Below are 57,168 nucleotides of genomic sequence, written 5' to 3'. Positions count from 1 at the left end.
ATCATCGCCTCGCCACTGGCCGACACCCAGGGCCTGGTCGACGCGATCGACGCGGCGCTGTGTGCGCGGCCGGAGCTGGCCGAGCTGCCGGGCCGGTTCCTGGTCACGGTGGACGAGGGTGGCGACGTGAGCGGGCTGGGCGCGGACGTCGGGCTGCACCGGGTGGGCGCGGAATGGGCGTTGTTGCTGGCCGGGGCCGATTCGGGGCTGCGGCCGGGCGATCCGGTGGCGGCGGTGACCAGGGCCGCGGCGGAGTTCCTGGCGCTGCGGGCCGAGCGGGGCGGGGCGGCCTGGCGGCTGGCGGAGATCGAGGACGGTGTCGCGGAGATCACGCGCCGATTGGCGACGGAAACCGCGAGCCACATCGCGCTCCCGGATCGCGGCGCGCCCCCAGACCACGGCACGCCCCCGGCTCACGGCGTGCCCCTGGGTCACCTCGCCCCCGCCGGTCGCGTCCAGCCCGCGCGCCCCCAGCCCCTCCCCCCTGGCCCGCTGCCCGACGGCCGCCTGGTGGTCGGCGTGCCCCTCGGCCGCCTGAACCCGGCCCAGTCCGAGGCCCTGCTCGCCGCCGAGCACCTCCGCCTCACCCCCTGGCGCAGCGTGCTGCTCCCCCGCCCGATCACCCTGGGGCACGGCCTGATCACCGACCCGCACTCGCCCTGGCACGCGGTCACCGCCTGCACCGGCCGCCCCGGCTGCGCCAAGGCCCTGGCCGACGTGCGCGCCGACGCCCCCCGGCTGCTCGGCGGCGCGGGCCGGTCGGTGCACTTCTCCGGCTGCGAGCGCCGGTGCGGCCGCCCGCGCGGCGCGATCGACGTGCTGGCCACGGCGGACGGCTACCTGGTCGACGGACAACGGCACGAGGACACGGCCGCGGCGATCGACGCGGCCCGGAGGAAGCAGTAGTGACCGACTACATCAAGGACGGCGCGGAGATCTACCGCCGGTCCTTCGCCACCATCCGCGCCGAGGCCGGCCTGACCGGTCTGCCCCCGGACGTGGCGCGGGTGGCGGTGCGGATGATCCACGCCTGCGGGATGGTCGACCTGGTCGAGGACCTCGGCTACTCCCCCGGCGTGGTCGCCTCGGCACGGGCCGCACTCGATGCCGGGGCGCCGATCCTGTGTGATGCCAACATGGTCGCGGCCGGGGTGACCCGGCGGCGGCTGCCCGCGGACAACGAGGTGGTGTGCCTGCTCGGCGATCCCCGGGTGCCCGCGCTGGCCGCGGAGCTGGGCAACACGCGCAGTGTGGCGGCGCTGGAGTTGTTGCGGGACAAGCTCGGCGGGGCGGTGGTGGCCATCGGCAACGCGCCGACCGCGCTGTTCCACCTGCTGGAGATGATCGCCGGTGGCGCGCCAAAACCCGCGGCGGTGCTGGGGATTCCGGTGGGGTTCATCGGCGCGGCCGAGTCGAAGGAGGCCCTGGCCGCCAACGAGCTGGGGCTGGAGTACCTGGTGGTGCGGGGCAGGCGGGGCGGCAGCGCGATGACCGCCGCCGCGATCAACGCGATTGCGAGTGACGAAGAGTGAGTGAGCTGGGACGGCTGTACGGCGTCGGGCTGGGCCCTGGCGACCCGGAGCTGGTGACGGTCAAGGCGGCGCGGCTGATCGGCGCGGCGGACGTGGTGGTGTTCCACAGCGCGCGGCACGGCCGCAGCATCGCCCGCTCGATCGCCGAGCCCTACCTGCGCCCTGGTCAGATCGAGGAGCAGCTGGTCTACCCGGTGACCACCGAGGACACCGAGGACTACCAGGGTGAGATCGACGCCTTCTACGAGCAGAGCGCGGAACGCCTTGCCGCGCACCTGTCCGAGGGCAGGGACGTGGTGGTGCTCGCGGCCGGGGACCCGTTCTTCTACGGCTCCTACATGCACATGCACAAGCGGCTGGCGCACCGGTTCCCGACCGAGGTGGTGCCGGGGGTGACCTCGGTGAGCGGGGCCGCCGCGGTGCTCGGGCGGCCGCTGGTGGAGCGGGACGAGGTGCTCACCGTGCTGCCCGGCACGCTGCCGCAGGAGGAGCTGGCCGAGTGGCTGGCCACCACCGACTCGGCCGCGATCATGAAGCTGGGCCGCACTTTCGGCGTGGTGCGCGAGGCGTTGCACGCGGCCGGACGACTGGAGGACGCCTGGTACGTGGAGCGGGCGACCACCGGCCGGCAGCGGGTGGCCCCACTGTCCGAAGTGGACCCCGAAGGCGTGCCGTACTTCTCGCTGGCGCTGCTGCCCAGCCAGGCGCACCAGACCATCGAGGCCGCCCCGGCCGCGGCGACCAGCGGCCCTGGCGAGGTGGTCGTGGTCGGCCTCGGCCCCGCCGGGCGCGAGTGGCTCACCCCGCAGGCGCAGGACGCGCTGGCCACCGCCGACGAGCTGATCGGCTACGGCCCCTACCTGGACCGAGTCCCGCCCAACCCGCGCCAGCAGCGGCACCCCTCGGACAACCGGGTGGAGGCCGAGCGGGCCGCGTTCGCGCTGGACCTGGCCAAGAACGGGTCTCGGGTCGCGGTGGTCTCCTCCGGCGATCCCGGCGTGTTCGCGATGGCCAGCGCGGTGCTGGAGGTGGCCGGCGAGGAGCAGTTCACCGGAGTGCCGGTGCGGGTGCTGCCGGGCCTGACCGCGGCGCACGCGGTGGCCAGCCGGGTGGGCGCGCCGCTGGGCCACGACTACTGCGTGCTGTCGCTGTCGGACCGGCTCAAGCCGTGGGAGGTCATCGAGCGGCGGCTGGCCGCGGCGGCGGCGGCCGACCTGGTGATCGCGATCTACAACCCGGCCTCGCGCAGCCGCACCTGGCAGGTCGAGTCGGCCCGGGAAACCCTGCTGGCGCACCGGTCCCCGGACACGCCGGTGGTGATCGGCCGGGACGTCGGCGGCCCCGAGGAGTCGGTGCGGGTGGTCCGCCTGGCCGACCTCGATCCGTCCACTGTGGACATGCGCTGCCTGCTGCTGGTCGGCTCCTCCACCACCCGGTTCCGCACCGGCCCCGACGGCGAGCCGGTGGTGTTCACCCCTCGCCGCTACCCCTCCTGACCCACTCGACGGCCGCGGCCACGGTGCCTGCCGTGGTCGCGGCCGGCAGCGGCGGACGGCGCACGAGGACCACCGGCAGGCCGAGCCGCCGGGCCGCGGTGAGCTTGGCCGCGGTCTGCTCGCCACCGCTGTCCTTGCTGACCACCACGTCGATCCGGTTGGCCCGCAGCAGTTTCAGCTCACCGTCCACTGTGTACGGCCCCCGGTCCAGCAGGATGGTCACGTTCGGTGGGTGCTCCTCCGGCGGGTCGACCGAGCGGCTGAGGAACCACAGGTCCGCCTTGGCGAAGGCGGGCAGGTCGCGGCGGCCGGTGGTGAGCAGCACCCGGCGGCCCAGCGCGGGCAGCGCTTCGGCGGCCTCGGCGATCGAGGACACCCAGTGCCAGCGGTCCCCCGGCTGCTCGGTCCAGCCCGGCCTGCGCAGCACCAGCAGCGGCAGCCCGAGCTCGGCGGTCGCGGCGGCGGCGTTGCCGGTCATGGTCGCGGCGAACGGATGCGTGGCATCCACCACCAGGTCGACCCCGTTGTCCCGCAACCACTCCCGCAGTCCGGCCACCCCGCCAAACCCGCCAATACGCACCTCACCGACGGGCAGCAGCGGCTCCCGCACCCGCCCGGCCAGCGAGGACACCACCCGCAGCCCAGGGATCCCGGCCAGGGCCGCGGCCAGCTTCCGGGCTTCGCCGGTGCCACCCAGCACCAGCACCGTCGTCGTCACGACTGGCATCCTGCCACCCGAGGGCCGGGCGCCGCAGGCCGCGGCGCCCGCCCCGGGTCAGCTCGGCCGGATCGTGACGGACTCGCCGGGCCGCACGCTGATCACGCGCTTCCAGGAGCCGGCACGTACCTCGGTGCTGGTGCCGCCGACACTGCGCAGCACCGCGGTGGTGACCTTGCCGTCGCGCCAGCTCAGGTCGACCTCGAACCCGCCCTTGACGCCGACCCCGGTGACCCGGCCCCGTTTCGCCCACGCGCCGGGCAGCGCGGGCAGCAGTTCGACCACGCCCGGCCGGGAGTACAGGATCATCTCCAGCATCGCGGTGGGCGCGCCGAAGTTGGCGTCGATCTGGAAGATGGCCCGGTCGTTGTTGCGGTACATGTCGAAGAAGTTGGCCGAGGTGCCGTTCTCGTTGGCGATGGACGGGCGCATCACGGTGAGCAGCAGCTGGTAGGCGCGGTCGGCGTCGCGGAGCCTGGCCCAGCAGGCGGACCGCCAGGCGCAGGCCCAGCCGAAGCTCTCCATGCCGCGCACTTCCAGCAGCTTGCGGATGCCCTCGATGGTGGCCTTGGGCGTGTCGTCGTGGTTCAGGTGGTCGCCGGGGAAGAACCCGATCAGCGGGGACAGGTGACGGTGGGTGCGCTCGCCGATGTCGTCCGGGTGCATCCACTCCTGCAGCATGCCGGTCTTCGGACTGACCTCCGGCAGGTACAGCCGCGACTGGAGATCCTTGACCCGCGCCGCGAACTCCTTGTCCCGCCCCAGTTTCGCCGCCGCGATCTGGAGCTCGCGGAACAGCTCCCAGACGATCTCCTGGGCGTAGCTGATGCCGAGCGCGTCCTGCGGCCCGTGCTCCGGCGACCAGTCCTTGTCGTCGACCAGCACCTCCCGGGTGCTGCCGTCGGGGTAGGTGTGCGTCACGGTGATCAGCCGCGCGGCCCAGAACTCGGCCGCGCCCTTGAGCAGCGGGTAGATCCGCTCCAGGTACTTGGCGTCCAGGGTGAACTCGTAGTGCTCCCACAGCGACTGGCACAGCCAGGCGTTGCCGCCGGGGTGCCACCACCAGCCGAGGCCGCCGTTGGTGTTGGTGGAGAAGGCCACCGTCCACCCGGCGATCTTGCCGGAGGAGTTGCGAAACCGGTTGCGCGGATCGTTGAACAGCCGCTGGGTCTGCCGCGACCACTCGGGCAGCTGGGCCAGGCAGTAGTCGGCGAGTGCGGTGAAGCAGCGGCCGAGACCGGCGCGGTCGGTCAGCCAGTAGTTCATCTGGATGTTGATGTCGGTGTGGTAGTCGGCGTACCAGTCCGGCGAGTTGTTGTGCAGCCACAAGCCTTGGAGGTTGATCGGCAGGCTGTCCCGGGACCCGGTGATCATCAGGTAGCGCCCGAACTGGAGGTAGCTGGCCTCCAGCTCCGGGTCCGGCTGCCCGGGATTGGTGTGCCGCACGGCGAGCCGGGACCAGGAGTCCAGGTTCCGCTGGGCCCGGCTGGACTCACCGAGGTCCACGGTCATCTGCCGGTACAGCGACTGGTAGTCGGCCACGTGCGTGTTCAGCAACGCGCCCCCGGCCACCTTCGCCTTGGCCAGCGCCCGCTCCCGCGCCACCACCAGCGGGTCGATGGCGGTGTTCCGGAACCCTTTGGCCGCGTCCGCGAGGTAGTCGGTGCCGCCGGAGACGATGACCAGCACCTCCCGGCAGTCCCGGAAAACCAGCTCGTTGCCGGTCACCGCGACCGTCCCGGTCTCGCTGAACGCGGTGACCACCGCGGCATAGCGCAACCCGTTGTCGAACCGCGAGCTCAACGAGATCGTGCGGCTGCCGGGCTCGCCCACCACCGTCTCGGTGCGGGTCGCCTCCAGCCGGATCCGTCCACTGTGGACACCGCCGCCGCGCTGGGTCAGCCGCGCCACCACCACGTCGTCCGGGTGGCTGGAGTAGGTCTCCCGCCGGTACTGCGCGCCCCGGTAGCGGTAGGCGCTGGTGACCAGCCCGTTGCTCAGGTCCAGCCGCCGCCGGTAGTCGGTCACGGCTGCTGTGGTGTGCCCGGTTGCCTCCACCCGTACCTTGGCCAGCAACCCGAAGGACCCGAAGTCGTTGGGCCCGTACGGGAACTGCCCGTCGTCCTGGAGGACGTCGTTGCGGTGCCCGGTCCACAGCGTGGCATCGGTCAGGTAGAGCACGTCATCGGCCGGATCGGAGCCGACCAGCGCCCCCAGCCGCCCGTTGCCGATCGGCAGGCCCTGCTGGATGATCCGGCTCTCGTCGGCGGGGGCCGGGTACCACAGACTGGTCGCCTCACCTTCCGGCAACAGACTGACGTTCTCGGGTCGCGCCACCTCCTCGGCCTGAGCGATGAACGGCCGGACCCCGCTCAGCATCATCCCGGCGCCCACGGCGCCCGTGATGCGCAGGAAGTCCCGGCGCGACGGCGAGTCGGACATGGTCGAGTCCCTTCGATGGCTGTGGCGGAAGGTCCACTCGAGGCTCGATGTGGTGCGGCGCAGGAAAGATACGATCTCTGACCAGAATGCGTCAACGGTCCGTGGTCGTCGACTGATCAGAGCAGTGGGCGAATTGGCTTGCGGATCAGGGGGTTTGCCCTGACAGGATCGGACGGCATTATTCGGAATAGATCAGCGCGATGCCGTGATACCTCCGATGACTGAGCCGTCAGCCGTTGACCTCTTCAAGACGACCGGTCATATTCAGCGGATGCCGCCGACTCGGCCACCAGACGGCTCGCCCTTTGTCCGGCAAGGTCGCTCTCCCCTCAAGACGACCGGTCATATTCGTCGCCAGTCGCTAACCCATTGAATATGACCGGTCGTCTTGAGAGTGTCGCGAATATGACCAGTTGTCTTGAAGGGGGGACGGCACGAGAATGAGGTAGGCAAGCGGAATGCCGACGGGCACACAGACGGCCGCCGTCATAACCAGGCGTTATGACGGCGGCCATGCGGGAGATGCGATGCGGTCAGCGAGCCAGCCGACAGGCGTCCGGCCCGGCCGTCAGGCTGAACTCGGCTCGTAGCGGTACCAGAGCAGCTCATGGCCCTCACCAGTGGTGGCTGGCCCGTACAGGGTGTCCGCCCCACCGGAGAACAGGGTGCGGAACATCTGCCAGCCCACGCCGCTCGGCTTGGCCTGCTGCGTCCAGGCGTCGCGGTCGCTGTCGTAGGTGAAGCGGAACAGGTCGCCGTTGGTGTTGCGGGCGTAGCGCACGCCCTCGCCGCCGCCGACGATCAGGTTGTAGTCGGCGAAGTCGCCGGTGAGCCGGCTCGATGACGTAGAGGTGGCCGCGGGTGTCCACGGTGATCCGGTTGCGGTACTCCGGGGTGGAGTAGCGCTCCCAGCCGTTGTCGATGTGCGGGTACCGCCCGCCGTTGAAGGTGTCCCAGGCGGTGCCGTTCCAGCGGTAGCGGCGCCGATTCCTACCAATTCGCGTCACCGGACTCCGGCGGTGAGGATGGCTGTTCGTGCCCCATCGTCTCCCACTGGCCCCGCTGCTGGCGCTGATCGTCGCCGTGCTCGCGGTGTCCACCTCCGGCCCGCTGATCGCCTTCGCCGCCGCGCCCGCGCTGGCCATCGCGTTCTGGCGCAACACGATCGCGGTCGGCCTGCTCACCCCGTTCGCCGCGCTCCGCCGCGGCCCCGAACTGCGTGCGGCGGTCAGCGGCGAGAAACGCGGGCAGGGCGGCTACAGCGTGCTGGCCGGGGCGATGCTGGCGCTGCACTTCGGCACCTGGATGTCCAGCGCGCAGCTGACCACGGTGGCCACCTCGATCGCGCTGGGCTGCACCCAGCCGGTGTGGGCCGGGCTGATCGCGGTGGGACAGGGCAAACGGCTGCCGCTGACCACCTGGCTGGGCATCGGGCTCGCGGTGGCCGGGGCGGCCTGGACCACCGGCGCGGACTTCCAGGTTTCCGGCGCCGCGCTGTGGGGCGATGTGCTCGCGGTGCTCGGCGGGATGGCCGCGGCCGGGTACGTGGCCCTCGGCGAGCACGCGCGGACCAGCCTGAGCACCACGACCTACACCACGATCTGCTACGCCACCTGCGCGCTGGTGCTGCTGGTGGTGTGCCTGAGCGCGGGCATCCCGCTGGCCGGTTTCCCGGACACCACCTGGCTGGCCATCCTGGCCATCGCGCTGGGCGCCCAGCTGCTCGGGCACTCGATGTTCAACTACGCGCTGCACGCGGTCTCGGCCACCACGATCAGCCTGGTCACCCTGCTGGAGGTGCCCGGCGCGGCGCTGCTGGCCTGGCTGTGGCTCGGGCAGGTGCCCAGGGTGGCCGCCCTGCCGGGGATGGCGTTGCTGCTGGCCGGGGTGGCGGTGGTGGTGCTGGCCGGGACCCGGCGACCCGCGGCGGCGCGGGTCGCCGGGTAGCGGCGGTCAGGGCTTGAGCGGCGGCGCGACCACCCAGCTGCTGTCCGGCTCGAAGAAGGCCGGGTTCTCATACCACTGGGCGCCGCCCTTGTAGGCGCTCCACACCTCGCCGCGGATGTGCCGCAGGTAGTTGTCCGGGAAGGTCAGCGCGGCGAAGGACACCCCGGTGCCGCTGAGGCCGTCCCTGGCGCACCAGGTGGCGTCGGCGTCGAACTGGCCGCCACCGACACGGTCGTCCAGCCGGACCCGGCCGTACTGGTGGCGCAGGTACGCGCCGGGGATGTTGGACGCCTCGAAGGAGTAGCAGTCGGCGTTGGCCAGGCCGGGCACCAGCCGGAAGGTGGCGTCGGCCTTGTCCAGGTCCGGGTTGCTCGCGGTGATCAGGTTCAGCCAGCCCTCGCCGCGGCCGTGCCGCAGGTAGTGGTCGGGCAGGCCCTCGTTGGTGGCCTTGAGCGAACCGCGCTGCGGCAGGTCGTGCCTGGCCTTGCCCTTGGCGGTCAGTCGCCACAGCTGGTAGGCGTAGGGCTGGTTGGTGCGCAGCACCGGCTTGGTCAGCTCGACCAGCTCGGGCACGGTCAGCGGCTTCTTGTGCTGCTGGTTGACCAGCTGCACGGTGCCGCCCTTGCCGGGCAGCAGGGCCCAGCCCTGGGCCGGGTTGTTCGCCTCGCAGGCCTGCGGGGCCAGCGAGTTGCCGTCGATGCCCAGGCACTGGCGGCTGTGCAGGTTGCGCAGCCGCTTGTGCTCACCGGCGCCGAGCAGCTCGAACTCCTGGGCGGAGCGGCCGCTGCCGCAGGTGGCGATGGTGTTGTCGAACAGGCAGCCGCCGGTGATGTTGTTGGTCAGCTCGACGATGCCGCTGTCCACCACGGCCGGGTTGGCCCGGCTCGCCGTGACGCTCTCCTTGATCCAGGAGACCAGGTCGTCCACCCGTTCGGCGGCGGAGCTCGCGGGCTGCTCGGTCTCGCCGAGGCAGTCGCGCTGCTTGGCCGAGGTGACGATGCCGCCCAGTTCCAGCGCGCCGTCGCGCTGGCGCAGCACCGGGCCGCCCAGGTCGGCGGAGCACAGGTCGGCCCCGGCCGGGGTGGCCACGCCGAAGGCAAGCTCCTTGCCGGTCACCGCGCCGAGTGCGAAGGCCGCGGTGTGCAGGCGGTCCTCGTCCTCACTGGCCGTGGCGAGCGCGCCGTAGCCGGTGACGGTGAGCTGCTCGCCGGTGGTGAAGCCGGCCGCAGCGGGCAGCGGGACCGGTGCGACGTCGGCGACGGGATCGGCGAGCTTGGCCAGGACCACGTCCCGGCCGGTCTGGGTGGCGATGCTCTGCACCTCCACCACCTCGCCGGAGCCGTGCGCGAGCTTGGTGCGGCCGACCGTGACCACGGTGCGCTCGGCCGGTGCGCCGGGCCTGACCTGGCCGGGCGCGCCGAAGCAGCGGGCGGCGGTGAGCACCCACTGCTGGTCGACCAGCACCCCGGAGCAGGTCTTGGTGCCCACCCGGACGTAGGCGGTGTAGCCGTGCGCGCCATCGGTTGCGGCGGTGCCGCCGCTGATCGCGTGTGCGGGCAGTGCGGTCAGCACTCCGGTGATCACCGACGCGGCCAGTACCCCGGCCAGCGCTTTGCTCAACTCAGGACGCGCCACAGCGCAGTTCCCCCTCATGGACGAAGCCGTTGCATGCCAAGGGGAAGCGCTCCCCCAGCAGGCGAGCGTAGGCAGGCCGCCGGGGGCCGTCAATCCGCTGTTTGCCGTCCGGTCGCGCCGACCGGGGGCGCGCCGGCGTCGGGGGCCAGCGGCACGAACCCGCCGGTCTCCGGGTCCACAATGGACAGTTGAGCTCGGCCGATGTCGAAGAACAGCCCGATGACCTGCAACCGGCCCTCGGTGATCGCGGTCCGCACCATGGGCAGCCGGGCCAGCGCCTCGGCCTGCACCGCGACGTTGACCCTGGCCAGCCGGTCCACCTCCGCGCCGTCGCCCTGGCCTGCCGGGTGCCCGGCGCGGAAGGCGTGCAGGCTGGGCAGTCCGGCGCGCAGCCAGCGGCCGAGCGAGTCGTCCTGTTCGGCGCGGCCGGAGAGCAGGCTGGTCATGCCGGCGCAGGCGGAGTGGCCGCAGACCATCAGCGTGGGCACCCGCAGCACCTCCACCGCGACGTGCACCGAGGCCTCGATGCCGTCGTCCCCGGCGGGCACCAGGTTGCCCACGTTGCGCACGGTGAACAGGTCGCCGGGCCCGCTGGAGGTGATCATGTTGGGCACGATCCGGGAGTCCGCGCAGGTCAGGAACAGCCCGTGCGGGCGCTGCAACAGCGCGAGCTGCTCGAACACGGGGCGGAGTAGCGGGGCGGAGTGCCGGTGGTACTCGGCCACGCCGGTGACCAGCGGGGAGGCCGCGCGCTGGCTGGGCACCTCGGTCTGCCAGTCCGACCAGGGCGCGAACCAGCGCGGCAGCACCGGTCTCCGGCCGCCGCCGACCTCCTCGACGGTGACCCTGCCGCCGCGGTCCTCGTGCTGGCGCTGCCAGGAGGACAGGTGCTCGTAGGCGGCGTGGTCCAGGTAGTCCGCGTGCAGCTCGATGTCCACAGTGGACCCATCGGGCACCTGGGCGAACACCCGGGACAACCGGGGCAGGGACAAGAAACTGAGCGTCCCGGCCACCGTCACCCGCCAGTGCCCCGGCGCGGTCTCGGTGGCCCGCACCCTGGCCCAGACCACCCGGCGCAGCACCAGCACCACTGAGATGGCCAGCCCGATCAGCACGCCCCGCAACAGGTCCAGGAACACCACGCCGGCCACGGTGGCCAGGTAGGGGGAGGCCTCACCGTGCCGCCAGGCCGCCCGCACGTCCTGCGGGCGCACCAGTTGCAGCCCGATGAACACCAGCAGCCCGGCCAGCGCGGCCATCGGAATCCGCTCGATCGTGCCGGCCAGCAGCAGCACGAACAACAGCACCCAGACGCCGTGCAGGATCGCGGAGGCCTTGGTGCGGGCCCCGGCGGCGACGTTGGTGGAGGCGCGCACGATCACCCCGGTGACCGGCAGGCCGCCGAGCAGGCCGGAGGCGGTGTTGGCCACGCCCTGCCCGACCAGCTCGCGGTCCAGGTTGCTGCGGGTGCCGCCGAGCTTGTCCACCGCCACCGCGGAGAGCAGGCTTTCCACGCTGGCGATGACCGCCAGGGTGAGCACGGCCAGGACCACCGCGCCCCACTCCCCGCCGGGCAGTTTCGGCAGGTGCAGCGAGGCCAGCACGGAGTCGGGCAGGTCCACCCGGACCAGCTGTAACCCGGCGGTCTCGGCCAGCACGGTCGCGCCGAGGACCGCGACCAGCGGCCCCGGCACCTTGCGCACCGCCGTGGGCAGGAATCCCCACAGCAGCAGCACACCCAGCACCAGCAGGCCGATCAGCGCGGCCGGTCCGTGGATGTCGATCAGCTGGCCGGGCAGTTCGAGCAGGTTGGTCAGCGCGCTGGTGCCCGGCTGCCCGCCGAGCAGCACGTGCAGCTGGCCGAGCACGATGACCACGCCGATCCCGGCCAGCATCCCGTGCACCACCGCCGGTGAGATGGCCAGCGCCGCCCTGGCCACCCGGCACAGCCCGAGCACCAGCTGCACCAGCCCGGCCGCCACGGTGATCGCGCAGGTGACCGCCCAGCCGAACTGGTCGACGAACCCGGCCACCACCACGGTCAGCCCGGCGGCGGGCCCGCTGACCAGCAGCGGCGAGCCGCCGAAGGCCGCGGCCAGGATGCCGCCCACCACCGCGGCCACCAGCCCGGCCACGATCGGCGCGCCGGAGGCCACCGCGATGCCCAGCGACAACGGCACCGCGACCAGGAAGACCACCAGCGAGGCGGCCAGGTCGTGCCGAAGGTCCTGTCGCAACCAGCGCATGTGGTAACCCCTTTCCTGCCAACACTATGGACCAATTGTCCGATTAGTCGGAACAGGGCGTGCAGGCACCACTACGCAGGGCAACGAACATCAGCCCAGCTTCACTCGATCGACGAGTGGCCGCCGGGAACTCCGGCAAGATCAGCCAGTTCGTGGGCGTCCTCACCCGGCCGCGCCGGGCGACCGGGTGCGATGACGGGCGCACAGTTCACCCGCATCGGTGACAACGTTCGGGGGGTCAGTCGGTGCTGCGGCAGCGGTCCGCGGAGTACAGGTGGCTGTCCGGGAAGGAGGACGCGGTCAGCACCTCGCCGACCACGATCACCGCGGTCCGCTTGACCCCGGCGGCGCGCACCGCCGCGGCGATGTCCCGCAGCGTGCCGCGCAGCACCAGCTCATCGGCCCTGCTGGCCCGCGCCACCACCGCGACCGGGCAGTCCGGCCCGTAGTTCGGCAGCAGCTCGGCCACCACCTCGTCGATCCGCTGCACGGCCAGGTGCAGCACCATCGTCGCCCGGCTCTGGCCCAGCGTGGCCAGGTCCTCCCCCGGCGGCATCGGGGTGGCGCGCGCGGAGGTGCGGGTGAGCACCACGGTCTGGCCGACGCCCGGCACGGTCAGCTCCCGGCCCAGCGCGGCCGCGGCGGCGGCGAAGGCGGGCACGCCGGGGACCACGTCGTAAGGCACCCCGGCGGCGTCCAGTCGGCGCATCTGCTCGGCCATCGCGCTGTACACCGAGGGGTCGCCGGAGTGCAGGCGGGCCACGTCGAAACCGTTGGCGTGCGCGGAGACCAGCTCCCCGGTGATCTGGTCCAGGTCCAGGTTCGCGGTGTCCACCAGCCGCGCGCCGGCCGGGCACCAGGCCAGGAGTTCTTGCGGCACAAGGGACCCGGCGTACAGGCAGACCGGCGACTCGGCGATCACCCGCTGTCCGCGCACGGTGATCAGGTCGGCCGCGCCCGGCCCGGCCCCGATGAAGTGGACGGTCACCGTTCCTCCTTCGTCGCCACCCAGGTGGTCACCGGCAGCATCGGTCGCATCGCGGTGAACCCGCCGACCGGCGCGGCCCGGCTGATCGACATCCGCAGCAGGTCCCCGCCCAGCCGGGCATACCATTGCGCCACCAGGGACTCCGACTCCACGGTCACCGCGTTGACCACCAGCCGCCCGCCGGGCAGCAGGCTCTGCCAGCACTTCTCGATCACGCCGGGCCCGGTCGCGCCACCGCCGACGAACACCGCCGACGGCGCTTCCAGACCGTCCAAAGCGGACGGCGCCTCGCCTGAGACGACCTCGATCCCCGGCACGCCAAGGGCATAGGCGTTGCGGGTGATCCGCTCCGCGCGCTCCGGCTCGCGTTCCACCGCGACCGCCCGGCAGCTGGGATGGGTGCGCGACCACTCGATGGCCACGCTGCCCGCCCCGGCGCCGACGTCCCAGAGCAGCTGGCCGGGCACCGGGGCCAGCCGGGACAGGGTGAGCGCGCGCACCTCGCGTTTGGTCAGCTGGCCGTCGTGGTCGAAGGCGGAGTCGGGCAGGCCGGGCACGGTGGGCAGCAGCGGGGTGCCGGGATCGGCCACGCAGTCCACCGCGATCACGTTCAGCGCGGCGGTGCGCGGCAGCGACCACTCGCCCGCGGTGCCGCTGACCAGGCGTTCGTCCTTGCCGCCCAGGCGTTCCAGCACGGTCAGCCTGCTCGGCCCGTAGCCGCGCACGGTGAGCAGCGCGGCCACCTCGGCCGGGGTGCCGCCGCCCGCGCTGAGCACCAGCACCCGCCGTCCCGGCTGCACGAACGGGTGCAGCAGCTCCACCGGCCTGCCGACCGCGCTGACCACGTCCACCGCTTCCATCGGCCAGCCCAGCCGGGCGCAGGCCAGCGAGACCGAGGAGGCGTGCGGCAGCACCCGCAGCCGCTGCGGGCCGAGCAGCCTGGCCAGGGTGGAGCCGACGCCGAAGAACATCGGGTCCCCGCTGGCCAGCACGCAGATCCGCCGGCCGCGGTGGCGTTCCAGCAGGCCGGGCAGGGCGGGCAGCATGGGCGAGGGCCAGGCCACGCGTTCGGCGGTGACCTTGTCGGGCACCAGGTCGAGCTGGCGGGAGCTGCCCAGCAGCACCTGCGCGGCGCGCACTTCCAGCTGGGCGGGCTGGGCGAGGCCGGGCCAGCCGTCCGCGCCGATGCCCACCACGGTGACGGGCTCGGTCATCAGCGCAGTCCGGCCTCGGTCAGGATCTCCTTGCGCTGCTTGGCCGGCAGCCGGTCCACGTAGAGCAGGCCGTCCAGGTGGTCGACCTCGTGCTGGAGGCAGCGGGCGGCGATCCCGTTGGTGCGCACGGTGACCGCGTTGCCCTCGGCGTCGAAGCCGCTGACCTCGGCGTGCTCGGACCGGGCGAGCTCGGCGTGCTGGCCGGGCACGGACAGGCAGCCCTCGTCGAACAGGGTCAGCTCGCGCGGCGCGGGCGGCAGCGTGAGCACCGGGTTGACCAGGGTCGCGACCACCGGGTTGCCGTCGGCGTCGGGGCAGTCCATGACGAAGACGCGGGCGTCCACGCCGATCTGGTTGGCGGCCAGGCCGACCCCCTCGGCGGCGTACATGGAGGCGAACATGTCCGCGACCAGGGCGCGCAGGTCCTCGTCGAAGCTGGTCACCGGGGCGCAGGACCGGTGCAGCACCGGGTCTCCGTAGTACACGATCGGCCGCGCGGTTCCGGTGGAGCTCATGGTCGTCATCGTAAGGTGGTCGCTTCGCCGGGTTTCTTCCGGCCCGGGGCCGGGCTAGGTTGACCGCTATGAGAAAACGCTGGTCAGTTGGTGTTGTTGTGGCCGCGATGCTGGCCGCGCTGCCGGTCGGCGCGGCTGCGGCGGCGCCGGAGACCGTCTCCGGGGGCTCGGTTCGCTGCACCTTCACTCCCACCCCGGAGGATCCGGCGGCCAAGCCGGTCCGCCCGCCCCGGTCGAAGGCGAAGGCCAGGGGCACGGTCACGGTGACCATCTCCACCAACCACGGCAAGATCGTGATGGAGCTGGACCGGGCGAACGCGCCCTGCGCGGTGCACAACTTCCTCTCCCTCACCCGGCAGCGGTTCTACCACAAGACCCAGTGCTGGCGGCTGACCAACTCCACCCGCCTCGGCGTGCTGCAGTGCGGCGACATCTGGGCGGCGGAGAAGGGCGGTCCCGGCTACAAGTTCGACGACGAGGTCACCGGCAAGGAGACCTATCCGCGCGGCACGGTGGCGATGGGCAACTTCGGGCCGAACACCAACGGCAGCCAGTTCTTCATCGTGCACAGCTTCGCCAACATCAAGCCCGCCTACACCGTGCTCGGCAAGGTGACCAGGGGCATGGCGGTGCTGGACAAGATCGTGGCCGGCGGCATCATCCCCGGCCCGGCCAACCCGTTGGACGGACTGCCCAAGCTCCCGGTGCACATCCAGCGCGTGCGCTACGGGCACTGAGGTTGCGGCCGCGGAACCCGTTTCCCCACAACGGGTTCCGCGGCCATCCCGGTGGTCAGTCCACCTGGCGGATGCTGCCGCCGTCGATCCGGAACTCCGCGCCGACCACCCACTCGGCCTGGTCGGAGGCCAGGTAGGCGACCGCGTTGGCGATGTCCTCCGGGGTGCCGACCCGGCCTGCCGGGATGCCGCCGACCAGTTCGACGATCTGCGCCTTCCCGTCCACGCCCTGGGTGTCCTGGATGTGCTGGGCGAAGGTCTGCACCGCCTCGGTCCAGATCATGCCGGGGGCGATCCGGTTGACCCGCACCCCGCGCGGGGCGACCTCGGTGGCCAGCGCCTTGCTGTAGGCGTTGAGGGCGGCCTTGGCCGCGCCGTAGTGCGTCAGCGGGGGCTGGACCAGCTGCGCGGCGATCGAGCTGATGTGGATGATCGAGCCGCTGCCGCGCTCCAGCATGCCGGGCAGCAGCGCGCGGTCCAGCCGCACCGCGGACATCAGGTTGAGCTGGTAGGCGTCGTCCCAGAGCTGGTCGGACAGCTCGGCAATGGCGCCGGTGCCCAGCTCGGCCCCGCCGGCGTTGTCCACGACCACGTCCACCCCGCCGAGGTGGGCCAGCGCGGCCTCGGCCAGCGCGGTCACGCCGGGCTCGGTGGCCAGGTCGGCCTTGACGAAGTGCACGTTCGCCGGCAGCGACTCGGGCGCGGAGCGCGCCGCCACCACCACCGAGGCGCCTGCCCCGGCCAGTCGCGCGGTGATCGCCGCGCCGATTCCCTTGGTGCCACCGGTGACGACGACCCGCTTGCCTGCCAGGCCGTCCGAGCTCGCAACGTTATTGACCATACGGTCCACAATGCCCATTCTGGACCGCCTAGTCAAATACAACTTCTTGACCGCCCGCGGCGCACAATGGGCCGATGCGCGAACTGATCGCCCCACTGCTCGCCTGGTACCGCGAGGGACAGCCGTTCGCGCTGGCCACGGTGGTGCGGACCTGGCACTCGGCGCCGCGGCAGCCGGGTGCGGCGATGGCGGTGTCCGCGGCGGGCGAGGCGCTGGGCAGCGTGTCCGGCGGCTGCGTGGAGGGCGCGGTGTACGAGCTGGCCCAGCAGGTGCTGCGGACCGGCGTGCCGGAGCTGGCCACCTACGGGGTCAGCGATGACGACGCGTTCGCGGTCGGCCTGACCTGCGGCGGCACCCTCCAGGTCTTCGTGCAGCCGGTAACGCCCGAGCACTTCCCGGAGTTCCCGGCCATCGGCGAGTCCATCCGGTCGAGCGAACCGGTCGCGGTGGCCACCCTGCTCGACGGCGCCGCCAACCCGGGCGCGCACCTGCGGGTGACCCCGGCGGAGACCGGCGGCGCGCTGGGTTCGGCCCGGCTGAACGAGGCGGTCCGGGACCACGCCCTGGGCATGCTCGCCTTGGGCAGCACCGGTTTCCTGCACATCGGCGCGGACGGCGAGCAGCGCGGCGACGAGCTGTCGGTCTTCGTGGAGTCCTTCGCGCCGCCGCCCCGGATGCTGGTCTTCGGCGCCATCGACTTCGCCGGCGCGGTGGCCCGCATCGGCAAGTTCCTCGGCTACCACGTGACCGTCTGCGACGCCCGCCCGGTCTTCGCCACCAAGCGGCGCTTCCCCGAGGCCGACGAGCTGGTGGTGATGTGGCCGCACCAGTACCTGGCCCGGACCGAGGTGGACGAGCGCACCGTGATCTGCGTGCTCACCCACGACCCCAAGTTCGACGTGCCGCTGCTGGAGCTGGCGCTGCGCACCAAGGCCGCCTACATCGGCGCGATGGGCAGCCGCCGCACCCACCAGGACCGGCTGGAACGGTTGCGGGAACTGGGTTTGACCGAACCGGAGCTGGCCAGGCTGTCCTCCCCGATCGGGCTGGACCTGGGCGCGCGCACGCCGGAGGAGACGGCGGTGTCCATCGCGGCGGAGATCGTGTCGCTGAACTGGGGCGGATCGGGCCGCCGCCTGGCTGAGACGGACAACCCGATCCACCACCCGCGCGGCTGAGGGCTCAGTCCCGGATCGCGTCCAGCGCCGCGAACTGCTTGTCGCTGAGCTCGACCGTGGCCGCGCCCAGGTTGTCCTCCAGGTGCGAGACCGTCTTCGTGCCGGGGATCGGCAGCATCACCGGCGACCGCTTGAGCAGCCAGGCCAGCGCCACCTGCGCCGGGGTCGCGCCGAGCTCCGCGGCCACCGCGGCGACCGGGCTGTCCGGCTTGGTCAGGTCGCCGGTGGCGATCGGGAACCACGGGATGAAGGCGATGTTCTCCCGCTCCGCGTGGTCGAGCAGCTCCTCGCTGCCCCGGTCGATGAGGTTGTACCGGTTCTGCACGCTGACGATCGGCGTGATCTGCCGCGCCTGCGCCAGCTCGGCCACGCTCACCTCGGACAGCCCGATGTGCTTGACCTTGCCCGCCTCCCGCAGCTCCACGAACGCGCCCAGCTGGTCGGCCAGCGGCACGGCCGGGTCGATGCGGTGCAGCTGGATCAGGTCGATGTGGTCCAGGCGCAGGTGCCGCAGGCTCAGCTCGACCTGCTGGGTCAGGTACTCGGGACGGCCGCACACGGTCCACTGACCAGGCCCCTGCCGGGTGAACCCGGCCTTGGTGGCGATGGTCAACTCGTCCCGGTAGGGGTGCAGGGCCTCGGCGATCAGCAGCTCGCTGACCAGCGGGCCGTAGGAGTCGGCGGTGTCGATGAAGGTGACGCCCAGTTCGACCGCCCGGCGCAGCACGGCCAGCGCACCGGCCCGGTCCGCCGGCCAGTCCCACACGCCGGGGCCGGTGATCTGCATGGCGCCGTAGCCGAGCCTGCCGATCGGCAGGTCGCCGCCGAGGTCGAACCGGCCGCCGAGGAAGTTCTCTGTCACTGCTGCGATCTCCCGCTGTTGGTTGGACTCGTATCCGGTGGTCACCGCCAACCAACGCCGGCGAGCGGGTGTCTGTTCCACCTCCGCCCGCTTTTCCCCTATCCGGGCACGGTCTCGCCGCGCCGCACGTGCAGGCTCCTGGGCAGTCCGCTGATCTTCCAGTCCCGGTACGCGCGACCGTCCACGGCCACCGCCAGGGTGTACGGCCCAGCGCCGCTGGTGTCGATCAAGGTCGGCGTCCGCCCATCGGGTGAGATGAGCGCGCGCGGGAACAACGGGGTGGCCAGCAGGAGTTCCGCGCTGCCCGGGGTGCGCGGGAACAGGCCGAGCGCGCCGAAGACGTACCAGGCGGACATGGTGCCGAGGTCGTCGTTGCCGGGCAGCCCGGCAGGCCCGGTGCGGTAGACGGTGTCCATCAGCCGCCGCACGGTCTCCTGGGTCCGCCAAGGCTGACCGAGCTCGTTGTACAGCCAGGGCGCGTGGATGCCGGGCTCGTTCGCGGGGTCGTAGCGCAGCGGCCCGCCCCCGCCGAGGAAGAACTCGTCCAGCCGCCGTATCGCGTTCTCCTTGCCACCCATGGCTTCGGCCAGCCCGCTGACGTCCTGCGGCACCATCCACACATAGGTCGCGGCACTGCCCTGGGCGAACCCCTGCTGACTCGCCGGGTCGAACGGCATGAGCCAGGAACCATCCAGCCTGCGCGCCTGGATGTGCCCGGTAGCGGGGTTGAACACGTTGCGCCAGTACGCCCCCCGCTGCCGCAGCTCAGCGGACTCCTTGCCCAGCCCCAGTTCCGCCGCCCACCGGCCAAGCGCGTCATCGGCGACCGAGGCCTCCAGGGTCTCCGCCGCGCCACCCCAGCAGTGGCAGACGTCGTGCGCGCTGTACCGGGACTGAAGATATTGACCCAGGTTCGGCCGCTGCCCGACACACTGCCCAGGGCAGCCCGCGTCCAGCAACCCTTCCGGCCGGGGCACGGTGGCCTGCCGGTACAGCGAGTCGAACGCGCCCGCGACGTCGAAGTTCCGCACCCCCATGGCGTGGAAGGTGGCCAGGGTGGCCGCGGACGGGTCGCCGGTCATCACGTGGGTGGCGCCGTTGACGTGCACCCACCGGTCCCAGACCCCGTCGTTCTGCCGCGCGTAGTTGAGCAGCGACTGCGCGAAGTCCCCGGCCAGCCCCGGTTTCAGCAACGCCAGCAGCTGGATCTGCGCCCGGTACTGGTCCCACCCGGAAAAGTTCCCGTACTGCGCACCCTGCCCCGCCCCGGCCCGGTGCACCCGCCGGTCCATGCCGAGATAGCGACCGTCCACATCGGACACCAGGTTGGGCTGCTGCAAGGCGTGGTACAGCGCGGTGTAGAACACGGTCCGCTGCTCGGCACTGCCCCCCGCGACCCGAACCCGCCCCAGCTCCCGGTCCCAGGCCCGGAACCCCTCCCGCGCCACCCGCGCCACGGTGTCCGAACGCCGGATCTCCTGCCGCAGGTTCCCCTCCGCGCCAGCAAGGTCCACATAGGACATACCGATCCGCATCCGCACCGCACTCCCCGGCGCGAAGCTGACGTACCCACCGGAGCCGCGCCCGGCCCGCTCCGCCCCGGTGGCATAGCCCTCCCCACCGCTGACGCCGGTCCCTCCGGGCGTGAGCGTGCCGTCCCGCCACACCCCGGTGCCGGTCACCGGCTGGTCGAACTCAGCGGTGAAGTGCAGCCGGTAGTAGCTCTTGCGGTTGTGCACCCCGCCGTTGGCCCGCCGCCCGCAGAACGCCCCGGTCAGCACCGACCCGGTGACCCGCCGTGCGGTGGGGTCGATCCGGATGTCGGCGTCCTCGCTGCCGTTGAGCGAGTTGGAGGTGCGGAACAGCAGGTTCGCGGGCTTCCCGGCGGGAAAGCCGAACTCGGCGATCCCGGCCCGCTCGGTCACCGCGAGATCCACCCGCGCCCCGGAAGCCAGCCCCACCGAGTAGCGTCCCGGCCGTGCGAGCTCGTCCTCGTGCGAGAAGTCACTGGCGTACACCGCATCCGTGACATCCGCACTCGGCGAGCTGAGCACCTCGCCCACGTGCGGCATGATCGGCACATCCCCCGCCGCGCCAGGATTGCACCCGGCCCCGTTGACGTGGGTCAGTGAGAACCCCCGCACCCGGGTGACGTCGTAGGAATACCCGTTCGCCGCCCCGGTCCCGGTCTGATCGCCACGCGTGCTCGTTGGACTCCACGCGATCATCCCGAACGGCCGCTGCGCGCCGGGAAAGGTGTTCCCGTCTCGCGCCGACCCGATCAGCGGATCAACGAACCCCGCGGGCTCGCCCACCCACTGCTCCCGGGCCTCGGCCACACCCCCGGCCACCAGAACCCCAACCAGCCCAACCCCGACCACCCGCCACCACACCACCCCGCGACCCTGGCACGCCCCACGCGATCGGCCCCCAAACCTGTCCGAATTCGGCCAACACACGCGCAGAACGGCAACCAAGCCCGCCGAAGTGGATGGCGAGCGGCCCGGCAACCAGCCCGCGGCCGGGCGAGCGATGTGCGGGCCAGGCGAGCCGCGTCCGGCCGGGCAGCCAGCTCGCGGGCCAGGTGAGCGGTGGCCGGGCGGAGCGGCGTGTTCGCGAATTCGGGCTATGGCTCAGGTTTCGTGGTCCGGTGACGGATTGTCATGACAGCAGAACGCGTGTGCGGAGTAGCCGGAATCCGGCGCGGCCGAACATCTGGCGTTTCAACATCTTGATCCAGTTGACGTGGCCTTCGACAGCGCCGGAGTTCCACGGCAGGGTGAGCCCGGCGGTGACGGCGGGCAGGTCTCGGTGGAGGCCAGCGGCGAAGTTGTGCAGTCTGGGCAGGTTGTCGGCTTGAACATCAGCGAGCCACTGCGGAAGGCGCTCGCCTCGCAGATGGACAAGCATGTCCGCGAAGGCACGGACGTGGCGGGTGAGGGCGTCGAGTTCCGGGCAGTGGGCGAGCACGGATTTGAGGGTGAGGCGGTGTGGTTCGTCGAGGTCGTCTGGAGGAGTGGCAATCCATCCGGCGACCGCGCGTGCTGACGGTGGTCGAGTGCCGACTGGTTGTGGTGTGGTGCGCATGGGGCGGATGTAGGCGCTGACTGCGCCATAGCCGCCGGTGTAGCCCTGGGCGGTGATCTCCTTCCATAACGCCCAGACGTTGGTGAAGCCGCTTGTCCAGCGTTGGTGCAGATAGGGTTTGTAGTTGTCCAGTTCGGTGGGTCGGTTCTGCCACTGGCCGGTGAACAGCGCCGCCGGGGTGGCGGCGCGGGCGTAGCGGGCGACGGTTTTGCCGCCCATACGCAGTTGTCGGGCAACAGCCCGTTGACTGTGCCCGGCAGCGAGCAGCTCGTGCACCGCGGCGTGGGCGGCACGGATACGATCTGCGAACCGATGACCGGTGGGCCATGGGGTGCCGGGATGCTCGTCCTCAGTGTTGGTCGCGGGCGTGTCCGCCGCGGCCGGGGTTTCGGCCGTGGCGGTGCGGATGCAGGCAGAATGCCCGGACATGCAGCGTTCGACGGTCTGGATCAGGTTGTGCCAGAGGTGCCATCGGTCGGCGACCTGAATGGCCTGCGGCGCACCGGTTGTGGCGCCGTCGATGTAGGTCGGGCCGCGGTCCCGGCAGACGCCGTCACGGTCTCGGCTTGCCGGTCGGGCAACAGGTCCAGCGGCCTGTGAGTCTCCGCATCGATGACCACGGTTCCGTAGACGTGTCCCTTGCACAGGGCGTAGTCGTCGATGCCGACCGCTACCGGGGCCGGTGGTGACGGGTCTGGCAGAGCACAGACCAGCCGTAACAGTGTGCTGCGGCTGGCCCGGACGCCGATGACACCGCACATCCGGGCACCCGCGCGTCCGGCCAATGCGAGGCCGATCTTCTCCAGAGTCGAGCGCAGCCGCTCCGACCAGCGGCCATGCCGCCGTGTCACACCAGGAATCTGTTCCACGAACGTCCGCTTCGGACACTCCGCATCCGCACACACGAAACGCCGAGCCCGTAAAACAAGCATCGTGCGCCGGCCAGTCGACGGAAGGTCGGTCAACGACCGCGAGTACCGACCATGCACCCGCGCCGACCACGTTCCCCACGCTGGACAGTCCGCGCCAGCGGCGTCGGAGCGAATGGTCACGCGTAACTCCCCAGGCTCGGCCTGGAGATCGGTCACCACCACATTGGTCAAACCCAGCAACGACGTCCCCGCACACGAGTCATGCTCACAACACACGACCGAACGATGTCGATCACGCTGCTAAGCCGATGTGATCTTGGTGCGGCACACGTTGCCATGCGTTACCGGACCACAAACCTGAGCCAGATCCGCATCAGGCGGACAAAACCAACCCGAGCCACATCACCGCGGCGGAGGACCGACGTGACGAGGCCAGCGCCTACTGGGACACCCCCTTCGTGGCCCTGGAACTATGACCGATTGGCCGCCCCGTGTGCGCTACTGGGCACGGCCGGACATCGCCTACCTGCCGATCACCGATCTGGAGCCGCTGCCGTACGCGCTGGTGTGGCGGAGGGAGGCGGAGAGCGAGCCCATCCGGGCGCTGGCCGGGATCATCCGTGACCTGGGCCCTCTCCCAGCTCGTGATGTCGTCCGTCACCCTCGGGTGGGATCTGATGCCAAGCGGGCCGGGTGTTGCCTGGCTGTACGCCACTTCGCGCTGTCCCCGATGGGCAGGTGAGTGGCGGCGTCGCAGTCGTAGAAGCCGACCCGGACAATTACGAGAGATCGAAGGGGGCGGGGAAGTGGCCTTCCCAGATCTGGCGGGATGCCTGTTCGGGGTAGGGCAGAGTCTTCGACTCGGTGTCCAGGACGCGGGTGAGGTGCCCGCCGGGCCGGTGAGCGGACCAGCCCGCGTCGCCGGTGGTGACGAAGCGGACCCATGCCTCCTGGAGTTCGCGGGAGAGCGCGACGGCCTCGGGAGTGGGCTCCTCGCCGATGAGCTGGGTGCCGACGGGGCTGTCCAGCGTGCCGAACGCCAGGGGCACGTCGAGGCTGTGGCAGGCGCCCAGGACGCCGCCGAGGACCGGGGCAACCCAGCACAGTTCGAACAGGTACGAGGTGCCGCCGGCTGCGGCGTTCGCCTCGGCCAGCTTCTGTGACGGCATGCGGAAGAGAGCGTCGGAGTACACTGTCTCCACCAGCTCCTCCGGGCCCGCCTGCGGGAACGCGGCACGGTAGGCCCGCGCGCCGTCCGGCTGCGGGGCGAGCAGTTCCAGGGCTGCGTGGGCGTCCTCCTCGGTGAAGGTGCCGTACCGTCCGCTCATGACGCTGAAGTACCGGAATTCGTCCCGGGCGTGGCCGACGAGCAGTTCGGTCCCGCTCGCGCGCGCGCCGGTCAGCGCGGGCCAAGGCGTTTCCGGGAGGACCTCGCCGTCGACGACGGGGCACAGCGCGGTGCCGGCCTCCGTGAGGCGTCCCCAGCTCTCCCGGTGCGCGTGGAGGCCGGCGTTGAAGGAGGTGAGCTCGGCGGCCAGGTGCCATGGGTCGATGTCGCGCAGGGCCTCGGCGGTGGGGGCCGCCGCGCCGAGCCGGTCCGCGAACGCGGCGGTGACCTGCCGTGCCAGCGCGGGGGTGCTGTGCAGCCCCGGCACCGAATGGGCGATGGCCCGCCGGAACAGGCCGCGCGCGGACTTCATCGTCAGCAGGGCGGCGACCGAGCCCGCCCCGGCGGACACCCCGCCCACGGTGACCCGGCCTGGGTCGCCTCCGAAGGCGGCGATGTTGCGCTGCACCCACTCCAGCGCCGCGATCTGGTCGAGGAATCCGCGGTTGGGCGGCACGCCGTCGAGGAACGCGAATCCCTCCGCGCCCACGCGGCAGTTGATGGTCACCACGACGACTCCCGCCTCGGCCAGCGCTGCCGGGTCGAACATCGGGTCGCTCGACGCCGCCGAGAGGTAGCCGCCCACGGGGATCCACACCAGCACCGGCAGTCCCGCCGCGCCGGGATCCGGAGTGCCGACGTTGAGCGTCAGCCAGTCGGTGCCCTGCGGGGGCACGTCGATCGGCAGGGACAGCGGCACCACGGGGCCGAACTCGACCGCCTGCCTCGTCCCCTCCCAGCGGTGCGGCGGCGCGGGCGCGGCGAAGCGGAGCGCTCCGACCGGGGGCTGGGCGTAGGGGATGCCGCGGAACACCGCGTGCCCCTGCCGCCGGCGCCCCTGCACCACGCCTTCCGTGGTCCGTACCTTTGGCTGTTCGGACATGACGATTCCTTCCCTCGAGTGAACCCCAGGATTACGGGTCAAGTGTATTATGTCAACTGTATTGGAACAGTCCTGGGGTACGAGGGAGGGGCCGGCGATGCCGAAACAGGTGGATCACCGCGGACGCCGCGAAGCGATCGCCCGCGCACTGTGGCGGGTGGTGGAGCAGCGCGGCGTCACACAGCTGACGATGCGCGTGGTGGCACAGGAGGCGGGCATGTCACTCGGGCAGCTGCAGCACTACTTCGCCTCCCGGACCGCCATGCTCTCCTTCGCCATGGATTTCGCGTCCGAGCAGACCTCGGTGCGCGTACACCAGGGACTCGAAAAACTCGGTGACCGTCCGCACCCCCGTGACGTGCTGCGACTGACGCTCGCGGAAATGCTCCCCCTGCATGCCGACGCCCGCGCGACCAGCCGGATGAGCGCCGCCTACGTCCTGGAGGCGCTGCACGACGAGTCCGTGCACGAGCAGGCGCGCCGCGGCCTCGTCCAAGGGCGGGCCGTCGTCGAGCAGTTGGTCCGCCAGGCGATCGCCGACGGGCACATCGACTCCGGCCGCGACCCGGCGACCGAGACCAACCTGCTCCTCGCCCTCACCGGCTTCACCTCCCTGATCGAACTCGACGTGATCGAGCCCCAGGACGCGCTCGCCGCGATCGACGTGCATCTGGACCGGCTGTTCAGGAGTACGTGACCTGCCCCGGACACGGGGGCAGGTGGGGACAAGATCAGCTCTAGGCCGGCCGCTCCCCGGCCTCGGATCAAGATGCTCTAGCGCCAGATGTTCGGCCGCGCCGGATTCCACCTGCTCCGCAACGAACCCTCCTGGCGTGGCAATGGCAATCTGTTGCCGGACCACAAAACTTGAGCCAGAGCGCGAATTCGGCCAACACTTCGCGAACACGGGGTCGGCGAAAACCGGCGATAGACTGGATACCGGGGGGCCGAGGGCCGTCCTTGAGCCTGCTTGGGGCGGCGTGGTGGCGGATGTGGCGGTGGCGCGGGCCGGCCGGGCCGCGGGTTTGGGCTGGTCGGTCGGGGTGGTGGTGAACCTGGCGCTCGGGGTGGCCGCGTACTTCCCGCTGTTGTTCACCCGCATGTTCTTCTCCGCGATCGCCTACCGGCTGGGTGATTTCTCCGCGTACCCGGCGCGCGACGGCATCGACATCCCGATCATGATGGCCGGGGTCTGCTGGCTGCTGTTCCTGCCGCTGTGGTTCCTGGCCAACCGGTTCATCACCCGCTGGGCCGCGGTGCCGAGGCGACCGTACTGGCTGGTCGCGGCGCTGCTGCCCGGTGTGCTGTTCCTCGCGGACGCGGTGTTCGCGCTGCACCTGCTCCAGCGGGTGTTCTGAGAAACCAGCCGTTCGCCGCCCGGATCGGCCGATCGGCTGAGCAGCTCGAGCGCCGCCGCGGTCAGGGTGGGCGCATGCAGATCAAGAAACTGTTCGGCCCCCTGCTGGCCGGGCTGGTGCTGCTCCCGCTGGCGCCCGGGGTCGCCGCGGCGAGCCCCTTGCAATGGCGGCCCTGCAAGGAGATCGCGCACCGCTGGTCGCCCAGCGACGACCGCACCGAGTGCGCGATGGTCACCGTGCCGGTCGACTACGCCAAGCCCGGCGGGCGCGGCTTCGGTATCGCGATCAGCCGGATCAAGGCCAGTGGCCGCCGCGACGGGGTCGTGCTGTTCAACCCGGGCGGTCCCGGTGGGTCCGGTATGAGCATGCCGGGCTCGGTGCTGCGGTCGAAGGCCGCCGGCATCGGCGTGCACCACGACCTGATCGGTTTCGCGCCCCGCGGGGTCGCCTACAGCGAGGCGGTGACCTGCGCGGATGACCGGACCCAGCCGGATCCCGGGTTGTCGCCGAAGGAGCGGGCGCGTTTTGTGGCTGAGCGGGACGGCCGCAACCACCAGCGGTGTGTTGCGGCCGATCCCGAGTTCATGCGCAATCTTTCCACTGCCAACATCGCGCGGGACATGGACCGGATCCGGCTGGCCCTGGGTGAGCGCAAGATCGGCTACTACGGCATCTCCTGGGGCACCGCGCTGGGCGCGCAGTACCGCACGCTGTTCGACCAGCACGTGGACAAGATGCTGCTCGACTCGGTGATGGCGCCCACCCTGGACTTGATCGAGATGGACCGCGGTCAAATGACCGCGCGGGAGAACACCTTCCACGAGTTCGCCGCCTGGATCGCCCGCAACAACGACGTCTACCGCTTCGGCGCGACCGGGCCCGCGGTGAGCAAGGCGCTGCTGGACCTGCGCGCCCGGCAGACCAGCGAGCTCGATGTCTTCGACGACCTGATCACCCCCGCCCGCCGGGACTGGGCCGAGTCCGCCCGGCGGCTGGCCGGACTGCGTGACGGCGCCCAGCGCGAGCCGGCCGCACCGCCGAGGGAGCAGACCATGCTGGGCTGGGACAGCGAGCAGGTCGGCTTCAGCCCGTTCCAGCAGACCTCGGTGCTGTGCAACGACTCCGCCGGCACCCGCGACTTCGAGGAGATCTGGCGCAGCCGCCAGGAACTGGTCGCGAAACTCCCGGTCTCCGGTGGCTACGGCAAGTACGACGACCGCTGCGTCGGCTGGCCGCTGCCTGCGACGCCGTGGCAGTTCGCCGGCGGCACCAGTCCGCTGCAGCTGGTCGGGCACTCGCACGAGGAGATCACCCCGATCGAGTGGTCCCGGGCCATGCGGGAACGAATCGGCGGTGCCTTGCTCACGGTCGAGGACGACCGGCACGGTTCGCTGCTGGACCTGCCGTGCGCGGCCAAGGCGGTTGAGTTCTTCGACACCGGCAAGACCTCTGACGAGTCCTGCGCGGGTGCGCCGATCCCGCCCGCGCGTGGCTGATCAGCCCTGGACCCGCTTCATGATCTTCTCCAGCTCGGCCACCGTCCACGCCTCGATGGGCTCGGCGGTGATGCCCAGCTCGGCGAGGGCTCGTGCGCCGGGTGAGTCCTGTTCGGCCAGCACGCCCAGCAGGATGTGTTCGGTGCCGATGTAGTTGTGACCGAGGCGTAGCGCGGTGCGGCCGGTCAGTTCGAGCACCTTCACCGCGGCCGGGGTGAACGGGACCTGCACGGTCATCTCCGCCACCGGTTCCGGCAGCAGCGGGGTGACCGCGTCCCGGACCTGGTCCAGGGTGACGCCCTGGGCCAGGATCGCCTTGGCCGCCAAGCCTTCCGACTGGTCCAGCAGGCCGAGGATCAGGTGTTCCGGGGTGCCCTTGCCGCTGCGCGCCTCGCGGGCCACGTCCTGCGCGGCGACCACCACCTGGCGAGCGCGGTCGGTGAACCGGCTGAACAGGGTGAGGTCCAGGGTCTCGCCGCCTTCCTTGGGCACGAACCGCTTCTGCGCGGCCTGTTTGGTGACACCCATGCTGCGGCCGATCTCGGTCCAGGACGCGCCGTTGCGGCGGGCCTGGTCCACGAAGTGGCCGATCAGGTGGTCGGCGAGTTCGCCGAGGCGTTCGCCGAGCACCACGGCGTCCTCCAGCTGGTGCAGGGCGTCGTGGTCGGGGTCCTGGTTGCGCAGGACCGACATGCGCCGTATGGCGGCGATGAGCTCGTCAAGTCGGGGTGCGTTGTCCATGCCGTCAACTCTAGGTTGACGCAGTGATCGCCGTCAACCCCGGGTTGACGTATCTAGCTACTGGCAAGATGGCCTGGTGGCTCAGGGAGGCGTATCCGGCCTGGTGACCGGCGCGGTCTTCAACACCGTTGAGCGGCAGCAGCTGTCGCTGGCGGGTTCGATTCCCGTCCGCCTCCGCCACCCGGGGCTCCGATGACCGATCCGCGCAGCCACCTCCCGCGCACCGGCACACCGCCAGCCGACCCGCGCAGGCACATCCCCCGCACCGACGCCCTGCTGGCCGACCCGCGCCTTGCCTCGGCTGCCGCCACCCTCGGCCGCGACACGGTCAAGGCCGCCATCACTCGCGCCCAATCCCTCGCCCGTTCCGGTGAAATCGCCCCCGCCCAGGTGGCCGCGCACGCGCTGGCCGCGCTGCCCGCGGGTGCCAGCAGCCTGCGCCCGGTGCTCAACGCCACCGGCGTCCTGGTGCACACCAACCTCGGCCGCGCCCCGCTCTCCCCCGCCGCCGTGGCCGCCCTCGCCGCGGCCGCCGGGCCGACCGACGTGGAGTTCGACCTGGCCACCGGAGCCCGCGCCCGCCGGGGCCGGGACGCGCTGGCCGCGCTCGCCGAGGCGGTGCCGGCGGCCGGTGGTGTGCACGTGGTCAACAACAACGCCGCCGCCCTGCTGCTGTGCGCGCTGGCCATGGCCGCCGGACGGGAGATGGTGATCAGCCGCGGCGAGCTGGTGGAGATCGGCGACGGCTTCCGCATCCCGGACCTGTTGCGCAGCACCGGCGCCCGCCTGCACGAGGTCGGCGCGACGAACCGGGTGCACCTGCGCGACTACGCCGAGGCGGTCGGCCAGGACACCGGCTTCATCCTCAAGGTGCACCCGTCCAACTTCCAGGTCACCGGCTTTACGTCCACTGTGGACACTGCCGAGCTGGCCGGTCTCGGGGTGCCGGTGGTGGTGGACATCGGTTCCGGCCTGCTGCACCCGCATCCGCTGCTGCCGGCGGAACCGGATGCCACCACGGCGTTGCGCGCGGGCGCGACCCTGGTCACGGCGAGCGGGGACAAGCTGCTCGGCGGGCCGCAGGCCGGACTGCTGCTCGGTGAGGCGGACCTGGTCGAGCGGCTGCGGCGGCATCCAGCGGCCCGCGCGCTGCGGGTGGACAAGCTCACCCTGGCCGCGCTGGAGGCGACCCTGCGCGGACCGGAAACCCCGGTGGCGCAGGCACTTTCCGCTGACCAGGCCGATCTGCTGGCCCGCGCCGAGCAGCTCGCGGCCGCACTGGCCGGGTCCGGTGTGGACGCAGTGGCGGTCCAGAGCGTCGCCGCGGTCGGCGGTGGTGGCGCGCCGGGGGTGCCGCTGCCGAGTGCCGCGGTCAGCCTGCCCGAGCACTACGCCGCCGCCCTGCGCGCGCTGGCCGTGGTCGGCCGGGTGGAACGGGGACGCTGCCTGCTCGACCTGCGCACCGTTGCCCCGCACCAGGATGAGCGGCTGCGCGCGGCGGTGCTGGCGGTGCCGCGCTGATGCGGGTGGTGGCCACCGCCGGGCACGTCGACCACGGCAAGTCCACCCTGGTCCGCCTGCTCACCGGGATGGAACCGGACCGCTGGGCCGAGGAACGCCGCCGCGGCCTGACCATCGACCTCGGTTTCGCCTGGACCACGCTGTCCGGTCAGGAGATCGCCTTCGTCGATGTGCCGGGACACCACCGGTTCGTGCCCAACATGCTCGCCGGGATCGGGCCGGTGCCGGCGGTGCTGTTCGTGGTGGCCGCGGACGAGGGCTGGAAACCCCAGTCCGCCGAACACCTGGCCGCGATCCGCGCGCTCGGCGTCCGGCACCTGCTGCTGGTCATCACCCGCGCCGACCTCGCTGACCCGGAAACCACGCTGCGCCAAGCGAAACAGCATCTGGGCGAGGTTCCGCACGTGGTGTTCAGCGCGACCACCGGGCAGGGACTGGACGAGCTGCGGGCCGCGATCCTCGCGCTGACCGACCGGTTGCCGGCACCCGAGCCCGCGGCGGATGTGCGGCTGTGGCTGGACCGCTCGTTCACCGTGGGCGGCGCGGGCACGGTGGTCACCGGGACACTCAGCGCGGGCACCATCGCCAAGGGCGAGGAGCTCCAGCTCGCCTCCACCGGGCAGCTGCTCCGGGTGCGCGGCCTGCACACCCTGGGCCGCCAGTGCGACACCGTGCACGCGGTGGCGCGGGTCGCGGTCAACTTGCGCGGGGTCGACCGGGCCGAGCTGGTGCGCGGGGACGCGCTGCTCACCCCCGGCCGCTGGCGCACCGCGACCGTCGTGGACGTCCTGGTTGAGGCCGAACTGCCGGGGGAACTGGTGGCGCACCTGGGATCGGCCGCGGTGCCCGTGCGGATCCGTCCACTGGGGACGGTCGGGGCCCGGCTGCGGCTGGCCCGGCCCCTGCCGCTGCGGATCGGGGATCGGCTACTGCTGCGCGATCCCGGCCGGGGCGAGGTGCTGGGCGGGGCGGAGGTCATCGATCTTGACCCGCGCCCACTGCGCCGGGGCGGGAGCGCGACCAGGGCGGCCGAGCTGACCACTGATCCGCTGGCGATCCAGCTGCGCACCAAGGGTTTCGCTCGGACCGCCGAGCTGCGGGCCGCTGGGTTGCGTGCGCCGGAACCGGTATTCGCGGACTGGCACGCCGATCCGGAGCATTGGGCCGCGCTTGTTCGGCGCGCGCCCGGGGAGGTCGAGTTATGGCGGCAGGCGCACCCGCTGGAACCGGGGATGCCCGCCGAGGCACTGCGGCAGCGGCTGGACCTGCCCGAGGTGGCGCTGGTCGAGCCGCTGGCGAACGCGGCGGGGCTGGCGGTGTCGGCGGGGCGGGTTGGTGGCGCGGTGCTGCCCGCGCGGATCGAGCAGGCGCTGGGCGCGCTCGCGGCGGACCTGGCCGGGAACCCGTTCGCCGCACCGGATTCGGCCAGGCTGGCCGAGTTGGGGCTGGGTGGCAAGGAGTTGGCGGCGGCGGTGCGGGCCGGGCGGCTGCTGCGGGTCGCCGAGGGTGTGGTGCTGTTACCCGAGGCGGTGACTCAAGCCACGAAAGTGCTGGCCAGGCTCGCTGGTCCGTTCACGGTGAGTCAGGCCCGGCAGGCACTGGGCACCAGCCGCCGGGTAGCGGTGCCGCTGCTGGAACTGCTGGACCGGCGCGGGATCACCGAGCGGCTGGCGGACTCGTCCCGCCGCCTGCGCTGAACACCGGAGCCAGCCAGCCGATCGCGGCGAGCAGGAGGCTCGCGGCCAGGGTGGGCAGCAGCCAGCCTTCCGGCAGCGGCGGCGCAAACGTGGTCACCAGGGTTGCGGCGGCGGCGAGGACCGCGCGCGCCACCGTCGCCCAGGTGGCCGGGGAGCGGGAGTTGAAGCAGCCGCAGGGTGTGCCCGGCCTGGTGCGCACCAAGATGCCCAGGTATGTAGCGAAGGCCAGGTAGAGGGCAGTCTGTGGCAGCAGCAGGGCGCGCGGGACGGAGGGCAGCAGCACGGTGACGGTGGTGAGGGCCGCGACCAGAAGTTCCGTGATCGGCGTGAGCAAGGCCACCGGGCGGTGCAGGGCCGGTGGCAGCAGGCGTTGCGCACGGAGCGTGCCCAGGAAAAGCAGACGTTCGCGCAGGTGGCTGAGTCCGGCTACCAACAGGAGCAGTGCGGCGCCGAGCGAACAGGCGTTGAGCACGGCGGAGAACACTCGATGAGGTTAGCCGGACACCCGAATGATGGCTGTTGATCGTCTCTTCGGCCGTGTTTCATGAACCAGCCCTGGCGAGAGGAAAGGTGATGGCGACCCAGCAGTTGACGCTGACCGCGCCCAGCGGGCGCCGGGTGAGCGTCACGCTGCCCGCGCACACCCCGGTGTCCAGTGTGGCCGCGGGTGTCCGGTTCGCCGGTGGCGTGCACGGCACCGGCTTCCAGATCGGGTCACGCGGCTACCACGAGTTCGCGGTCACCCGGGTCGCGCCGATGCGGCAGCGGGAGCGGTTCCTGGTGCACGGCAGGGAGGTCGTGGTCGCCGAGGCCACCGACGGGCAGTCCTCGCTGGCCACCCTGTTCGGGGTCTACCACGAGCTGATGACCGTCTACTCCGGACCCGCGCCGCACCGGGACGCGGTGTTCGCGCTGTTCAACTCCTTGCGGGTGCACGACACCGTGGCCGGGATGGTGGTGCGGCCGCACTCGGCGACCATGCTGGAGCTGATGAGCGAGCAGCTCATCCTGGCCGTCCGGGACCACGGCTCGCTGTCCATTCCCGGTCCGCGCCAGGCCGCCGCGCTCACCCCGCGCTTCGCCGGGGCGCGCACCCGGCACGGCGAGGTGTGGAAAACCCCTTATCCTGGCGCGGAAGGGTCGTCGCGGGCCAGCGAGCACGCGTTTGTGCTGGGCTGCCCGGCTGGCACCGCCGAGGTGCACCTGTGTGACACCGGCGCGACCACCGAACGGCAACGGCTGGACTGGCTGAACGAGATCAACGTGGTCTGGCACAAGGCGAACTGAGACGGATATGTCACCGGAAATGGCCTTCAACATCATCACCTGGGTGGCGATCCTGGTGCTGTTCCTCGGACTCGCCGCGGTGCTGCGGGAGATCCGCCTGCTGCGCAACGAGGTCCGGCGCAGCCCGGAGGCCTTCGCGGCCGCCCCGCCGGAGCTGCTGCTCGGCCCCCGCTTCGCCGGGCGGGGGCGGCGGATCGTGCTGGCCGCCGACTCCGGCTGTCCGCTCTGCCACGCCGTGCTGGACCGGCTGCTGGCCGTGGCGCCCGGTTCGGTGCTGCTGACGCATGAGCCGGAAGCGTTGTGGGCCAAGGTGTCCGGCCAGCTGGAGGTGGTCAGCGACGCCGAGGTGTGGCGCGCGGTCTCGCACCTGTCGCCGCCGGTGCTGATGCTGGTGGACGGCGCGGGCCGGGCCGAGCGGGTGCACCTGCCGGTGCGGGTGGCCGAGGTGGACACGGTGCTGGCCGAATGGCAGCGGATCGTGGTGCGGGGGCACGCCGATGCCGCTTGACCTCAACGACATCCCGGACACCGATCAGGCCCCCGCGGACGCGCGGCCGACCACCGCGTTGCGCGAGCTGGACTTCACCGGCAGCCGCCGCACCCTGTTCAAGGCCCTCGCGCTGGGTGCGGTCACGGTGGGCGCGAGCGCGCTGAACCTGTTCGGCGCGCGACCGGCCGGCGCGGAGGCCGGTCCGTACGCCCTGTCCGGCTGGGACCGCAACGACTGCAAGGACGCCTACCCCAACGGTTACGCCGAGGTGGGTGACACCACCGGCGCGTACGTCAACACCTACGCGGCCTGCCTGTCCGGCACTTGGCGCGGCTCGGTGTACTGCGAGAAGGGCTGGCACAAGTACGGGGCCTACAAGAACGGCGCGGTGCAGAGTCAGCACGTGCCGGTCTCCACCTCCTGCGGCACCTCCACCACCAAGAACGCGTGGAAGTGGACCACCCCGGACGGCAAGGTGTGGCGCTGTTCGGACGGCTATTCGACGTTCTGGGGTCCAGGCCAGAATGGACAGACATACCTGACGATCTGCCGGGCTCCCGTGCTGTGAGCAGGTTGCACTGGCATCCGTTGGCCGGAGCCGCCACGGTGCTCGCGCTGGCCGCCGCCGCGACGGGTCTGCCCGTGCTGGCGGGCTGGCTGGCGATGGGCGCGGCCTCGGGGTTCGCGACCAGCGGCTCCACCTGAAGCCGGAACTCGGCCCTGGTGCTGAGCTCGCCGGTCTGGCGAGGCACTCCGGCGGTGGCCTTCTGCCTGGGACTGCTGGGCGGCGGCCTGGTCACCGCGACCGTACTGGTGGTGGTCGGCTCGCTGCTGCGCGCCCCGCTGCCCGCGCCGGTGCCCTGGCTGCTGGTCGGACTGATGCTGGTCGTGGTGCTGGGCAAGGAGCTCGGCTGGCTGCGGATCCGGCTGCCGGAGAACCGGCGGCTGGTGCCGGAGACGGTGTTCCGGCTGGGGCGGCACGCCGGTCCGTTCCAGTTCGGGCTGGAGATGGGCACCGGGGCGCGCACCTATCTGCCCAGCGGGCTGCCGTACGTGGCCGCGGTCGCGGTGCTGTTCCTGGCCTCCGTGCCGGCCGCGCTGTGCGCCGGGCTGGGTTTTGGCCTGGGGCGGGCGTTGATGACCACGGCGAACCTGCGCTTCGGCGAGAGTGGGGCGTGGGACGCGGCGTGGACCCGCCACCGCCGCGTCCTCGCCCTGCTCCTCGGGCTCGCGTTCCTGCTGGCGCTGCTGGTGTTGCTGCTCAGCGATCCGACAGTCCGTATGCCCGGTACACGGTCTGGGTGACCGAGTTGCCGTCGGCGTCGGCCGCGGTGAGCCGGAGCGCGACGAAACCGTTGCCGCGCGGGTGGTTCAGCAGCGTGTGGCCGTTGGCTCCGAAGCGCAGCACCGGGCTGCGGGTCCAGGTCCGGCCTTCGTCGTAGGAGACCTCGGCGGTCAGCGCGGTGATCGGCGCGGTGGGCGCGCCAGGCTGGTGGTGCGCGGACAGGTTCAGCAGGTAGGGCGCTCCGGCGCGGGCGCGGTTGTGCTCGTCGACCTGGCCGGTGGCGCGGACGGCCAGCACCGGCAACGGTTTCCCCTCGCCCGCGTCGCGGAAGGTCCAGCTGACCTCGGCGCGGCTGCCCAGGTCGGACCAGGGCACGGTCCGGGTGGCGCTGGCGTGCACGGTGTAGCGGCCACCAGTGACGGGCACGGGGAACACGCCGGAACCAGGGGTGTCGGCCACACCCAGCTGCCGGCCGTCCCGGGAGAGCGTGGTGCGGCCGGTCATGCCGACCGGCGGTGGCTCGGTGACCAGCGCGGGATCGTTGCCGGACAACAGCGGCACGCCGAACTGGAGGCTCTCGCCGATGCGGTGCGCGCCCCAGCCGCGTTCCGGGTCGCCGAAGGCCGGGCCGAACGGGGCGCGGTTCCAGCCCGTGGTGGACCGGCCGGGGCGCAGGGTGCGCACGGACCAGTGCAGTTCGGCGTCGGACTCATCCGGCGGGCGGAGCACCAGGAGCTGCTGCCAGGTGACGTCGGGGTGCGCGGTGAAGTACTCGACCCGCTGGGCGGGCAGGGCGAGCGGGTAGGAGATCAGCATGCCGTTGGTGGTGCCGGGCACCGGGAGCCGGGCGTAGTCGGCGCGCTGGCCGGTGGCCGGGCGGCCCTGGTCGTGGTAGCGACTGTCCACTGTGGCCAGCTCGTGGTCCCGGACGCGGCGGTCCAGGGTAGCCGGGATGCGGCCGCGTTCCAGGAAGGCCAGGTGGTAGAGGTACGGGACCGGGCCGGTGGCTGGGTGTGCCGGGCCGAGGGTGGCGCGCTGGAAGTAGGCGTAGGTGTGGTCGGTGACCTGGCCGGGGGTGGCGGCGGCGAAGAGCTGCTGGCCGGGGCCGGAGGTCCAGGACAGGGTGGAGGTGCGTACGCCGGACCTCTCACCGGAGACCAGGCCGAACTCGCCGTACTGGTGCCGCGCGCCGGGCCGGTCCACGGTGGCGCGGACCGGTTTCGCGGTGGTCGCGTCCAGGGTCAGCTCGGTGTCGCGGGTCAGGCTGAGTCCGGTGCGGGACAACAGGGTCACCACGGTGGACTGCTCGGCCAGGTCCAGCGCGTTGATGTCGTAGCGGCCCTTGGGCAGCCGGAGGACCGCGGTGCCGGCGGCGTCGAAGCGGGGTCCGGTGGCCGCGCCGGTGCTGGTGTCCACGGCCTGGGCCAGGGCGGCGCTGAACTTGCCGCCACGGCTGCGGATCTTCAAGGTCAGGTGGTAGCTCTCGGGCTCCAGAACCGCGCCGAGGGCGGTGCGCACGGAGATCCCTGGCGCGGTGGCGGTGAGCCGGATGCCTTGCGGCCCGGCCGGTCCGGTGGAGCGGGCGGTGACCGCGACCTCGGCGCTGCCCCCGGCTGGCACGGTGACCTGGTTGGCGGACAAGGCAAAGGCCGGGTTCTCGTCCAGGGCCAGGTTCAGCGTGACCGGGGCCGGTCCGTCGTTGTGGTAGCGGACGGTCTTGGTGGCGGACTGCCGGTAGGGCAGGAACCCGAAGCTGACACTGCCGCTGTCCCGCACGGACTGGCTGATCGCGCGGGCCACGTCCACTCGTCCAGCGCCCTGGTCGAAGACACCGGCGGTCGGGGTGGCCGAGCTCATCAGCTGCGACTTGAGCCGGTCGACCGTCCACTGTGGATTCTGTTGCAGCAGCAGGGCGGCCGCACCGGTGACGTGCGGGGCGGCCATCGAGGTGCCGCTGGCCCTGCTGTGCCGCTCGTCGACCGGGTCGGCGTCACCGGTGGGCGTGCCGGGCACGCGGGCGGAGACGACGCCGCTGCCGGGTGCGGCGATGTCGGGTTTGACCGCGTGGTCGCCCAGGCGCGGGCCGTGGCTGGTGAACGGGCTGGGCGTGTCCTCGGCGGTGACGCTGCCGACGGCGAGCGCGGCGTCGGCCGAGGCGGGTGCGGTGACCCCGGCCAGCGGGTCCGGGGGGTCGATGCCGCGGTCATTGCCCGAGGACACCACGAACAGGGTGCCGTGCTTGGCGCTCAACGTGTTCAGCGCCCTGGACACCGGGTCAGTGCCGTCAGTGGTGTCGCCGCCGAGGCTGAGGTTGACCACCTTGGCGCGCGGGGCGATCCACTCCAGCCCGGCGATGACCATCGAGTCCGGGCAGCCGAAGGCCACGCACACCTTGCCGCTGACCAGCTTCACGTCCGGGGCGACCCCGCGGTACTCGCGGCCGGCCGAGGCGATGATCCCGGCCACGTGCGTGCCGTGCCCGAGGTCGTCGCCGCCCTGCGGCAGGGTGCCGGTGAAGTCCTGCTGGGCCAGCAGTTTTCCGGCCAGGTCGGGGTGCCCGCCGTCGACGCCGGAGTCCAGCACGCCGACGGTGACCCCGCTGCCGGTGAGCCCGCTCCGCCAGGCGGCGGCCGCACCGATCTGCCGCACGCTGGCGGCCAGGGTGGGCTGGGCGGTCCCGTCCAGCCACACCTTGCCCAGTCCGGCCGGGCGGGTGCGCACCCAGTCCCAGAACTCGGCTCCCTTGGCGCGCACGGCCGCGCCGTTGATCGCGGGCAGCGCGCGGACCGTGCGGCCGCCGACGACCCCGGCGGCGCGGGCGCCGGTGTAGGTCAGGAGGACCGGGGTGTCCCCGGCGGGCTGCCGGGCCAGGGTGGTGACGTCGAACAGGCGCGGGTCCAGGCGGCCCTCGGCCAGCAGCGGGACCGCGTCCGCCGGCACCACCCGGTGGTGGACGCCGTCCTTGCCGGTGCTGGTCTCGCGCAGGAAGCCGAGTTTCTCCCGGCCGGGCGCGGGTTCCACCAGCAGGGTGACCGTGCGGTCGGGGGCGGTGGCCAGGCGCACCCGGTCGCCGGTGACCAGGGTCACGGTCCGATTGTCCTTTGTGGCCGCCGGAATGGGCGCGGCAGGGCTGGCCGCGGCCGGTTCTCCCACCGGCAGCAGGGCGGCTACCACGACCAGCGCGGCCATTCGGACCAAGTGGACACCACCTGTTTGGCGGTCGGCATTCCAGGACACCGGCGGAGTATCACTGGGTTGGCGCAACGAGTGTAGCCACCAGGCAGGTGACGGCCTCACCCGGCTGGCGGGTTCAGCCCAGATCGCGCCGCCGCAGCCCGAGCAAACCGGTTCCGGCCAGCGCCAACGTCACCGCGGTCAGCGCCAGCAGCGGCAGTGTGGTGAACTCGCCGCCGGAAAGCACCTTCGGGATGTGGTGGAACGGCACGATCTGGTTGGCCAGCCAGTAGTCCACGCCGAGCACCGGGCCGAGCTGTTCGCCGAGCAGGTTGCACAGCAGCCACACCGACCAGGAGATCGCCGCGGCGGCCCTGGGCAGGAACCCGAAGGCCAGCACCGCGACCGCGCCGATCGTCCAGGCCGCCGGGACCTGCACCAGCGCGCCCAGCAGCACCCGGCCGAGCTGAGTCGAGTCCGAAGTGGACAGTACGTGCACGGTGCCGGCGGCCAGGCCGCCCGCCCCCAGCATCACCGCGGTGCCCAGCAGCGCGAAGGCGAGGTGGCTGAGCGCCCAGCGGATCCGGCCGACCGTGGTGGACAGGGTCAGCTCGGCCCGGCCGTCGGCCTCCTCCGTGCGCAGGCGCAGCGCCACCAGCATCGGGTACAGCGCGGCCACGCCGCCGAGGCTGAGCAAAATCAGCCACAGGTAGGTGTCGGCGATCCCGGCCTCCGGACTGGCGGCATAACGGCGGAAGAACTCCTGGATGGCCGGGCCGCCGCGACCGGCGATCTCCGGCATACCGTTGGCCACCGTCGCGGTGGCCGCCCCGGCGACCGCGAACCCGGCGGTCCAGCCGAGCAGCTGCCCACGGTGCAGCCGCCAGGCCAGGCCGAAGGCCGACCGCAGCCCCACGGCGGTCGCGGGTCCGGGCCGGATGGGCAGCACGCCGGCGCCCTGGTCGCGGCGGGAGACCAGCAAGAAGGCCAGCGCGGTCAGCGACACCGTGGCCAGCAACGGCAGCAGGAGCACGGCCCAGCGCGGGTCGCCGGTGGGTTCGAGCAGGTGGCTCCAGCCGGTCGGGCTGAGCCAGCGCAGCCACAGCAGGCCGCTGCCGTCGGCCAGGAAGCGCAGCAGGTAGGCCAGGCCGAAGCCGGTGGCGGCCAGCGCGGTGGCGGTGCGGGCGCGCGGGGTCAGCTGCGCGGTGACCGCGGCCAGCGCGCCGAACACCAGGCCGGGCGCGGCCACCGCGAGCCCGAGGGCGAACGCGTTGACAGCGGGGAATCCCATGGCAGGCAAGCCGATCGCGACCAGCGCGCCGGTGCCGAGGGCCGCGGTCCAGGTGAGCAGCAGGGCGGCGGCGAGCCCGGCGTGGCGGCCGATCGCGCCGGCCCCGAGGAGCTCGGCGCGACCGGACTCCTCCTCGGCGCGGGTGTGCCGTACGGTGATCAGGATGGCCATCAGCGAGACCAGCGCGTAGGCGATGTCGCCGATCTTCCAGGCGGTCAGCGCGGGCAGCCCGGCGCCGTGCACCTGGCCGGTGAAGGCGCTCAGCGCGGTGTTGCCGGTGACCTCGGCCAGGAACGCCTGTCGCAGCTCGGCGGTGGGGAACAGGCGCGCGTACTGGGCGGCGGTGCCCAGCACCAGCAGCGTGACCAGACCGGCCCAGGCGGGCAGCAGCAGCCGGTCGCGGCGCAGGAACAGGCGGAACAGCAGCCCAGTGCCGGTCATCGGCTCGCCTCGTAGTGCCGGCGGAACAGTTCTTCCAGGGTCGGCGGATGGCTGGCGAGCGAGCTGATCCCGGCCCCGGACAAGGCTTTCAGCACCGGGGCGAGCTGCTCGGGCTCGACCTGGCAGCGCACCCGGTTGCCGTCCACGGCCAGATCGTGCACCCCGGTCAGCGCGGGCACCGGCCCGGTCAGCTCGGCGGTGATCGAGGTGCGGGTGAGGTGCCGCAGCTCGGCCAGCGTGCCGGTCTCCACGGTGCGCCCGGCGCGGATGATGCTGACCCGGTCGCACAGCGCCTCCACCTCGGAGAGGATGTGGCTGGACAACAGGATCGTGCGCCCCCGGTCGCGTTCCTCGGCCACGCACTGCTGGAACACCGCCTCCATCAACGGGTCCAGCCCCGAGGTCGGCTCGTCCAGGATGAGCAGCTCCACGTCGGCGGCGAACGCGGCGACCAGCGCGACCTTCTGCCGGTTGCCCTTGGAGTAGGCGCGCCCGCGCACCCGGGGATCCAGCTCGAACCGGGCCAGCAGCTCGGCCCGGCGCGCGGGGTCCAGACCACCGCGCAGCCTGCCGAGCAGGTCGATCGCCTCGCCGCCAGTGAGGCCGGGCCACAGGTGCACATCGCCCGGCACGTAGGCCAGCCGCCGGTGCAGCGTGGTCGCCTCCCGCCAGGGATCGCCGCCGAGCAGCCGGGCCCGCCCCGCGTCGGCGCGGATCAGGCCGAGCAGCACCCGGATGGCCGTCGACTTGCCGGCCCCATTCGGGCCGAGGAAGCCGTGCACCTCCCCCGCCGCCACGGCGAGGTCAAGCCCGTCAAGGGCGCGGGTCCGGCCATAGCTCTTGACCAGGCCGGACACCTCGATCACTGGAGTCACACCGATGAATCTACAGAGTTTTCATAAAGTTGTGAACGTACGAAACGCGTAAAGGCGCCGGAGATCACTCGACGGTGATGTGCTCCAGCACGTCCTCCAGCACGTCCACGTCACCGATCTGGATCCACGGAGCCACAACGACATCGCCCACCGACACCAGTGGCGCGGCGTGCGCCGTGGACCCGGCGACTGAGATCAACACCAGCACTCCCCCGAGCACCATCCCGCGCATCCCCTGCCCCAATCATCCGATGAACCGGACATATCAGACTAATCAGGCATACGAGGTATGGGACAGACTGCATTCGGGGTGTTTGCCCGATCAAGCCACCTACTGTGGTGGCATGAAGCGCAGGGAACGCGGCGGGTTCTGGGTCGGACTGACCGCCACCATCTTGTACCCGGTGACGTGGCTGCTGGCCCGGCGCCGCACCGCGGGCGGCGCGATTCCCGCCGAGGGCCCGGCACTGCTGATCATGAACCACCCCTCGCACCTGGATCCGGTGCTGGACGCGGTGTTCGTGCACCAGCAGCGGCGGGTGCCGCGGTTCTTCGCCAAGCACAGCCTGTGGCGGGTGCTGGTGGTGGGCAGCGTGTTCCGGGCCACCGGCCAGATCCCGGTATACCGCGGCACCTCCGCCGCCGGGGACAGCCTGCGCGCCGGGGACACCGCCCTGGAGGAGGGCAAGGTCGTGGTGATCTATCCGGAGGGCACGCTCACCCACGACGAGGACGGCTGGCCGGTGCTCGGCCGCACCGGCGCGGCCCGGCTCGCGCTGGCGCACGACGTGCCGATCATCCCGGTCGTACGCTGGGGCACCAAGGCCATCCTGGACGCCCCGCGCAAGCGGTTCCGCCCGTTGCCGCGCAAGACGGTGGACTTCCTGATCGGCGAACCCCTCGACCTGTCCGCCTTCCGCTCCCGGCCGGTGGACCGGGAGCTGCTGCAGGAGGTCACCGACCTGATCCTGCTGCGGCTCCAGGAACTGCTGGGCACCCTGCGCGGCGAGACCCCGCCGGGCCTGCCACAGCCGGGGCAGGCCGCCTGACCGCGAGAAGTTCCGGGTTCCCTTAAGGGCAGGGTGATCCTCTCCAGCGCCGGGGTTTCGGTATACCTGGAAGTGGGCGGTGTTCGTCGCAGGGGGCGACGGGAGTCACCGCCCATGGGGGAAACACCATGAGCGACAACGTCATTGTGGGCGCAATCGCCCAGCCCGAACCCGGTCACCGCCTGGCGGAGCTGTACGCGGACAAGCCGGTGCAGCGCATCCTGTGCTACACCGACTCCGTCTTCCAGGTGCAGCTGAACAACGTGGCGCCCTTCGGCGTCGGCCTGCTGCGCGACCTGACCGAGCGGAACGCGCCGTTCCACACCGACTTCCGGCTGGACCTGGTGCAGCGCCACGGGAACGGGCACGCCAGCGACAAACTGACCGCCGAGCTGCTCGGCAAGTACGACCAGGTCTGGTTCTTCGGCATCGCGCCGTGCGACCTGCCCGGTCAGGGCGAGCCGGAGAACGAGCTGACCGATCCCGAGGTGGCCGCGCTGCGGGCCTGGATGGACGCCGGTGGCGGTGTGCTGGTCACCGGCGACCACTCCAACCCGAAGCCGTCCGGCGCGGACCCGGCCCTGGACGAGCTGCTGAACCTGGGCCGGGCCATCTCGCACCGGGTGCCCAGGGCCGGCGAGCTGCGGGTGTGGGAGGGACTGCCGGACTCCAGCATCGAGTTCAGCCACAACACCCACCAGCCCGACGACCGGGGCAGCGACATCAACAACCCGATCCCGATGGACGCCGACCACCACCCGCAACAGCTGATCCTCAAGCGGTACCTGCCCTCCGGCCGGCCGCACCCGCTCTTCAGCGGCAAGCGCGGGCCGATCGCGGTGTTCCCGGACCACATGCACGAGGGGCAGCTGCGCATCCCGGACAGCTATCCCGCCGAGGTCTGGCCCAGTGGTCCGTTCGGCCAGCCGAAGCCGGAGATCGTGGCCCGTGGCACCGACAAGCGCAACGGCTCGGTCTACGGCGTGGTCAGCACCTACGACGGCCACGCGGCCGGGGTGGGCCGCATCGTGGCCGACTCCACCTGGCACCACTACTTCAACATCAACCTGTTCGGCTTCCTGTCCGAACCGGCGGTGGCGGCCAAGATGGGCGAGTACTACGCCAACCTGGCGCTGTGGCTGGCCCCGCCCCGCGCGCGGCAGCAGGCGCGGGCCAGGATGCTGTGGTGGCTGGTCAACCACCCGGTGGTGCAGATGGCCTTCGGCAACCCGGCCGCCGACGTGGGCCGCACCGCGCTGGGCCTGCTCGCCTCGGTGACCAACCCGGCCACCGCGCACGACCTGGCCTGGCCCCTGCCCACCGCCACCGACCTGCCCGCTGAGCTCGCGCTGGGCGGCCAGCTGGTGTCGTACTGGCAGGAGCTCAACGCCACCACCGACACGGTGCCCAGCCCCGCCGAGCTCATCGACCGGGGGCTGCGCGCGGCGACTGAGGAGCACGCCGCGAAACTCCGCGAATCCCTTGCCCGGACGGAGAACCTGGGCGCCAGCATCGAGTCGGGCCGGCGCCTGACCGCGAGCTGACGCCAGTCGGTGCGCCCCGGCGACTCAGCCGGGGCGCACCCCGAACTCGTACTGCTTCAGCGGACTCCGGTGCCCAGCCCGGTCGATGCTGTACACCTCGATCCACAGCGGCCTGGACAGCGACGGCTTGTACACCACGGACGCGGTGCCGTCCGGCCCCGCGGGCACCCGGCCGCCCTCACCGGTCAACGCCTGCCACTGGTAGGCCACCACATCGGTGACCCCGTTGGGGGAGAACACGAACGTGCCCGGCTTCGGCGGACCCGGCTGCCACTCGCCTTCCGGGTACTCCACGGAGCTCACCAGCGGCGCCGCGTGCGGCGGCTCGGCGTCGACCCGGACACCGCACCACTGCGACCACGCCCCGGTGGCCGTCCGATCCTTCGCCCGGACCCGCCAGGAGAACACCGACTCGTGCGCGAACACCCCTCGGGGCACGGTGATCTGCGCCGCGGAGCCGTTCGGGATCGTGGTGGTGACCGCCCCGCCGACCCGGGAACCGCCGGCCCACCACTCGAACTCGGCGTCCATCAGGTCACCGTCCACATCGGACAGGGTCGCCCGCAGCACCGGCGCGGGGGTGTACAGGACCAGCTCGGCCGGGGACGGCGGGCAGTCCAGGATCTCCACCTGTTGCCGCCCGGGAGCTTCAGGCACCGAGTTGTAGTCGATGGTCAGCCGCGGCGCGGTGCCGAAGGACTTCCACGCCCCGCGGTTCCACTCCTGCTCCGCGCGCAGGCCCAGGGTGAGCCGCCCGCTGTCAGCTGCCTGGGCCACGGCCGCCGAGGCGTCCAGCGCGACCGGCTGGGCCGGACACCCGGCCGCACCCGAGGACGCCGGTTTGCTGTCCACTTTGGACAGCAACTCGGGCTGCCGGTCCCAGCTGGTGTCCTGCTCGACCGGGCCGGTTCGCCACAGCTCGACCGCACTCGGGCGGCAGCTGCCGGTCCCGGTCTGGTCGAGGTAGAGCCGCGCGTCCAGGATCTGCCTGCCGCGCAACCGGCTCAGGTCGAAGCCGAAGAACGAACGGGTGACCTCCCAGCGCTCGCCGTCGAGCCCCACGGTCACCGGAGTGTTCCGGTTGTGGTCCGGCAGCTTCGGGGTCCGGCTGGACACCACGGCCCACTCCTGGGGCCGGACCGTGGTCAGGTGCTCGGCGGTGAACGTGCCGTCCGGGTTGGCGAACACCGCGCTCGCCTCGTCCAGCGCGGCCGCGGGCAGCGCGGTCACCCCGGAGGCGGCCAGCAGCACCGCGACCACCAGAAACCGACCGGCAGCACAAAACATGGTTCCCCCCTTTGTGTCCCCTGGCGAAACCCTACGAGCGCGGACCGGCCCCGGCTATCGGCCAGTCGGCCCAGCCGCTGCGCGACGGCCCGCGTCCGGCCGCACCGTGCTCGGCCCGGTCACCGCCGCCCCCAGCGCCAGCACCCGCTCCCGCAACCCGCGATCCGCCGTCACCACCAGGCAGGGCCGCTCCGCCGCGCGCACCAGGTCCACGATCGCGTCATCCCCCGACCCGCGCGCCGCGACCACCCGCACCGCGCCGGTCGCCGTCACGCCGGCCGCCTTGCCCTCCACCACCAGCACCACCTCCACCGGCCCGAGCGCCCACTCCGGCACCCCGCTCACCGGGGACAAACCGTTGCCCGGCAACGAGTTCAGCGTCTCCAGCAGTCGCGCGGTGGCGCCTGCCCGGTCCCGCCACCAGCCGTCGGGCACCGAGCCGACCACGTTGGCCGCGTCCACGATCACCAGCCCGCTCAAGGGAAACTCCGCGCCAGCACCGCCGACATGGTCGCGGGCGGTCCCGGCGAGCCGAAGAAGGAACCCTGGGCCAGGTCGGCGCCGAGCTCGCGGCAGCGGCGGGCGTGTTCGGCGGTGCCGATGCCGTCCATCAGCACCGCGGCCTCCAGCCGGTGCACTACGGGCAGCAGGGACTCCACCGCATCGGCGAGCAGGCCCGGCGGGGCGGGCTGGCCGAGCCGGTGCACCAGGCGCGGGGACAGCCGGACCGAGCTGACCGCCAGCTCGTCCAGCAGGGTCAGCTCGTCGGTGCCGCAGCAGAACTCGTCCAGCAGCACCGGAACCGCCATGCCGGCCAGGGTCTCCACGTTGTCCTCGATCTCGCCGAACCCGGCCAGCAGCGCGGCCGCCGGCACGCCCAGCCACAGCTGGTCCGGCGCGAGCGCGAAGCCGTCGAGCACCTTGCGCACATCGCCGACCAGGTCCGGATCGGCCGCCTGGCTGCGGCCCAGCCGCAGGCCGATCGGCGGCATCCGGGCCTGGAACTCCTGCTGCCACAACGCGAGCTGCTCGCAGGCAGCGCGCAGCATCCACTGTCCGATGAGGATGGTCAGGCCGGTCTCCTCGGCCAGCCGCAGGCACTCGTCGTGCCGGATCTCGCCGTAGTCGGGGTGCGCCCAGTGCAGCAGCACCTCCACCCCGGCCAGCCGGTCGTCGGCGAGCTGGCGGACCGGTTGGTACAGCAGGCGCAGCTGGCCGTTCTCCCAGGCGCCGGGCATGGTCGCGGCCAGCGCGAACCGCTCCCGGTCCCGCCGGTCGGCGTCCTGGTCATGCAGGCCCCACTGGCGGCGGCCAGAGGCCTTGACCCGGCGCAGCGTGGCGGCCGCGGACCGCAGCAGCTCCACCGGTTTGATCCGCCCCGCCTGCTGCTGCACCACGCCGATGCTGGCCGAGACCGCCACCCCGCGCTCGTTCAGGTAGACCGGCTCGCCCAGCTCCTCGTTGATCCTGGCGGCCATGGTGGCCACGTCCGGGGTACTCGCGGTGTGCTCGATGAGGATCGCGAACTCGTCCCCACCGAACCTGGCGACCAGGGCCTTCTCGTTGTCCACCACCGCGCGCAGCTTGTCCGCGACCAGCCGCAGCACCTGGTCGCCGACCTCGTGCCCGAGCCCGCTGTTGATCATTCCGAAGCCGTCGATGTCCAGGTGGTACAGGCTCATCCCGGTGGCCGGGTCGATCCGGCCGAGCACGGACTCCAAGCGGGTCAGGAAGAACTGCCGGTTCGCCAGCCCGGTCAGCCGGTCGTGCAACGCCTGGTGGTGCAGGCGGTCCTGCACCAGCTTCAGCTCGGTGACGTCCTCCACCATGGTCACGCAGCTGGTCGGCTCGCCCTGCTCGTCGCGCAGCAGCGACACCGCGAGGTAGGCGAACCCGGTCTCCTCATCGCCCTTGCCCAGCCTGGCCATCACCCGGAACCGGTCCAGCCGCCCGGCGAAGAGCGCGTGGTAGGCGCGGGTGACCTCGGCCGTGGTGTCGGCGTGCACGAAGTCCATCAGCCGCCTGCCGCGCAGGTCCGCCGGGTCCTGGCCGAGGATCCCGCACAGCGCCTGGTTGAAGTTGACGAACGTGCCGTCCAGCTCGGTGATCGCGATGCCCACCACCGAGCTGGTGAACACCTCGCGCAGCCGCGCCTCGCTGCCGCGCAGGGCCCGCTCGGCGTTGTCCTTGGCCCGCAACAGCGCCTGCTTGACGTCCTCCTGCTGCTCGAAGGTCCGCTGCCGCGTCGCCTCGGCGTACCCGGCCGACACTGCGCCCAGCGCCAGCACCACCCGCTGCACCAGCTCAGGGGCCCCGGCCAGCTCGGCCAGCCTCGGCAGCCCGGACCCCAGCACCTTCATCGTGCACAGCAGGCTCTCCGCCGGGGTGAACTGCCTGGCCACCAGGCGCTTGCCGACCCCGTCCGCCCGCGCCAGCCCGCCCGCGGGCGCCAGCAGCTCCTCGACCAGCTCGTCGAGCAGCTCGCTCAGGAACGCGGCGATCTCCGCCTGGGACTGCGGCACGTACACGGTCCGGCTGATCTCGTGCAGCCACTGCCGCGCCAGCTCGGCCCGGTTCACCGCGGCACCTCGCCCAGCACGGCACGCCACGGGGCGGCCGGACATGGCAGCGGCACGGCGAACACCTCATCGCGGTCTCGAGACGGTGGCGGGACTCGGGCGGAACACGCGATCCGAATCCCACCACCATATTCCGCCGATCCGCCCCCGGGCGGTGACCGATACCCGGAGGCACGTGGATCGTCGCCCGATCGGTACCCGGATGGCCCAGTGCCTCACCCGGGCGGCTGGATTCCGGCGAGCGGTCGCCGGGATACCTAGTGTCCTGAGTCGATACCGCTGGCGAACTTCCGACTCAGGACACTAGACCTTGCGGCCCACCGCGGCGAACAGGTTGGAGTGGCGCACGTCCTCCTCGGCCACCGTGCCGGTCTCCGGCCGCCAGTTCGGCGTGTAGACCAGGCCCGGCTCGACCAGCTCGAAGCCCTCGGCGAAGCGCAGGATGTCCGCCCTGGTGCGCGGGTGGATCGGCTCCTGGGTGTTCTTGAAGACCTCCACCGCCTTGGTCATCGCCTCCCGGTTGCCGTCCCAGGTGAAGGCGGAGAAGGCCAGGTAGCTGCCCTCGGGCAGGGCTTCCCGGTAGCGCTGGATGACCGCCCACGGGTCATCGGCGTCCGGGATGAACTGCAGGACGCCGACCAGCAGCAGCGCGATCGGCTGGCTGAAGTCCAGCAGCCGCCTGGTCTCCTGGTGGTCCAGGATCCCCTCGGGATCGCGCAGGTCGGCCTGGATCACCCCGGCGTTCGGGTTGTCCTGCAACAGCAGCTCGCTGTGCGCCACCGCGACCGGCTCGATGTCGACGTAGACCACCTTGGACTCCGGCGCGGCGGCCTGCGCCACCTCGTGCACGTTGCCCACGGTCGGCACGCCCGAGCCGAGGTCCAGGAACTGGCGGATGCCCTGGCCCACCAGGTACTGCACCGAGCGGCCGAGGAAGGCGCGGTTGAGCCGGGCCATGTCCCTGGCCGGCACCACGGTCAGCAGCCGGTCGGCCAGCGTCCGGTCCATCTCGAAGTTGTGGCCGCCGCCGAGCAGGTAGTCGTAGATGCGGGCCGAGCTCGGCAGCTCCATGTTGACCCCTTCGGGCACCCAGCTCAGTTCGTTCGACACGTCACGCTGTCCCTTCGGTGGAGGAAGTCTTGCGGCCGACACCGGCGAAGGACCACTCGCCGACGGCGTTGGGACCGGGGCGCACCGGGTTGCGCCACTGCCCCGGATGTACCAGTCCCGGCGCGACCAGGTCGAACCCGGTGAAGAAGCCCTCGATCCGGTCCCGGCCGCGTGGGTGCACCGGGTCACTGTCGACCATCCAGCCCTGCGCCTGCTTCACCGGTTCGGGTGATACGTCGAAGGTGGCGTGGCTCAGTGCCAGAAAACTGCCCTCGGCCAGCCGGTTCGCGTAACCGGTGAGCATCCCCTCGGGATCTCGCTCGTTGGGCACGTAGTGCAGCAGGGCTATCGCGAGCAGGCCGATCGGGGCCGTGAAGTCGAGCATCCGGCGGACCTCGGGCGCGGTCAGCACCGCGCGCGGGTCGGCCGCGTCCGCGCGCAGCACGGTGGCCTGCTCGTCCCCGTCGAGCAGCAGTTCGGCGTGCGCCACCGCCAGCTCGTCGTGGTCGACGTAGACCACCCTGGTCTCCGGCGCGGCCTGCCTGGCGACCAGGTGCACCGGGTCCACGCCGGGGATGCCGCAGCCCAGGTCCAGGAACTGGCGCACCCCCGCGGAGAGCATGAAGTGCACCACCCGGCGCACGAACGCCCGGTTGACCACCGCCGAGTGCGCCACCCACGGCATCTCGGCCACCATCCGGTCGGCGAACTCGCGGTCCACGGCGAAGTTGTGGCCGCCGCCGAGCAGGTAGTCGTAGACCCGGGCGGACCTGGGCCCTGCCCAGTCGCGCTGCGCTCCGGTCACGGCACACCTCGGGGATGTCGGTGGGTGGCGAACACACTACTGAGGGTGGCCAGCCTCCCAGTAGCAGCCCGTCGCAGGACGGCGCGCGCCGATATGCCGGACCGGACACGGAGAAGGTCCTACGATTCGGCGGGCACCCGCGCTCGGGTGACACCTGGATGGCCGTATCCGGTGACACGTCCAGTGACGCACGTGTGAAGGGGGAGTGGTGGTGCGAGCCGGAAGTCCGCGTCTGCTGCGGGAGATCAACGATCGGGCGGCCATCGAGATCCTCCTGGCCAACGGGGCGATGACCCGTTCCGAGCTGGAGACCGCGATCGGCCTGTCCAAACCGGCCACCGCGCAGCTGCTGGCGCGGCTGGAGGAGGACGACGTGGTGCGCCGGGAGGGGCTGCGCGGCGGTGCGCGCGGACCGAGGGCGCAGCTGTGGGCGGTCAACGGGGCGCTGTGCCACGTGGCCGCGGTGGACCTGACCGCGGCGTCGGTGGACATCGCGGTCGCGGACATCGCCGGCCGGCTGCTCGCCGAGCACCGCGCGGTGATGCCTGCCGGGCCGACCGAGGCGGTGCTGGCCGCCTTCACCACGGCGCTGGGCGCGGCGGTGCGGCTGGCCGGGCTGCCCGAGGACGGGCTGCGGCACGTGGTGGTGGGCAGCCCCGGCGCGGTGGACCGGGCCACCGGGCAGCTCGGGTTCGCCCCGCACCTGCCCGGCTGGGAGGGCTTCGACCTGCCTGGCCGGCTCAGCGAGCTGCTCAACGCCACGGTCACGGTGGAGAACGACGTCAACCTGGTCGCGCTGGAGGAGATGGTCTCCGGCAAGGCCGTCGACGTGCGGGACATGGTGCTGGTCTGGCCCGCGGACGCGGTGGGCAGCGCGGTGGTGGTCAACCGGGTGCTGCTGCGCGGGGCCACCGGCGGCGCGGGCGAGATCGACTGGATGCGGGTGCCGGACCGGGCCCAGGCCGGCAGCGAGGTCGGCCGGGAGGGGATCCGCTTCGGCGACCTGGTCAGCTCGGACTCGATCACCGGCCTGGCCGCGGCGCACGGGGTGGTGGCGGGCTCCGGGATCGAGGCGGTGCGCGCCGCGGTGGCCGACCCCGAGCTGGGCCTGCCGTTCCTGACCGACCTGGCCCGCCGGATCGCCACCGGGGTGGCCAACCTGGTCTCGGTGCTCGATCCGGAGCTGGTGCTGCTCTCCGGGGAGACCGCGGAGACCGGCGGGCAGCTGCTGTGCGAGCTGGTGCAGACCGAACTGCACCAGCTGGTGATCCCGAAGACGCCGGTGGAGCTGGCCTCGGTGACCGGCAACGCGGTGCGGGCGGGCGCGCTGCACGCGGCCTACGCGATCGCCCGCGAGGAGATCTTCGGGCTGCCCGCCGCGGACTTCATGAAGCCGGCGGGGTCACGGTCGCACCGGTAGCTGGTCGATCTCCCACATGCCCAGCGCCTTGTCGGCGAAGGCGCCGTCCTGCTCGGTGCAGTTCTCCACCAGCACGGCGACCGGGTCGGGCAGGCGGAACGGGGCGCGCTGCAGGTTGAGCGGGCGCCAGTCGCCGGTGGCGATGTCCTCGTTGTGCTCCAGTTCGAGGAAGGTGGTGGCGAGCAGGTAGCGGGAGCCGCTGCGGCGCAGGTTGTCCAGCGCGTCCCAGACCTGTTCGAAGCTCAGGTGCACCAGGCAGTCCCGGCAGAGCACCGCGTCGGTGCGCGGCAGCGGGTCCCTGGTGAGGTCGAGGGTGTAGAAGCGGCGGTTGCCGCCGTGCCGGAAGTACTTGGCCAGGTTGGCCGCGATCAGCTCCTCCACGATGTCCGCGCCCAGGTAGGTCTCCAGGCCGAGGTCGCAGCCGGCCAGCCAGCCGAAGTCGCCGCACGGGATGTCCAGCAGGCTGCGGATGCCGAAGCGGCGCAACAGCTTCGGCAGCTCGGTGCGCAGCACGGCGGTCTGCTCCAGCGCGGAGCCGCAGCCGGAGACCGAGTCATCGCTGCCCCACATGTTGCTGTGGAAGATGTGCGCGAACACCTCCCTGGTGCTCAGCCCGCTCAGTTCGTCGGCCTTGGCGAGGTAGTTCAGGTGCGCGGGCACCGGTGGGCGGGGGCTGTGGTTCACAGGTCTCATTGTGTGCGGCGGAAAACACGGATCGGCCACGGAACGCCGACGACCCGGCACTGACCCCCCCTCAAGCACACATCGAGTGATGCCCGTTCGCCCCCAGCGGAATCACCCGATCGCACCCCTGCCCACCCGGCAGTCTGAACCCACCACACCACCGCCACCCCTGGGGAGAGAAAGGTGCTCCGAACCCGCTTCACCGCCCTGCTCACCGCGTTCCTCCTGCTGCTGACCACCGTGCTGTCCACCGCCACCGCGGCGGCCAAGCCGACCCTGGACCTGCCTGCCACCGGCGGCCCGTTCCCGGTCGGCACCACCAACCTGCACCTGGTCGACCACGACCGGCCCGACCCGTGGGCGCCCGCGCCAGGACCGCGCGAGCTGATGCTCCAGCTCTGGTATCCGGCCGTGCCCGTGGGCGCCCGCGCCCGCTACGGCGATCCCTCGGTCGACCGGCACTACGCCGACCTGATCACCGCGCTCGGCGTCGGCCGCGGCGAGCCGTTCCTGGACCGGGTGCGCCCCACCGCCCGCCTGGACGCGCCGGTGCTGCCGGGCAGGTGGCCGCTGCTGCTGCACAGCCACGGCCGCGGCTCGATGCGCAGCACCACCACCGCGATCGCCGAGGGCCTGGCCGCCAAGGGCTACGTGGTGGCGGCCGTGGACCACACCTACGACGCCGTCGTGGTCCGCTTCCCGGACGGCCGCACCGCCACCGCCAACCGCCCGGCCGAACCCACCGAGCCCGAACTGTCCGCCGAGGTCCAGGTCCGGGTCGCCGACCTGCGCTTCACCCTTGACCAGCTCACCACCGCCGCCACCCCGCTCCGCCACCGCCTCGACCCGCACCGGACCGGCGTGTTCGGCCACTCCATCGGCGGCGACACCGCGGCCGAGGCCATGCGCGCCGACCGCCGCTTCCGAGTCGGCGCGAACCTGGACGGCGCCTTCTGGGGCGAGGTCAGGGACAAGGGCACCCCCGGCCCGTTCGCCCTGTTCAGCGCCGGCCCAGGCGACCACCCGAGCTTCGCCGGCTGGCGCGCGAACCAACAAGCCTGGGGCCGCCACTTCACCCTGCCCGCCGGCGTGCACAACACCCCCACCGACCTCCCCCTGTTCCCCGAGGTCTCCGGCCTCCGCGACCTCCTCAAAGACCACCCGGCCCGGTACCGCCAACTCTTCGGCACCCTGGACGGCGTCCGCACCACGCAGCTGTACCGCACCTACCTCACCGCCCTGTTCGACCACCACCTCGCCGGCCGCCCAGCCCCGTTACTGGACCAAAACTCCCCACACTGGCCAGAACACAAGCTCCTCTGGTCCCACCGCTAACGCCACAACGGCGACCACCGCGCGGCGTCCGCCCGGCGAGCGCACCGAACTCCCACCCCCCACCCCCCACCCGCGCTCGCCGACGCCGGACTCGACCAGACCGCACGGTCAGTCCGCGCAGCCGCAATGACTGCACGGTCCGGCCGTTGAGTCCGCGCAGGCCCAGGCTGCGGGTCCGGCGCAGGGCCCCGTCGGCCGCCTCCAGCACCAGCGGACCGGCCCCGGCCAGGCGCAGCTCGGCAGCCAGCGGCAACCCGGGCCGAGCCCCGCTGCTCGCCGCGGCCCGGTCCGCCCAGCCCGGCGGTGAACACCGCGGCGACCACGGCCAACGGGATGTGCCCTCGGGCGCGGCGGCGACGCCCTCGGCCAGCCCGCCGCGCAGCAGCCGCCGCGGCACGTCCACTTCCCCGCGACCTGCGCGCAGCGCCAGCGACCACCTCGGTTCGCCGCGGTCCCTGAACTGCTCCGCCACGGGCACCAGGTCCTCGGACTGCCCAGGTCGGCCGCCACGCCGACCGCGCTCGGCGTGCAGGCACGCCGCAGTGACCGAGACAGGCGGGGTCATCAACCCGGCGCTGACCGGGCGGGGCCGCCCCCGACCTCGAACCGCACCACCCATCCGGCAGCTGAGAATCCTGAGAGCCCCAAAGGGCAGACCCCGCCCGCCCACGATCACCACCCCATTTCCGCTGGCAGGGTGAAAGGACGGTGAACCACCACTCCAGAGGGGATCCCATGCGTTCAACACGGCTACTTGCCGTGCTGCTGACCCTGGCCGCCGGCACCGCCACCGCCCTGCCCGCGGCCGCCGCACCCGCGCGCACGCAGCACCTGGACCTGCCCGCTCCCACCGGCCGCCTGGCCGTGGGCGTCGCCGACCTGCACCTGACCGACCCATCCCGCCCCGATCCCTGGTCCCCAGCCCCGGCGGCCCGTGAGCTGATGGTCCGCGCCTGGTACCCCGCGATCGCGGTGACCCCAAGAGCCCGCTACGCCGACGACACCGTCAGCGGCACCGTGGCCGTCCACCTCAACGGCGTCATCGGCGGCGGAGTCAGCCCGTTCCTGGACCGGGTGCGCCCACACGCGCGCCAGGACGCCCCGGTGTTCGGCGCGGGCTGGCCGGTGCTGCTGTACAGCCAGGGCCGCGGCGGCATGCGCGCCCTGTCCACGTCACTGGCCGAGGACCTGGCCAGCCACGGCTACGTGGTGCTGTCCGTGGACCACACCTACGACGCCGCCACGGTCCGCTTCCCGGACGGCCGCGTGGTCAGGGGAAACCGCCCCGAGATCCCCACCGGGGAACAACGGGCGGAGGAGCTCCGCGTCCGGGTCGCCGACCTGCGCACCACCCTCGACCAGGCCATCACCACCCCCCGCTTCCGCGGCCGCCTGGACCTGACCAAGATCGGCGCCCTCGGCCACTCCATGGGCGGCGCCACCGCCGCCGAGACCATGCGCGCCGACCCCCGCTTCCGCGCGGGCCTCAACCTGGACGGCGGCTTCTGGGACGGAGCCGCCAACCACGGCGTCCCCGGCCCCTTCCTGCTGCTGAGCACAGCGGCCCCCGACTACCCCACCTTCACCGCCTGGAAGGCCAACCACCGAGCCTGGGGCCGCCACTTCGCCCTGACCGGCGCCTCCCACTACACCGCCACCGACCTGTCCCTGTTCCCGGACATCTCCGGCGCCCGCGCCCTGCTGCACGACCGCCCAGCCGTCTTCACCGCCCTGTTCGGCGACCTGCCCGGCCCCAGGGCGACCCAGATCAACCGCACCTACACCCGAGCCTTCTTCCACCAGCACCTGCACGGCATCCCCAGCCCCCTGCTCAACGCCCCCTCCCCCGACTACCCGGAACAAACCCTGCGCTGGTCCCACCCGTAACGAGCCCCGGGCAGCGGCCCTACCCCGCCGCTGCCCGGCCCAGCCCCACCACAACCCAGCCCGCCACAGCCCAGCTCACCGCAACCCGCCCGGCTTGCCCGCCGCGACCAGCCCTACCGCCGCTGCCCGCCGATCGGACCGGCCTCAACTCTGCCTCCGGCCCCCGCGCCCGCGCTGCCCGGCACAGACCACCGCTGCCGCCCGCCAGCCCCGCCACAACCCAGCCCCGCCTTGCCCGCCGCGAGCGGCCCTCCGCAGCCCGCTGCCGCCGCCCACCCACTCCGCCTGCCCGACCCGGTCCACCGCGCGCAGCTCTGCGTCGCCCCCGCGCAATCCGCCTGCCCGGCCCCAGCCCACCGCACGGAGCCCACCACCACCACCGCCCGCCCAAGCCCACCGCCCGCAGCCCTGCGTCGCCCCCGCGCAATCCGCCTGCCCGGCCCCTGCCCGCCCCGCGCAGCCCCCCGTCGCCACCCGCGCAACCCGCCTGCCCGGCCCCAGCCCGCCCCGCGCAGCCCCCCGCTGCCACCCGCGCCGCCCGCCCAGCCGATCGCGCGCAGCCCTGCGTCGCTGCCCGCCCGCCCAGCCCCTCCCACATTTGTTGTTTCTCCCCCCAAATCCCGCCCAATCGTTGACAACAACCCTTGAGAGCGCTCTCATCAACCCACGGCAACGCGGCCGGAGACGCACCGGCCGTGGCCCGCACCCCTTCCCCCTGCTGTGCCGCCGCCACGGACCGAGGAGGCGCTCGCATGTCCACCGCCAGTCCCCCCACTCGCCGATCTCGTTCCCGTCGCTGGGCGATCGGCGCCGCCGTGGCCGCCGCGGCCATGGTCGTCCCGCTGTCGCTGTTCGCTCCGGCGGGCGCCGCCGTCCCGCCACCACCGCCTGGCTGGTCCCAGGTCTGGGCCGATGACTTCAACGGGCCCTCCGGCTCGCTGCCCTCGGGCAACAACTGGATCTTCGACATCGGCCACAGCTATCCCGGCGGGCCCGCCAACTGGGGCACCGGGGAGATCGCCTACCACACCAACAGCCCGAACAACGTCAGCCTCGACGGCGGCGGCAACCTGCGGATCACCCCGCTGCGGGACGGCGCCGGGAACTGGACCTCGGCCCGGATCGAGACGCACCGCGGCGACTTCCAGGCGCCCGCGGGCGGGGTGCTGGCCATCGAGGGCCGGATCCAGATGCCCAACGTCACCGGCACCGCGGCGCTCGGGTACTGGCCCGCGTTCTGGGCGCTGGGCACGCCGTACCGCGGGAACTACTGGAACTGGCCCGGTATCGGCGAGTTCGACATCATGGAGAACGTCAACGGGCTCAACTCGGTCTGGGGCGTGCTGCACTGCGGGGTCAACCCCGGCGGCCCGTGCAACGAGACCAACGGCCTCGGCGCCAGCCGGCCCTGCCCCGGCGCGAGCTGCCAGTCGGCCTTCCACACCTACCGGTTCGAGTGGGACCGCTCGGTCTCGCCCAACCAACTCCGCTGGTACGTCGACGGCCAGCAGTTCCACAGCGTGCGCCAGGACCAGTTCGACGCCGGCACCTGGAACAACATGACCAACCACGGCTACTTCATCATCCTCAACGTGGCCATCGGCGGCGCCTTCCCCAACGGCGTGCACGGCGGCACCACCCCGGTGGCCGGCACCGTGCCGGGGCGGCCGATGCTCATCGACTACGTCGCGGTCTTCCAGCGCGGCGGTGGCGGCGGCAACCCGACCACGACCAGCGCGCCGCCGCCCGCGGGTGGCAGCGCGTACAGCCGGTGGGAGGCCGAGCGGTTCGCCGCGCAGTCCGGGGTGCGCACCGAGTCCACTTCGGACAGTGGTGGCGGCTCGAACATCGGCGGGGCCGGCAACGGCGACTGGGTGCAGTACCGGGGAGTGGACTTCGGTTCCGGTGGCGCGCGGCAGGTCCAGGCCAGGGTCGCTTCCGGCGCGGGTAGTGGCGTCAGCGGGCTGGTCGAGGTGCGGCTGGACAGCCGGACCGGTCCGGTGATCGGGTCCTTCTCGGTGGGCAACACCGGCGGCTGGCAGAGCTGGCGGACCGTGCCGGCCAACCTCAGCCACACCACCGGGGTGCACGACGTCTACCTGACCTTCGCCAGCGGGCAGCCCGCCGACTTCGTCAACGTCAACTGGTTCACCTTCGCCGCCAGTTAGCCAGACCCGCGGCCGGCCGGTGGAGACGGCGGCGACCCACCGGCCGGCCGCACCCAAAACTGACCGCACCGAATGTGACATTGTTTACACACGTAGTCACCAGCCCGGGTTAGTTTGCCCCCTTGACCGAGGTCTCTCGGCGCAAGGGGGCTTGGCGATGGGCGGCGAACCGCACGCGATGACCACGATGGTGCTGACCGCGACCGAGTTCGAGGTGGTGTGGGCGCGGCTCTCGCTCGGCGAGCCGCCACTGGCGCTGGAGCTGCCGAGCTTCGGCGCCACCGACTCCGAGCGCCGGATGCTGACCGCGCTGGCCATGGAGTCGCTGCGACAGCGCGGCCTGGCCGACCGGGTCGGGCCGACCTCCTGGCTCACCGACGCCTGCCTCGGCCTCGCCGAGTACACCTGGTCCCTGGACGCCCGGCTGTGGACCGGCGAGCTGCTGCGCGCCTTCGGCGCCGCCCGCGGTGAGAGCGGCACGCTGGCGGTGCGCATCGGCGACACCGTGCACCTGACCCGCCTGCCCGACTACCTGCTGCCCACCGACCTGGCCACGCTGGCCGGCGGCACCCCCAGCGGTCCCGGCGAGGCGCTGAGCGTGCGCGGTGACTCTCTGGACGCCGCCGCCCGTGCCGCCGGCGCGGACCCGGTGGCCTTCGCCGAGGTGCTGACCGCGCGCGGTGAGACGCCACAGGCGGCCCGCGAGCTGGCCAGGCGCTGCGCCGGTTCGGGCTGGTGGGGCCAGTTCGGCTGCACGGTGCGGGACCGGTTCGGCGCGACCAGGCGGGGCAGCCGGGTGGTGGCCTTCCACGACGTTCCTGGGCGCGGCCGGTACCTGGTGCTGCGCCGGGTGGAGAACGGCGGCGTGGTGTGGGTGACCGTGCTGCCCGGTGGCAGCAGGCAGCTGGTCGCGCAGCTGATCGCGCTGCGGGACGAGACCACCGCGGTGCACGGGGCCAACGGCAGGCGCTAGGGGGCGTTTTCAAAGCGGCTGGTGTGATCTGCTTTGATCACGTTCGTGGTGCGTCGTCATGAGCTGACCGATGAGCAGTGGGCTGCCCTGC

49 protein-coding genes and 1 tRNA gene (1 of these 50 only partly in view) are annotated in these 57,168 nt (G+C 72.3%); 24 read left to right on the top strand and 26 right to left on the bottom strand.

Annotated features, from left to right (window positions below):
• The 3 genes in view from ACWDY5_RS22850 to ACWDY5_RS22840 are tightly spaced (each overlapping or abutting the next) and all read left to right on the top strand, a layout consistent with a single transcriptional unit that may run on beyond the window.
• Window positions 1-906, top strand: partial view of a hypothetical protein gene (locus ACWDY5_RS22850; RefSeq protein WP_449724197.1) — the 3' portion only. The gene continues 294 nt to the left of window position 1, outside the view; only the last 906 of its 1,200 coding nucleotides appear in the window; the start codon falls outside the window, past its left edge; the stop codon is at window positions 904-906.
• On the top strand, window positions 906-1,532 hold the full coding sequence (locus ACWDY5_RS22845; protein WP_449724196.1) for a precorrin-8X methylmutase: 627 nt from the start codon (window positions 906-908) through the stop codon (window positions 1,530-1,532). The genes ACWDY5_RS22850 and ACWDY5_RS22845 overlap by 1 nt, the downstream gene beginning before the upstream one ends.
• Window positions 1,529-3,028, top strand: a complete 1,500-nt coding sequence (locus ACWDY5_RS22840) for a precorrin-2 C(20)-methyltransferase (protein ID WP_449724195.1) — start codon at window positions 1,529-1,531, stop codon at window positions 3,026-3,028. Before ACWDY5_RS22845 ends, ACWDY5_RS22840 begins: the two co-directional genes overlap by 4 nt.
• On the opposite strand, the gene ACWDY5_RS22835 is transcribed toward ACWDY5_RS22840, so the two are convergent.
• From ACWDY5_RS22835 to ACWDY5_RS22825, 3 genes are all read right to left on the bottom strand, one after another.
• On the bottom strand, window positions 3,003-3,755 hold the full coding sequence (locus ACWDY5_RS22835; RefSeq protein ID WP_449724194.1) for a cobalt-precorrin-6A reductase: 753 nt from the start codon (window positions 3,753-3,755) through the stop codon (window positions 3,003-3,005). The genes ACWDY5_RS22840 and ACWDY5_RS22835 overlap by 26 nt on opposite strands.
• Before the next feature lie 48 nt (window positions 3,756-3,803).
• Complete coding sequence (locus ACWDY5_RS22830) at window positions 3,804-6,188, bottom strand: glycosyl hydrolase family 95 catalytic domain-containing protein (RefSeq protein ID WP_449724193.1); 2,385 nt, start codon at window positions 6,186-6,188, stop codon at window positions 3,804-3,806.
• Between the two features lie 568 nt (window positions 6,189-6,756).
• Window positions 6,757-7,185: a tachylectin-related carbohydrate-binding protein gene (locus ACWDY5_RS22825; protein WP_449724192.1), complete on the bottom strand. Its 429-nt coding sequence runs from the start codon at window positions 7,183-7,185 to the stop codon at window positions 6,757-6,759.
• A 38-nt stretch (window positions 7,186-7,223) separates the two neighbouring features.
• On the opposite strand from ACWDY5_RS22825, the gene ACWDY5_RS22820 reads away from it, so the two are divergent.
• Window positions 7,224-8,135, top strand: a complete 912-nt coding sequence (locus ACWDY5_RS22820) for a DMT family transporter (RefSeq protein ID WP_449724191.1) — start codon at window positions 7,224-7,226, stop codon at window positions 8,133-8,135.
• 6 nt (window positions 8,136-8,141) lie between these two features.
• On the opposite strand, the gene ACWDY5_RS22815 is transcribed toward ACWDY5_RS22820, so the two are convergent.
• From ACWDY5_RS22815 to def, 5 genes are all read right to left on the bottom strand, one after another.
• Window positions 8,142-9,770 (bottom strand): AbfB domain-containing protein, encoded by a 1,629-nt coding sequence (locus tag ACWDY5_RS22815; RefSeq protein WP_449724190.1) that lies wholly within the window; start codon window positions 9,768-9,770, stop codon window positions 8,142-8,144.
• A gap of 89 nt (window positions 9,771-9,859) precedes the next feature.
• The gene (locus ACWDY5_RS22810; protein ID WP_449724189.1) at window positions 9,860-12,016 is read right to left on the bottom strand and encodes a SulP family inorganic anion transporter; all 2,157 of its coding nucleotides are present in this window, start codon (window positions 12,014-12,016) and stop codon (window positions 9,860-9,862) included.
• A gap of 238 nt (window positions 12,017-12,254) precedes the next feature.
• Window positions 12,255-13,004, bottom strand: a complete 750-nt coding sequence (gene cobM, locus ACWDY5_RS22805; RefSeq protein WP_449724188.1) for a precorrin-4 C(11)-methyltransferase — start codon at window positions 13,002-13,004, stop codon at window positions 12,255-12,257.
• The gene (cbiE, locus tag ACWDY5_RS22800) at window positions 13,001-14,218 is read right to left on the bottom strand and encodes a precorrin-6y C5,15-methyltransferase (decarboxylating) subunit CbiE (RefSeq protein WP_449724187.1); all 1,218 of its coding nucleotides are present in this window, start codon (window positions 14,216-14,218) and stop codon (window positions 13,001-13,003) included. The genes cobM and cbiE overlap by 4 nt, the downstream gene beginning before the upstream one ends.
• On the bottom strand, window positions 14,218-14,733 hold the full coding sequence (gene def / locus ACWDY5_RS22795; RefSeq protein WP_449724186.1) for a peptide deformylase: 516 nt from the start codon (window positions 14,731-14,733) through the stop codon (window positions 14,218-14,220). The genes cbiE and def overlap by 1 nt, the downstream gene beginning before the upstream one ends.
• Window positions 14,734-14,801: 68 nt before the next feature.
• Here def and ACWDY5_RS22790 point away from each other — a divergent pair, with 68 nt between their 5' ends.
• Window positions 14,802-15,470, top strand: coding sequence for a peptidylprolyl isomerase (locus tag ACWDY5_RS22790; protein ID WP_449724185.1), 669 nt, complete (start codon window positions 14,802-14,804; stop codon window positions 15,468-15,470).
• 55 nt (window positions 15,471-15,525) lie between these two features.
• Here the strand turns inward: ACWDY5_RS22790 and ACWDY5_RS22785 are convergent, their stop codons facing one another.
• Window positions 15,526-16,311, bottom strand: a complete 786-nt coding sequence (locus ACWDY5_RS22785) for an oxidoreductase (RefSeq protein WP_449724184.1) — start codon at window positions 16,309-16,311, stop codon at window positions 15,526-15,528.
• A 74-nt stretch (window positions 16,312-16,385) separates the two neighbouring features.
• On the opposite strand from ACWDY5_RS22785, the gene ACWDY5_RS22780 reads away from it, so the two are divergent.
• Window positions 16,386-17,489, top strand: a complete 1,104-nt coding sequence (locus tag ACWDY5_RS22780; RefSeq protein WP_449724183.1) for an XdhC family protein — start codon at window positions 16,386-16,388, stop codon at window positions 17,487-17,489.
• A 4-nt stretch (window positions 17,490-17,493) separates the two neighbouring features.
• Here the strand turns inward: ACWDY5_RS22780 and ACWDY5_RS22775 are convergent, their stop codons facing one another.
• From ACWDY5_RS22775 to ACWDY5_RS22755, 5 genes are all read right to left on the bottom strand, one after another.
• Complete coding sequence (locus tag ACWDY5_RS22775) at window positions 17,494-18,351, bottom strand: aldo/keto reductase (protein WP_449724182.1); 858 nt, start codon at window positions 18,349-18,351, stop codon at window positions 17,494-17,496.
• A gap of 98 nt (window positions 18,352-18,449) precedes the next feature.
• Complete coding sequence (locus tag ACWDY5_RS22770; RefSeq protein ID WP_449724252.1) at window positions 18,450-20,690, bottom strand: GH92 family glycosyl hydrolase; 2,241 nt, start codon at window positions 20,688-20,690, stop codon at window positions 18,450-18,452.
• Between the two features lie 322 nt (window positions 20,691-21,012).
• Window positions 21,013-21,867 (bottom strand): hypothetical protein, encoded by an 855-nt coding sequence (locus ACWDY5_RS22765; RefSeq protein WP_449724181.1) that lies wholly within the window; start codon window positions 21,865-21,867, stop codon window positions 21,013-21,015.
• Window positions 21,868-21,887: 20 nt separating this feature from the next.
• Entirely contained in the window at window positions 21,888-22,490 is a 603-nt protein-coding gene (locus tag ACWDY5_RS22760; protein ID WP_449724180.1) for a transposase family protein, read from the bottom strand.
• 599 nt (window positions 22,491-23,089) lie between these two features.
• Entirely contained in the window at window positions 23,090-24,580 is a 1,491-nt protein-coding gene (locus tag ACWDY5_RS22755) for a carboxylesterase/lipase family protein (protein ID WP_449724179.1), read from the bottom strand.
• Between the two features lie 97 nt (window positions 24,581-24,677).
• Here ACWDY5_RS22755 and ACWDY5_RS22750 point away from each other — a divergent pair, with 97 nt between their 5' ends.
• The 3 genes from ACWDY5_RS22750 (at window position 24,678) to ACWDY5_RS22740 (ending at window position 27,434) form a co-directional block, all read left to right on the top strand.
• A complete protein-coding gene (locus ACWDY5_RS22750; protein WP_449724178.1) occupies window positions 24,678-25,277 on the top strand; it encodes a TetR/AcrR family transcriptional regulator in 600 nt (199 codons plus the stop codon).
• 286 nt (window positions 25,278-25,563) lie between these two features.
• Complete coding sequence (locus tag ACWDY5_RS22745; protein ID WP_449724177.1) at window positions 25,564-25,938, top strand: hypothetical protein; 375 nt, start codon at window positions 25,564-25,566, stop codon at window positions 25,936-25,938.
• 74 nt (window positions 25,939-26,012) lie between these two features.
• Window positions 26,013-27,434: an alpha/beta fold hydrolase gene (locus ACWDY5_RS22740; RefSeq protein WP_449724176.1), complete on the top strand. Its 1,422-nt coding sequence runs from the start codon at window positions 26,013-26,015 to the stop codon at window positions 27,432-27,434.
• Here ACWDY5_RS22740 and ACWDY5_RS22735 read toward each other — a convergent pair whose 3' ends face one another.
• Window positions 27,435-28,175 (bottom strand): Clp protease N-terminal domain-containing protein, encoded by a 741-nt coding sequence (locus ACWDY5_RS22735; protein ID WP_449724175.1) that lies wholly within the window; start codon window positions 28,173-28,175, stop codon window positions 27,435-27,437.
• Between the two features lie 85 nt (window positions 28,176-28,260).
• Here ACWDY5_RS22735 and ACWDY5_RS22730 point away from each other — a divergent pair.
• From ACWDY5_RS22730 to selB, 3 genes are all read left to right on the top strand, one after another.
• Window positions 28,261-28,355, top strand: a tRNA-Sec gene (locus tag ACWDY5_RS22730).
• 12 nt (window positions 28,356-28,367) lie between these two features.
• Entirely contained in the window at window positions 28,368-29,696 is a 1,329-nt protein-coding gene (selA, locus tag ACWDY5_RS22725; protein WP_449724174.1) for an L-seryl-tRNA(Sec) selenium transferase, read from the top strand.
• Window positions 29,696-31,393, top strand: a complete 1,698-nt coding sequence (selB, locus tag ACWDY5_RS22720) for a selenocysteine-specific translation elongation factor (RefSeq protein WP_449724173.1) — start codon at window positions 29,696-29,698, stop codon at window positions 31,391-31,393. Before selA ends, selB begins: the two co-directional genes overlap by 1 nt.
• Here the strand turns inward: selB and ACWDY5_RS22715 are convergent.
• Window positions 31,353-31,877 carry a MauE/DoxX family redox-associated membrane protein gene (locus ACWDY5_RS22715; protein ID WP_449724172.1) on the bottom strand — a complete coding sequence of 175 codons (525 nt, stop codon included), beginning with the start codon at window positions 31,875-31,877 and terminating at the stop codon, window positions 31,353-31,355. The two genes, selB and ACWDY5_RS22715, sit on opposite strands and share 41 nt — an antisense overlap.
• 89 nt (window positions 31,878-31,966) lie before the next feature.
• Between ACWDY5_RS22715 and ACWDY5_RS22710 the strand changes: the two genes are divergently transcribed.
• The 5 genes from ACWDY5_RS22710 to ACWDY5_RS22690 are packed head-to-tail and all read left to right on the top strand — an operon-like array spanning window position 31,967 to window position 34,475.
• Window positions 31,967-32,680 carry a hypothetical protein gene (locus tag ACWDY5_RS22710; RefSeq protein ID WP_449724171.1) on the top strand — a complete coding sequence of 238 codons (714 nt, stop codon included), beginning with the start codon at window positions 31,967-31,969 and terminating at the stop codon, window positions 32,678-32,680.
• Window positions 32,681-32,699: 19 nt separating this feature from the next.
• Window positions 32,700-33,188, top strand: coding sequence for a hypothetical protein (locus ACWDY5_RS22705; protein ID WP_449724170.1), 489 nt, complete (start codon window positions 32,700-32,702; stop codon window positions 33,186-33,188).
• Window positions 33,178-33,738 carry a hypothetical protein gene (locus ACWDY5_RS22700; RefSeq protein WP_449724169.1) on the top strand — a complete coding sequence of 187 codons (561 nt, stop codon included), beginning with the start codon at window positions 33,178-33,180 and terminating at the stop codon, window positions 33,736-33,738. The genes ACWDY5_RS22705 and ACWDY5_RS22700 overlap by 11 nt, the downstream gene beginning before the upstream one ends.
• Window positions 33,735-33,875 (top strand): hypothetical protein, encoded by a 141-nt coding sequence (locus ACWDY5_RS22695; RefSeq protein ID WP_449724168.1) that lies wholly within the window; start codon window positions 33,735-33,737, stop codon window positions 33,873-33,875. Before ACWDY5_RS22700 ends, ACWDY5_RS22695 begins: the two co-directional genes overlap by 4 nt.
• 54 nt (window positions 33,876-33,929) lie before the next feature.
• A complete protein-coding gene (locus ACWDY5_RS22690; RefSeq protein WP_449724167.1) occupies window positions 33,930-34,475 on the top strand; it encodes a hypothetical protein in 546 nt (181 codons plus the stop codon).
• On the opposite strand, the gene ACWDY5_RS22685 is transcribed toward ACWDY5_RS22690, so the two are convergent.
• The 4 genes from ACWDY5_RS22685 to ACWDY5_RS22670 all read right to left on the bottom strand — a co-directional run bounded on the left by ACWDY5_RS22685 (window position 34,432) and on the right by ACWDY5_RS22670 (window position 40,438).
• A complete protein-coding gene (locus ACWDY5_RS22685) occupies window positions 34,432-37,644 on the bottom strand; it encodes a S8 family peptidase (RefSeq protein WP_449724166.1) in 3,213 nt (1,070 codons plus the stop codon). The two genes, ACWDY5_RS22690 and ACWDY5_RS22685, sit on opposite strands and share 44 nt — an antisense overlap.
• Window positions 37,645-37,765: 121 nt before the next feature.
• Window positions 37,766-39,361, bottom strand: coding sequence for an ABC transporter permease (locus ACWDY5_RS22680; RefSeq protein ID WP_449724165.1), 1,596 nt, complete (start codon window positions 39,359-39,361; stop codon window positions 37,766-37,768).
• Window positions 39,358-40,236 carry an ABC transporter ATP-binding protein gene (locus tag ACWDY5_RS22675; RefSeq protein WP_449724164.1) on the bottom strand — a complete coding sequence of 293 codons (879 nt, stop codon included), beginning with the start codon at window positions 40,234-40,236 and terminating at the stop codon, window positions 39,358-39,360. The genes ACWDY5_RS22680 and ACWDY5_RS22675 overlap by 4 nt, the downstream gene beginning before the upstream one ends.
• Before the next feature lie 64 nt (window positions 40,237-40,300).
• Window positions 40,301-40,438 carry a hypothetical protein gene (locus ACWDY5_RS22670; RefSeq protein WP_449724163.1) on the bottom strand — a complete coding sequence of 46 codons (138 nt, stop codon included), beginning with the start codon at window positions 40,436-40,438 and terminating at the stop codon, window positions 40,301-40,303.
• A 142-nt stretch (window positions 40,439-40,580) separates the two neighbouring features.
• Here ACWDY5_RS22670 and ACWDY5_RS22665 point away from each other — a divergent pair, with 142 nt between their 5' ends.
• Both ACWDY5_RS22665 and ACWDY5_RS22660 read left to right on the top strand, forming a co-directional pair.
• Window positions 40,581-41,285 carry a lysophospholipid acyltransferase family protein gene (locus tag ACWDY5_RS22665; protein WP_449724162.1) on the top strand — a complete coding sequence of 235 codons (705 nt, stop codon included), beginning with the start codon at window positions 40,581-40,583 and terminating at the stop codon, window positions 41,283-41,285.
• A gap of 128 nt (window positions 41,286-41,413) precedes the next feature.
• Window positions 41,414-42,829, top strand: coding sequence for a hypothetical protein (locus ACWDY5_RS22660; RefSeq protein ID WP_449724161.1), 1,416 nt, complete (start codon window positions 41,414-41,416; stop codon window positions 42,827-42,829).
• Between the two features lie 24 nt (window positions 42,830-42,853).
• Here ACWDY5_RS22660 and ACWDY5_RS22655 read toward each other — a convergent pair whose 3' ends face one another.
• The 5 genes from ACWDY5_RS22655 to ACWDY5_RS22635 form a co-directional block, all read right to left on the bottom strand.
• Window positions 42,854-44,116, bottom strand: a complete 1,263-nt coding sequence (locus ACWDY5_RS22655; protein WP_449724160.1) for a DNRLRE domain-containing protein — start codon at window positions 44,114-44,116, stop codon at window positions 42,854-42,856.
• 54 nt (window positions 44,117-44,170) lie between these two features.
• Entirely contained in the window at window positions 44,171-44,596 is a 426-nt protein-coding gene (locus ACWDY5_RS22650; RefSeq protein WP_449724159.1) for an NTP pyrophosphohydrolase, read from the bottom strand.
• The gene (locus tag ACWDY5_RS22645; RefSeq protein WP_449724158.1) at window positions 44,593-46,695 is read right to left on the bottom strand and encodes a putative bifunctional diguanylate cyclase/phosphodiesterase; all 2,103 of its coding nucleotides are present in this window, start codon (window positions 46,693-46,695) and stop codon (window positions 44,593-44,595) included. Before ACWDY5_RS22645 ends, ACWDY5_RS22650 begins: the two co-directional genes overlap by 4 nt.
• A gap of 303 nt (window positions 46,696-46,998) precedes the next feature.
• Window positions 46,999-47,805 carry an SAM-dependent methyltransferase gene (locus ACWDY5_RS22640; RefSeq protein ID WP_449724157.1) on the bottom strand — a complete coding sequence of 269 codons (807 nt, stop codon included), beginning with the start codon at window positions 47,803-47,805 and terminating at the stop codon, window positions 46,999-47,001.
• A 1-nt stretch (window position 47,806) separates the two neighbouring features.
• Window positions 47,807-48,610, bottom strand: coding sequence for an SAM-dependent methyltransferase (locus tag ACWDY5_RS22635; protein WP_449724156.1), 804 nt, complete (start codon window positions 48,608-48,610; stop codon window positions 47,807-47,809).
• A gap of 211 nt (window positions 48,611-48,821) precedes the next feature.
• Here ACWDY5_RS22635 and ACWDY5_RS22630 point away from each other — a divergent pair, with 211 nt between their 5' ends.
• Entirely contained in the window at window positions 48,822-50,030 is a 1,209-nt protein-coding gene (locus ACWDY5_RS22630; protein ID WP_449724155.1) for an ROK family transcriptional regulator, read from the top strand.
• Here ACWDY5_RS22630 and ACWDY5_RS22625 read toward each other — a convergent pair.
• Window positions 50,013-50,714 carry a class I SAM-dependent methyltransferase gene (locus ACWDY5_RS22625; protein WP_449724154.1) on the bottom strand — a complete coding sequence of 234 codons (702 nt, stop codon included), beginning with the start codon at window positions 50,712-50,714 and terminating at the stop codon, window positions 50,013-50,015. The two genes, ACWDY5_RS22630 and ACWDY5_RS22625, sit on opposite strands and share 18 nt — an antisense overlap.
• A gap of 183 nt (window positions 50,715-50,897) precedes the next feature.
• On the opposite strand from ACWDY5_RS22625, the gene ACWDY5_RS22620 reads away from it, so the two are divergent.
• The 4 genes from ACWDY5_RS22620 to ACWDY5_RS22605 all read left to right on the top strand — a co-directional run bounded on the left by ACWDY5_RS22620 (window position 50,898) and on the right by ACWDY5_RS22605 (window position 57,077).
• Window positions 50,898-52,049 carry an alpha/beta hydrolase family protein gene (locus ACWDY5_RS22620; RefSeq protein ID WP_449724153.1) on the top strand — a complete coding sequence of 384 codons (1,152 nt, stop codon included), beginning with the start codon at window positions 50,898-50,900 and terminating at the stop codon, window positions 52,047-52,049.
• 735 nt (window positions 52,050-52,784) lie between these two features.
• Window positions 52,785-53,936 (top strand): alpha/beta hydrolase family protein, encoded by a 1,152-nt coding sequence (locus tag ACWDY5_RS22615; RefSeq protein ID WP_449724152.1) that lies wholly within the window; start codon window positions 52,785-52,787, stop codon window positions 53,934-53,936.
• A 752-nt stretch (window positions 53,937-54,688) separates the two neighbouring features.
• On the top strand, window positions 54,689-56,104 hold the full coding sequence (locus tag ACWDY5_RS22610) for a carbohydrate-binding protein (protein ID WP_449724151.1): 1,416 nt from the start codon (window positions 54,689-54,691) through the stop codon (window positions 56,102-56,104).
• Between the two features lie 157 nt (window positions 56,105-56,261).
• The gene (locus ACWDY5_RS22605) at window positions 56,262-57,077 is read left to right on the top strand and encodes an ESX secretion-associated protein EspG (protein ID WP_449724150.1); all 816 of its coding nucleotides are present in this window, start codon (window positions 56,262-56,264) and stop codon (window positions 57,075-57,077) included.
• The last annotated feature ends 91 nt before the right edge of the window (window positions 57,078-57,168 follow it).

Source organism: Crossiella sp. NPDC003009, from assembly GCF_053591555.1.
Note: the sequence above shows the minus strand (reverse complement) of the source record. Positions and strands in the feature narration are given on the sequence as shown.

Coding starts and splice junctions, on each gene's coding strand:
- ACWDY5_RS22835 (WP_449724194.1), bottom strand. CDS start 3,755: ATGCCAGTCGTGACGACGACGGTGCTGGTGCTGGGTGGCACCGGCGAA.
- ACWDY5_RS22830 (WP_449724193.1), bottom strand. CDS start 6,188: ATGTCCGACTCGCCGTCGCGCCGGGACTTCCTGCGCATCACGGGCGCC.
- ACWDY5_RS22810 (WP_449724189.1), bottom strand. CDS start 12,016: ATGCGCTGGTTGCGACAGGACCTTCGGCACGACCTGGCCGCCTCGCTG.
- cbiE (WP_449724187.1), bottom strand. CDS start 14,218: ATGACCGAGCCCGTCACCGTGGTGGGCATCGGCGCGGACGGCTGGCCC.
- def (WP_449724186.1), bottom strand. CDS start 14,733: ATGAGCTCCACCGGAACCGCGCGGCCGATCGTGTACTACGGAGACCCG.
- ACWDY5_RS22790 (WP_449724185.1), top strand. CDS start 14,802: ATGAGAAAACGCTGGTCAGTTGGTGTTGTTGTGGCCGCGATGCTGGCC.
- ACWDY5_RS22785 (WP_449724184.1), bottom strand. CDS start 16,311: ATGGTCAATAACGTTGCGAGCTCGGACGGCCTGGCAGGCAAGCGGGTC.
- ACWDY5_RS22780 (WP_449724183.1), top strand. CDS start 16,386: ATGCGCGAACTGATCGCCCCACTGCTCGCCTGGTACCGCGAGGGACAG.
- ACWDY5_RS22765 (WP_449724181.1), bottom strand. CDS start 21,867: ATGTCCGGGCATTCTGCCTGCATCCGCACCGCCACGGCCGAAACCCCG.
- ACWDY5_RS22755 (WP_449724179.1), bottom strand. CDS start 24,580: ATGTCCGAACAGCCAAAGGTACGGACCACGGAAGGCGTGGTGCAGGGG.
- ACWDY5_RS22750 (WP_449724178.1), top strand. CDS start 24,678: ATGCCGAAACAGGTGGATCACCGCGGACGCCGCGAAGCGATCGCCCGC.
- ACWDY5_RS22740 (WP_449724176.1), top strand. CDS start 26,013: ATGCAGATCAAGAAACTGTTCGGCCCCCTGCTGGCCGGGCTGGTGCTG.
- ACWDY5_RS22735 (WP_449724175.1), bottom strand. CDS start 28,175: ATGGACAACGCACCCCGACTTGACGAGCTCATCGCCGCCATACGGCGC.
- selA (WP_449724174.1), top strand. CDS start 28,368: ATGACCGATCCGCGCAGCCACCTCCCGCGCACCGGCACACCGCCAGCC.
- selB (WP_449724173.1), top strand. CDS start 29,696: ATGCGGGTGGTGGCCACCGCCGGGCACGTCGACCACGGCAAGTCCACC.
- ACWDY5_RS22710 (WP_449724171.1), top strand. CDS start 31,967: ATGGCGACCCAGCAGTTGACGCTGACCGCGCCCAGCGGGCGCCGGGTG.
- ACWDY5_RS22705 (WP_449724170.1), top strand. CDS start 32,700: ATGGCCTTCAACATCATCACCTGGGTGGCGATCCTGGTGCTGTTCCTC.
- ACWDY5_RS22700 (WP_449724169.1), top strand. CDS start 33,178: ATGCCGCTTGACCTCAACGACATCCCGGACACCGATCAGGCCCCCGCG.
- ACWDY5_RS22685 (WP_449724166.1), bottom strand. CDS start 37,644: ATGGCCGCGCTGGTCGTGGTAGCCGCCCTGCTGCCGGTGGGAGAACCG.
- ACWDY5_RS22680 (WP_449724165.1), bottom strand. CDS start 39,361: ATGACCGGCACTGGGCTGCTGTTCCGCCTGTTCCTGCGCCGCGACCGG.
- ACWDY5_RS22665 (WP_449724162.1), top strand. CDS start 40,581: ATGAAGCGCAGGGAACGCGGCGGGTTCTGGGTCGGACTGACCGCCACC.
- ACWDY5_RS22660 (WP_449724161.1), top strand. CDS start 41,414: ATGAGCGACAACGTCATTGTGGGCGCAATCGCCCAGCCCGAACCCGGT.
- ACWDY5_RS22655 (WP_449724160.1), bottom strand. CDS start 44,116: ATGTTTTGTGCTGCCGGTCGGTTTCTGGTGGTCGCGGTGCTGCTGGCC.
- ACWDY5_RS22615 (WP_449724152.1), top strand. CDS start 52,785: ATGCGTTCAACACGGCTACTTGCCGTGCTGCTGACCCTGGCCGCCGGC.
- ACWDY5_RS22610 (WP_449724151.1), top strand. CDS start 54,689: ATGTCCACCGCCAGTCCCCCCACTCGCCGATCTCGTTCCCGTCGCTGG.
- ACWDY5_RS22605 (WP_449724150.1), top strand. CDS start 56,262: ATGGGCGGCGAACCGCACGCGATGACCACGATGGTGCTGACCGCGACC.